Origin of the sequence: Agrobacterium sp. RC10-4-1, assembly GCF_014138475.1 — a bacterium.
GTDB lineage: Bacteria > Pseudomonadota > Alphaproteobacteria > Rhizobiales > Rhizobiaceae > Agrobacterium > Agrobacterium pusense.
The window spans coordinates 568,699-625,816 of sequence record NZ_JACJIT010000003.1; the positions used below are offsets into that span (position 1 = coordinate 568,699).

At 59.1% G+C, this 57,118-nt stretch carries 49 protein-coding genes, 1 other RNA gene and 1 riboswitch; of the genes, 25 read left to right on the forward strand and 25 right to left on the reverse strand.

Annotated features, from left to right (window positions below):
• Positions 1 to 107: 107 nt before the first annotated feature.
• The 5 genes from FHW77_RS11365 to polA all read right to left on the reverse strand — a co-directional run bounded on the left by FHW77_RS11365 (position 108) and on the right by polA (position 7,607).
• Entirely contained in the window at positions 108 to 1,454 is a 1,347-nt protein-coding gene (locus FHW77_RS11365; protein ID WP_004439142.1) for a sigma-54-dependent transcriptional regulator, read from the reverse strand.
• The gene (locus FHW77_RS11370) at positions 1,451 to 3,253 is read right to left on the reverse strand and encodes a sensor histidine kinase (RefSeq protein WP_004439140.1); all 1,803 of its coding nucleotides are present in this window, start codon (positions 3,251 to 3,253) and stop codon (positions 1,451 to 1,453) included. The genes FHW77_RS11365 and FHW77_RS11370 overlap by 4 nt, the downstream gene beginning before the upstream one ends.
• A 184-nt stretch (positions 3,254 to 3,437) precedes the next feature.
• Entirely contained in the window at positions 3,438 to 3,623 is a 186-nt protein-coding gene (gene rpmF, locus FHW77_RS11375; protein ID WP_003507205.1) for a 50S ribosomal protein L32, read from the reverse strand.
• 192 nt (positions 3,624 to 3,815) lie between these two features.
• Positions 3,816 to 4,535, reverse strand: a complete 720-nt coding sequence (locus tag FHW77_RS11380; protein ID WP_004439129.1) for a DUF1868 domain-containing protein — start codon at positions 4,533 to 4,535, stop codon at positions 3,816 to 3,818.
• A gap of 75 nt (positions 4,536 to 4,610) precedes the next feature.
• A complete protein-coding gene (polA, locus tag FHW77_RS11385) occupies positions 4,611 to 7,607 on the reverse strand; it encodes a DNA polymerase I (RefSeq protein WP_034496177.1) in 2,997 nt (998 codons plus the stop codon).
• Between the two features lie 415 nt (positions 7,608 to 8,022).
• On the opposite strand from polA, the gene FHW77_RS11390 reads away from it, so the two are divergent.
• Positions 8,023 to 8,457 (forward strand): MarR family winged helix-turn-helix transcriptional regulator, encoded by a 435-nt coding sequence (locus tag FHW77_RS11390; RefSeq protein ID WP_004439123.1) that lies wholly within the window; start codon positions 8,023 to 8,025, stop codon positions 8,455 to 8,457.
• A 164-nt stretch (positions 8,458 to 8,621) separates the two neighbouring features.
• Entirely contained in the window at positions 8,622 to 10,013 is a 1,392-nt protein-coding gene (locus tag FHW77_RS11395) for a dipeptidase (protein ID WP_004439120.1), read from the forward strand.
• A gap of 386 nt (positions 10,014 to 10,399) precedes the next feature.
• Here the strand turns inward: FHW77_RS11395 and FHW77_RS11400 are convergent, their stop codons facing one another.
• The gene (locus FHW77_RS11400; RefSeq protein WP_003492998.1) at positions 10,400 to 10,609 is read right to left on the reverse strand and encodes a cold-shock protein; all 210 of its coding nucleotides are present in this window, start codon (positions 10,607 to 10,609) and stop codon (positions 10,400 to 10,402) included.
• A gap of 470 nt (positions 10,610 to 11,079) precedes the next feature.
• Between FHW77_RS11400 and FHW77_RS11405 the strand changes: the two genes are divergently transcribed.
• From FHW77_RS11405 to FHW77_RS11415, 3 genes are all read left to right on the forward strand, one after another.
• Entirely contained in the window at positions 11,080 to 11,538 is a 459-nt protein-coding gene (locus FHW77_RS11405; protein ID WP_004439110.1) for a YbaK/EbsC family protein, read from the forward strand.
• Positions 11,539 to 11,681: 143 nt separating this feature from the next.
• Complete coding sequence (locus FHW77_RS11410) at positions 11,682 to 13,991, forward strand: transglycosylase domain-containing protein (RefSeq protein WP_004439108.1); 2,310 nt, start codon at positions 11,682 to 11,684, stop codon at positions 13,989 to 13,991.
• 288 nt (positions 13,992 to 14,279) lie between these two features.
• On the forward strand, positions 14,280 to 15,008 hold the full coding sequence (locus FHW77_RS11415; RefSeq protein ID WP_004439104.1) for a sugar transferase: 729 nt from the start codon (positions 14,280 to 14,282) through the stop codon (positions 15,006 to 15,008).
• A 79-nt stretch (positions 15,009 to 15,087) separates the two neighbouring features.
• Here the strand turns inward: FHW77_RS11415 and FHW77_RS11420 are convergent, their stop codons facing one another.
• A complete protein-coding gene (locus FHW77_RS11420; protein ID WP_004439101.1) occupies positions 15,088 to 15,663 on the reverse strand; it encodes a c-type cytochrome in 576 nt (191 codons plus the stop codon).
• 149 nt (positions 15,664 to 15,812) lie between these two features.
• On the opposite strand from FHW77_RS11420, the gene FHW77_RS11425 reads away from it, so the two are divergent.
• Both FHW77_RS11425 and FHW77_RS11430 read left to right on the forward strand, forming a co-directional pair.
• Positions 15,813 to 16,568: a 3-deoxy-manno-octulosonate cytidylyltransferase gene (locus tag FHW77_RS11425; RefSeq protein ID WP_004439098.1), complete on the forward strand. Its 756-nt coding sequence runs from the start codon at positions 15,813 to 15,815 to the stop codon at positions 16,566 to 16,568.
• An 11-nt stretch (positions 16,569 to 16,579) separates the two neighbouring features.
• Positions 16,580 to 17,443 (forward strand): prephenate dehydratase, encoded by an 864-nt coding sequence (locus FHW77_RS11430; RefSeq protein WP_004439096.1) that lies wholly within the window; start codon positions 16,580 to 16,582, stop codon positions 17,441 to 17,443.
• 15 nt (positions 17,444 to 17,458) lie between these two features.
• Here FHW77_RS11430 and nudC read toward each other — a convergent pair whose 3' ends face one another.
• A complete protein-coding gene (gene nudC / locus FHW77_RS11435) occupies positions 17,459 to 18,421 on the reverse strand; it encodes an NAD(+) diphosphatase (RefSeq protein ID WP_081859372.1) in 963 nt (320 codons plus the stop codon).
• Entirely contained in the window at positions 18,421 to 18,849 is a 429-nt protein-coding gene (locus tag FHW77_RS11440; RefSeq protein WP_006699828.1) for an HIT domain-containing protein, read from the reverse strand. Before FHW77_RS11440 ends, nudC begins: the two co-directional genes overlap by 1 nt.
• 65 nt (positions 18,850 to 18,914) lie before the next feature.
• On the opposite strand from FHW77_RS11440, the gene ffs reads away from it, so the two are divergent.
• From ffs to FHW77_RS11455, 3 genes are all read left to right on the forward strand, one after another.
• An RNA gene (gene ffs / locus FHW77_RS11445) (signal recognition particle sRNA small type) lies at positions 18,915 to 19,011 on the forward strand.
• A gap of 78 nt (positions 19,012 to 19,089) precedes the next feature.
• Entirely contained in the window at positions 19,090 to 20,964 is a 1,875-nt protein-coding gene (locus tag FHW77_RS11450; protein WP_004439086.1) for a DNA polymerase III subunit gamma/tau, read from the forward strand.
• A 24-nt stretch (positions 20,965 to 20,988) separates the two neighbouring features.
• On the forward strand, positions 20,989 to 21,312 hold the full coding sequence (locus FHW77_RS11455) for a YbaB/EbfC family nucleoid-associated protein (protein WP_004439084.1): 324 nt from the start codon (positions 20,989 to 20,991) through the stop codon (positions 21,310 to 21,312).
• 65 nt (positions 21,313 to 21,377) lie between these two features.
• On the opposite strand, the gene FHW77_RS11460 is transcribed toward FHW77_RS11455, so the two are convergent.
• Positions 21,378 to 22,013: an MOSC domain-containing protein gene (locus FHW77_RS11460; protein ID WP_004439081.1), complete on the reverse strand. Its 636-nt coding sequence runs from the start codon at positions 22,011 to 22,013 to the stop codon at positions 21,378 to 21,380.
• Between the two features lie 37 nt (positions 22,014 to 22,050).
• On the opposite strand from FHW77_RS11460, the gene recR reads away from it, so the two are divergent.
• Positions 22,051 to 22,656, forward strand: coding sequence for a recombination mediator RecR (recR, locus tag FHW77_RS11465; protein ID WP_003507177.1), 606 nt, complete (start codon positions 22,051 to 22,053; stop codon positions 22,654 to 22,656).
• A gap of 39 nt (positions 22,657 to 22,695) precedes the next feature.
• Positions 22,696 to 23,961 (forward strand): lytic murein transglycosylase, encoded by a 1,266-nt coding sequence (locus FHW77_RS11470; RefSeq protein ID WP_004439074.1) that lies wholly within the window; start codon positions 22,696 to 22,698, stop codon positions 23,959 to 23,961.
• A 163-nt stretch (positions 23,962 to 24,124) separates the two neighbouring features.
• Here FHW77_RS11470 and FHW77_RS11475 read toward each other — a convergent pair whose 3' ends face one another.
• Positions 24,125 to 25,753: an MFS transporter gene (locus FHW77_RS11475; RefSeq protein ID WP_004439071.1), complete on the reverse strand. Its 1,629-nt coding sequence runs from the start codon at positions 25,751 to 25,753 to the stop codon at positions 24,125 to 24,127.
• 287 nt (positions 25,754 to 26,040) lie between these two features.
• Between FHW77_RS11475 and rimP the strand changes: the two genes are divergently transcribed.
• From rimP to FHW77_RS11520, 9 genes are all read left to right on the forward strand, one after another.
• The gene (gene rimP / locus FHW77_RS11480; RefSeq protein ID WP_004439068.1) at positions 26,041 to 26,637 is read left to right on the forward strand and encodes a ribosome maturation factor RimP; all 597 of its coding nucleotides are present in this window, start codon (positions 26,041 to 26,043) and stop codon (positions 26,635 to 26,637) included.
• A 63-nt stretch (positions 26,638 to 26,700) separates the two neighbouring features.
• Positions 26,701 to 28,317 carry a transcription termination factor NusA gene (gene nusA / locus FHW77_RS11485; protein WP_003524306.1) on the forward strand — a complete coding sequence of 539 codons (1,617 nt, stop codon included), beginning with the start codon at positions 26,701 to 26,703 and terminating at the stop codon, positions 28,315 to 28,317.
• Positions 28,314 to 29,015 carry an RNA-binding protein gene (locus FHW77_RS11490; RefSeq protein WP_004439062.1) on the forward strand — a complete coding sequence of 234 codons (702 nt, stop codon included), beginning with the start codon at positions 28,314 to 28,316 and terminating at the stop codon, positions 29,013 to 29,015. The genes nusA and FHW77_RS11490 overlap by 4 nt, the downstream gene beginning before the upstream one ends.
• Before the next feature lie 102 nt (positions 29,016 to 29,117).
• Positions 29,118 to 31,853 carry a translation initiation factor IF-2 gene (gene infB / locus FHW77_RS11495; RefSeq protein ID WP_004439058.1) on the forward strand — a complete coding sequence of 912 codons (2,736 nt, stop codon included), beginning with the start codon at positions 29,118 to 29,120 and terminating at the stop codon, positions 31,851 to 31,853.
• Between the two features lie 134 nt (positions 31,854 to 31,987).
• Positions 31,988 to 32,404, forward strand: a complete 417-nt coding sequence (gene rbfA, locus FHW77_RS11500; protein WP_004439055.1) for a 30S ribosome-binding factor RbfA — start codon at positions 31,988 to 31,990, stop codon at positions 32,402 to 32,404.
• Between the two features lie 3 nt (positions 32,405 to 32,407).
• On the forward strand, positions 32,408 to 33,355 hold the full coding sequence (gene truB, locus FHW77_RS11505; protein WP_004439053.1) for a tRNA pseudouridine(55) synthase TruB: 948 nt from the start codon (positions 32,408 to 32,410) through the stop codon (positions 33,353 to 33,355).
• Positions 33,356 to 33,536: 181 nt separating this feature from the next.
• Positions 33,537 to 33,806 (forward strand): 30S ribosomal protein S15, encoded by a 270-nt coding sequence (gene rpsO, locus FHW77_RS11510; RefSeq protein WP_004439050.1) that lies wholly within the window; start codon positions 33,537 to 33,539, stop codon positions 33,804 to 33,806.
• A 280-nt stretch (positions 33,807 to 34,086) separates the two neighbouring features.
• Positions 34,087 to 36,234, forward strand: coding sequence for a polyribonucleotide nucleotidyltransferase (gene pnp / locus FHW77_RS11515; protein WP_004439047.1), 2,148 nt, complete (start codon positions 34,087 to 34,089; stop codon positions 36,232 to 36,234).
• 75 nt (positions 36,235 to 36,309) lie between these two features.
• The gene (locus FHW77_RS11520; RefSeq protein ID WP_004439044.1) at positions 36,310 to 37,326 is read left to right on the forward strand and encodes a class I SAM-dependent methyltransferase; all 1,017 of its coding nucleotides are present in this window, start codon (positions 36,310 to 36,312) and stop codon (positions 37,324 to 37,326) included.
• 5 nt (positions 37,327 to 37,331) lie between these two features.
• Here FHW77_RS11520 and FHW77_RS11525 read toward each other — a convergent pair whose 3' ends face one another.
• A complete protein-coding gene (locus FHW77_RS11525) occupies positions 37,332 to 38,276 on the reverse strand; it encodes an AEC family transporter (RefSeq protein WP_004439041.1) in 945 nt (314 codons plus the stop codon).
• 464 nt (positions 38,277 to 38,740) lie between these two features.
• Here FHW77_RS11525 and FHW77_RS11530 point away from each other — a divergent pair, with 464 nt between their 5' ends.
• Positions 38,741 to 39,733: an adenosine kinase gene (locus tag FHW77_RS11530; protein ID WP_004439040.1), complete on the forward strand. Its 993-nt coding sequence runs from the start codon at positions 38,741 to 38,743 to the stop codon at positions 39,731 to 39,733.
• Here the strand turns inward: FHW77_RS11530 and FHW77_RS11535 are convergent.
• Positions 39,726 to 40,259 (reverse strand): SH3 domain-containing protein, encoded by a 534-nt coding sequence (locus FHW77_RS11535; protein ID WP_034496360.1) that lies wholly within the window; start codon positions 40,257 to 40,259, stop codon positions 39,726 to 39,728. The two genes, FHW77_RS11530 and FHW77_RS11535, sit on opposite strands and share 8 nt — an antisense overlap.
• A gap of 180 nt (positions 40,260 to 40,439) precedes the next feature.
• On the opposite strand from FHW77_RS11535, the gene FHW77_RS11540 reads away from it, so the two are divergent.
• Entirely contained in the window at positions 40,440 to 41,444 is a 1,005-nt protein-coding gene (locus FHW77_RS11540) for a 2-hydroxyacid dehydrogenase (RefSeq protein ID WP_004439034.1), read from the forward strand.
• Positions 41,445 to 41,504: 60 nt separating this feature from the next.
• Here the strand turns inward: FHW77_RS11540 and FHW77_RS11545 are convergent, their stop codons facing one another.
• Genes FHW77_RS11545 through recF form a run of 3 tightly spaced genes read right to left on the reverse strand, consistent with a single transcriptional unit; the run spans position 41,505 to position 43,895 of the window.
• The gene (locus FHW77_RS11545; RefSeq protein ID WP_004439033.1) at positions 41,505 to 41,981 is read right to left on the reverse strand and encodes a GNAT family N-acetyltransferase; all 477 of its coding nucleotides are present in this window, start codon (positions 41,979 to 41,981) and stop codon (positions 41,505 to 41,507) included.
• The gene (locus FHW77_RS11550; protein WP_004439030.1) at positions 41,978 to 42,745 is read right to left on the reverse strand and encodes a molybdopterin-synthase adenylyltransferase MoeB; all 768 of its coding nucleotides are present in this window, start codon (positions 42,743 to 42,745) and stop codon (positions 41,978 to 41,980) included. The genes FHW77_RS11545 and FHW77_RS11550 overlap by 4 nt, the downstream gene beginning before the upstream one ends.
• A gap of 22 nt (positions 42,746 to 42,767) precedes the next feature.
• A complete protein-coding gene (recF, locus tag FHW77_RS11555; protein ID WP_004439028.1) occupies positions 42,768 to 43,895 on the reverse strand; it encodes a DNA replication/repair protein RecF in 1,128 nt (375 codons plus the stop codon).
• Between the two features lie 152 nt (positions 43,896 to 44,047).
• Here recF and FHW77_RS11560 point away from each other — a divergent pair, with 152 nt between their 5' ends.
• Positions 44,048 to 45,160 carry an alpha/beta hydrolase gene (locus FHW77_RS11560; RefSeq protein WP_004439025.1) on the forward strand — a complete coding sequence of 371 codons (1,113 nt, stop codon included), beginning with the start codon at positions 44,048 to 44,050 and terminating at the stop codon, positions 45,158 to 45,160.
• 25 nt (positions 45,161 to 45,185) lie between these two features.
• Here FHW77_RS11560 and nrdF read toward each other — a convergent pair whose 3' ends face one another.
• The 8 genes from nrdF to FHW77_RS11600 form a co-directional block, all read right to left on the reverse strand.
• Positions 45,186 to 46,160, reverse strand: coding sequence for a class 1b ribonucleoside-diphosphate reductase subunit beta (nrdF, locus tag FHW77_RS11565; protein ID WP_004439022.1), 975 nt, complete (start codon positions 46,158 to 46,160; stop codon positions 45,186 to 45,188).
• 16 nt (positions 46,161 to 46,176) lie between these two features.
• Complete coding sequence (gene nrdE, locus FHW77_RS11570) at positions 46,177 to 48,363, reverse strand: class 1b ribonucleoside-diphosphate reductase subunit alpha (protein WP_004439020.1); 2,187 nt, start codon at positions 48,361 to 48,363, stop codon at positions 46,177 to 46,179.
• On the reverse strand, positions 48,351 to 48,749 hold the full coding sequence (gene nrdI / locus FHW77_RS11575; protein WP_004439016.1) for a class Ib ribonucleoside-diphosphate reductase assembly flavoprotein NrdI: 399 nt from the start codon (positions 48,747 to 48,749) through the stop codon (positions 48,351 to 48,353). Before nrdI ends, nrdE begins: the two co-directional genes overlap by 13 nt.
• An 11-nt stretch (positions 48,750 to 48,760) precedes the next feature.
• Positions 48,761 to 48,982 (reverse strand): glutaredoxin-like protein NrdH, encoded by a 222-nt coding sequence (gene nrdH / locus FHW77_RS11580; protein ID WP_004439013.1) that lies wholly within the window; start codon positions 48,980 to 48,982, stop codon positions 48,761 to 48,763.
• Between the two features lie 296 nt (positions 48,983 to 49,278).
• Positions 49,279 to 49,502: riboswitch (cobalamin riboswitch) on the reverse strand.
• Between the two features lie 132 nt (positions 49,503 to 49,634).
• Positions 49,635 to 50,264, reverse strand: coding sequence for a nucleoside triphosphate hydrolase (locus tag FHW77_RS11585; RefSeq protein ID WP_004439011.1), 630 nt, complete (start codon positions 50,262 to 50,264; stop codon positions 49,635 to 49,637).
• Positions 50,261 to 51,043, reverse strand: a complete 783-nt coding sequence (locus FHW77_RS11590; protein ID WP_004439010.1) for an ATP-binding cassette domain-containing protein — start codon at positions 51,041 to 51,043, stop codon at positions 50,261 to 50,263. The genes FHW77_RS11585 and FHW77_RS11590 overlap by 4 nt, the downstream gene beginning before the upstream one ends.
• Entirely contained in the window at positions 51,043 to 52,125 is a 1,083-nt protein-coding gene (locus FHW77_RS11595) for an ABC transporter permease (RefSeq protein WP_004439008.1), read from the reverse strand. Before FHW77_RS11595 ends, FHW77_RS11590 begins: the two co-directional genes overlap by 1 nt.
• A 224-nt stretch (positions 52,126 to 52,349) precedes the next feature.
• On the reverse strand, positions 52,350 to 53,372 hold the full coding sequence (locus FHW77_RS11600) for a sugar ABC transporter substrate-binding protein (protein ID WP_004439006.1): 1,023 nt from the start codon (positions 53,370 to 53,372) through the stop codon (positions 52,350 to 52,352).
• 264 nt (positions 53,373 to 53,636) lie between these two features.
• Between FHW77_RS11600 and FHW77_RS11605 the strand changes: the two genes are divergently transcribed.
• Positions 53,637 to 54,869, forward strand: coding sequence for an ROK family transcriptional regulator (locus FHW77_RS11605; RefSeq protein ID WP_004439004.1), 1,233 nt, complete (start codon positions 53,637 to 53,639; stop codon positions 54,867 to 54,869).
• Positions 54,870 to 54,920: 51 nt separating this feature from the next.
• Here the strand turns inward: FHW77_RS11605 and recQ are convergent, their stop codons facing one another.
• On the reverse strand, positions 54,921 to 56,720 hold the full coding sequence (gene recQ, locus FHW77_RS11610; protein WP_034496364.1) for a DNA helicase RecQ: 1,800 nt from the start codon (positions 56,718 to 56,720) through the stop codon (positions 54,921 to 54,923).
• Between the last annotated feature and the right edge of the window lie 398 nt (positions 56,721 to 57,118).

Genomic DNA, 57,118 nt, shown 5'->3' on the forward strand with positions numbered 1-57,118 from the left:
ATTCAGCAACGGCACTGTTGCGATGAAACGCAGTTTTATCCGTGTAACCAAAGATAATGGGTGGATTTCAACCCATGACGGCCTAAAGATGGGTGGAAATCCACCCATCAGATCTCGGTCATATGCCGGTGAAGCTCGTATTTCTGCATCTTCTCGTAAAGCGTTTTGCGGGAGATGCCGAGGTTCTCATAAACGGATTTCAGATTTCCCCCATGGGCTGCGATGGCCTGCGCAATCAGGCTTTTTTCATATGCCGCGACCCTCGGGGCGAGAGCCGACCTGCCATCATCCTGAAACGCCGGCGACGCATCGGACACGTCGGTTTCCAGGCCCAGCGCGAAGCGGTCCGCAGCGTTGCGCAATTCCCGGACGTTGCCCGGCCATTCCCTGAGCGAAACAGCGGAGAGCAGGTGCTGCGGCACCTCCATATCCTCCCGCCCGTAGCGGGCGGCAGCTTCTCGTACCAGATGGAGGAAGAGCAGCGGAATATCCGCGCTGCGCTGCGAGAGCGATGGCACGAGAATTGTTGCGACGTTAAGGCGGTAAAGAAGGTCGGCGCGAAAACGGCCAGCCGCAACTTCCTGTTCCAGATCTACCTTGCTGGTGGCGATGAAGCGCACGTCGAGTTCGACCGTTTCATTCGAGCCGAGACGGGTAATCACTCTTTCCTGCAGCACGCGAAGCAATCGGCCCTGCAGTTCGAAAGGCATAGAGCCGATTTCATCCAGCAGGATGGTGCCGCCGCGCGCGTGTTCGAACTTGCCATAACGCGGGCGCAGCGCGCCCGGAAAGGCGCCGGCCTCGTGACCAAACAACTCGCTCTCAATCAATGTCTGCGGAAGCGCCGCACAGTTGATCGCGACAAAGGGCCGGTTGGCTCTGCTGCTGATATCGTGCAATGCCCGCGCAACCACCTCCTTGCCTGCGCCTGTATCGCCGACGATCAGTGTATCGGCATCCGTCGCACCGATGGCGCGAATGCGGTACCGCAGATCGACCATCACCTGGGTTCTGCCCGGCAGGCGCGTTTCGAGATCGTCATGCTTGCCCGCCACCGCCTTGAGACGGCGATTTTCCAGCACCAGCGCCCGCCGGTCATTGGCCCGCTTGATGATGCCCGCGAGATATTGCGGTGTGAACGGCTTCTCGATGAAATCATAGGCGCCATTGCGCATGGCGTTGACCGCCAGCTGAACATCCCCGTGACCCGTCATCAGAATCACAGGTATTTCCGCATCGAGCTCCCTCACCTTCTGCAGCAGTGTCATGCCGTCCATGCCGGGCATGCGGATGTCGCTGACCACGACACCATCAAAACTGTAGCCGATGAGTTCGAGCGCGTGTTCGGCGCTCGCCAGCATGGTGACGGCAAAACCGGAAAGCTCCAGCGCCTGGGCAGTGGAGAAGCGCAGTTCCTCTTCGTCATCGATCAGCAAAACCCGCGACATGGTCATTCCGCAGCCGCCTCCATGCGCCAGGCGGCGGCGGGCAATTCGATCTCGAATTCCGCGCCCCCTTCCTCATGATTTCTCACCCGCAACTGGCCGCCAAAATCCTTGATGATGTTATAGGAGATGGAAAGCCCGAGGCCGAGGCCACGCCCCACACCCTTGGTGGTGAAAAACGGATCGAAGATGCGATCCGAAATTGCCGGCGGAACGCCTGGTCCCCGGTCGCGGATGAAGACGGAAACCGTCTGGCCGTGCTGTACGGCCTCGAGCGCGATGCGCCGATCCTCGCGCCCCTCCACGGCGTCCGCCGCGTTGGAAATGATGTTGACGAGCACCTGCTGCAGCCGCACCGGACCAGCTTTCACCGCAAGTGGCACCGGGCCGAGATTGACATCCAGCACCGCATTGGCGGCCTTCAACCGGGCACCGACGATTTCAAGCGTGTCGCGAAGCACGGTTTCCAGGCTGACCGCAGTCATTTTTTCGTTCGGCTTTCGGGCGAAATTCCTGAGGTGCCTGCTGATCGAGGCCATGCGATCGATCAGCCCCGATATGCGCCTGAGGTTTTCCCTGACCTCGTCCAGCCGCCCGCGCTCTACAAGAAGCGACGCGTTTTCGGCATAATTCTTGGCTGCGGCAAGCGGCTGGTTGATTTCATGCGACAAGGCAGCCGACATCTGTCCGAGCGCCGCAAGCTTGCCTGCCTGCACCAGATCATTCTGCATCTTGCGTAATTGTTTTTCCGTCTGGCGACGTTCGGCGATTTCGTGTTCGATCTCCTGGTTCACACGCGCCAGATCAGCAGTGCGTTCCTCGACCCGCCGTTCCAGCTCCGCCTGGGCTTCTGCCTGATGGGTCAGCCGTTCACGCAGCCGTCGCCGTCTCTGCAGCATCGCCGCAATCAGCGCGGCTGCCAGACACAGGCACAGGATGATCGCGATCATTGCCGTCTTCACCTGTGTCCGCAATGAACCGGTATCCATCAGCACGCTGACGGTCCATCCTGCATCCGCCATCGGCTGAGACAGGACCATATATTCCCTGTCCCCCTCATTCTGGGTAATCGTCATCAGCTGATGCGAGCCGAAACTGCCGTGTTTCAGCGGCAGTTCCTTCAGTGTGGCATTGGCGTAACGGCGTGAGGCCTCGGTACGCGCCAGTCTCTCGGGCGTCAGCGGCATCAGGCCGGAGTAAAGCCATTGCGGCGTGCCGGTCATGAAAATGATGCCTTCGGGATCCGACACAAGAATACGGTTTTCGCCATCGCCGAACGAGGCCTCTATGCCTTCGATGTCGACCTTGAAGACGATGACGCCCTTTATTTCCGCATTGAAGAGAATAGGCGCGGAGAAATAATATCCGCGCTTGTGCGAGGTCGTGCCGAGCGCGAAGAACCGCGACTGCAGGCCCTTCGCCGCATCCTGAAAATAGGGACGGTAGCTGAAATTCTCACCGACGAAGCTTGTCGGACCATCATAGTTGCTGGCCGCGATTGTCTCGCCATCCAGCGTAATGATGTAGATATCGGAGGATTCCAGCAGGGTGTTGATGGATTTGAGGTAGACATTGGCGCGCTGTCGCAGGGCTTCATCCTTGGGATGTGCGACCAGCTCCTCAATGTCATCATGATCTGCAATCAAGGCAGGCAGCGGCTCGTAACGGTTCAACAGCCCGCCAAGGGCGGAGACGGCAAGCCGGAGCGTCGTGCGCCCCTGCTCGGACATTTCACCGAAATAGCTTTCTGCAATGACGCCGCTTCCTTTTGTCACGGCGCCGTAACCGAGGCCAAGACCGAGCATCATCAACAAAATCCAGCGATATTTCACCGAAACTCCCCTCACGCGGCAGGCATCTAACCCGCTCTCCCGAAGCGAGTGTAGGAGGAGTGACGAGATTTTCCAAGTGAGCGCTGGACACCGTGAGAGATCGCTAAAAACAAAAAACCGGCCACGAGGGCCGGTTTTTGCAAAGTCACGTCGGAAAATCTTATGCGCTTTCCTTCGGCGTCAGAACCTGACGGCCGCGATACATACCGGTCTTCAGATCGATATGGTGCGGACGGCGCAGTTCGCCGGAGTTCTTGTCTTCAACATAGGTCGCAGACTTGAGACCGTCAGCCGAGCGGCGCATGCCACGCTTGGACGGGCTTGTTTTTCTTTTTGGTACAGCCATTTTTGTTACTCCACTTAAGCGGCGAAACAACGGAACCGGCCAGAACCAAAGGCCGAATGTCGGATGTCTCGATATCGGAAATTTGGCGCGCTTATACATGCCCAAACGGGCTTTGACCAGCCCTGACGCGCATTTTTTCCGATTCGGCAAAAACCATGCGGCAAACTGCCCTTAGGCAATGCCAATCATGCTTCACCTTCTATCGAAAACAACCAGCTCCTTGAAGTGGTTCATATCCCTGAATTCACAGAAAGCCGGCGGACGCATCTCCATAACTGGCGCCGCGGCACGCAGCTTTTCCAGTTCCTCGTCAAGCATCGCCTGCCAGCGCGGCAGGCACTCAGGCTTGAACCAGCTGATGATGTAGGACAGGGTGATGTGAAACTCGTAGCTGTCATGGTCAGGACGGCGATATCCGAAGAAATCGGCGAATGCATCCCGCCACAGGGCCACAATGCGATCATCCTCGGGCGTGGCTCCCGTCAGGACCAGACCTACCGGCCGCAAACCGGTGACTTGCATGTTGAATCCCGGCAGCGCCGGAAAAGCAGAAAGGCGGTCGCGATAATAGTCCGTCATCGTGTCGATCGGTGTATCAAGCGGCATTGTCTGCGGCCAATAGGGCAGAGCACGCCGAAACTCGATGATGCCCTGAAACACCGTCATGTGCAGGCTGGAAGCCGGTGTGAAAGCAAGCTGGGATGCCTCCGGCATATCCAGGAAGCGCTGACGCGTCGCAATGATCGCGTTTTCGGTCTGCGAGCCCCCAACAAGATGGCAGACGACCGTATTGCCCGGCTCAGGCAGAAACTCACCATTCTCATTAAAGCGGCTGCCGAGATGGCGCGGCGGCTGATCATGACAGGCAGCAGAAATATAGCCGAGATCTTTCGAGACGAGCGGGGCGTGCATGGGAAACTCCTCGTGAAGCGTTTCCTCTAATCCGTGCACGCGACACAGCAATGACATGGACCGGCCAAAAGCCGGTCAATGCGCCTCGTCCCAGTTGTCAGCCGCGCGGGCATCCACCTGCAATGGCACCTTCATGGAGATTGCCGGCATGGCCGCATTTTCCATGACAGAGACGACGACGGGCAGAGTTTTCTCGATTTCCGCTTCATCGACCTCGAAGATGAGTTCGTCATGCACCTGCAACAGCATGCGGGCGGACAGGTTTTCAGCCTCCAGCGCCGGTTCGATACGGACCATGGCGCGCCGTATGATATCCGCCGCGGAGCCCTGGATCGGCGCGTTAATGGCGGCGCGCTCGTTGAAGGCTTTCACGGAAGGGTTGGACGAGCGGATTTCCGGATAATGGGCGCGGCGGCCGAAAATCGTCTCGACATAACCGTTCTCACGGGCGAAAGCCTTTGTCGCCTCCATGTAGTCGCGGATGCCGGGAAAACGCTCGAAATATTTCTTGATATATTCGCCGGCTTCAGACCGGGCGATACCGAGCTGGTTGGCGAGACCGAAAGCCGAAATACCGTAGATAATGCCGAAATTGATGGCCTTGGCGCGGCGGCGCACTTCCGAGGGCATGCCTTCGACAGGCACACCAAACATTTCCGAAGCCGTCATGGCATGAATGTCGATGCCGTTTTCGAAGGCGTTGCGAAGCTGCGGAATATCGGCGACATGGGCCAGCACGCGCAGTTCGATCTGGCTGTAGTCGGCGGAAAGAAGCTTGTGGCCGGGCGTCGAGATGAAAGCCGTGCGGATTTTTCGCCCTTCCGCCGTGCGGACGGGGATGTTCTGAAGGTTCGGTTCCGAGGACGACAGACGGCCTGTTGTGGTGGAGGCCAGCGCATAGGATGTATGCACACGTTTCGTCTCCGGGTGGATATATCCCGGCAGTGCATCCGTATAGGTGGATTTCAGCTTCGTCAGCTGCCGCCAGTCGACGATCTTGCGGGGCAGTTCAATACCTTCAGCCGCCAAATCCTCCAGCACCTGTGCCGAAGTCGACCATTGGCCGGTCTTGGTCTTGGAGCCGCCCGGCAGGCCCATCTTGCCGAACAGGATGTCGCCGAGCTGCTTTGGCGAGCCGATGTTGAAACGCTCGCCGGCCAGCTCGTAGATTTCCTCTTCAAACGCTGCCGCCTTCTGGGCGAGTTCGCCGGAAAGACGTGAGAGGATTTGCCGGTCGACGGTGATGCCACGCTCCTCCATATGCGCCAGAACAGGCACAAGCGGACGTTCCAGCCGCTCGTAAACCTTGGTCAGCCGTTCTGAAACAAGCCGCGGCTTCAGCGCCATCCACAGCCGCAAGGTGACGTCAGCGTCCTCCGCTGCATATGCCGTCGCCTTGTCGATGTCGACAAAATCGAAGGTAACGCTCGACTTGCCCGATCCCGCCACGTCCTTATAGGGGATCGGCGTATGGCCGAGCCAACGTTCGGACAGCGAATCCATGCCGTGCGTCGCTTTGCCAGCCTCAAGCACATAGGAGATCAGCATCGTATCGTCGAAACTCTGCATGACGACGCCATGGCGTTTCATGAGCAGATAGTCATATTTGAGATTTTGCGCGACCTTCAGCACGGCCTCGTCTTCAAGCAAGTCCTTGAGACGGACCAGTGCTTCGTCAAAGGGCACCTGGCCTTCGGCGAGCCTGATACCATCGCTGAATAGATCGCCGCCGGAGCCAGTCTTGTGCGTCAAGGGAATGTAGGCGGCGCGTATATCGCTGCCCGAGGCATCCTTGCCATTATCGGCGATTGCCAGCGAAAACCCGACGAGTTCCGCCTGCATCGGATCAAGCGATGTCGTTTCCGTATCGAAGGCGACGACCCCCGTTTCCCGCGCCGCCGCAACCCAGAGGTCCAGCGTCGCAAGATCCCTGATCGTCGTGTAGGCGCTCGTGTCGATCTTGGCGGCGGCAAAAAGCGTCTGGCGGGCGGTGGCAAGATCAGCCGGCGCGCTGCCCTCCCCGGCACCTTTCCGCGCCGGAATAGCGGGCGAAACCGCAGTGCCCGTTACGCCAGCAGCCGCTTCGCCCACAGCCGGAGCGGCCGTCGCATCGAGATCGGGACCATGGGCGTCAGCGCCCCACTGAACCGGCACATTGGCGGACTCAATGGCGGAAGCATCGGTCTCTGTCGCTTCGGCAACCCGCCGCGTCAGCGTGGTGAATTCCATCGCCTTCAGGAAGGCAATGAGTTTCGGGCCGTTCTGAGGTTCCAGCACCAGTGCTTCAAGCGGCTGATCCAGCGGCACGTCGGTCCTCAGTGCCACGAGCTGTCTGGAAATACGAGCAAGTTCCGCATTGGCGATGATATTTTCCCGACGCTTCTGCTGCTTGATCTCACCTGCACGGGCGAGCAGCGTATCGAGATCGCCGTATTCTTCCAGCAATTGCGCGGCCGTCTTTGGACCGATGCCGGGGATGCCCGGAACATTGTCGGTCGAATCGCCGGTCATCGCCTGCAGGTCGATCATCTTTTCGGGACCCACGCCCCATTTCTCTATGACATCAGGGATGCCGATCTGCTTGTCCTTCATCGCATCGTACATGTGGACATTGGCAGTGACGAGCTGCATCAGATCCTTGTCGGAGGAGATGATGGTGACATCGGCCCCAATGGCCTCCGCCTGCCGGGCATAGGTGGCGATGATATCGTCCGCCTCGAAGCCTTCCGTCTCGATGCAGGGAAGGTTGAAGGCGCGCGTCGCCTCCCGTATCAGCCCGAATTGCGGCACCAGATCTTCCGGCGGCGCCGTGCGATTGGCTTTATAGAGATCATAAAGCTCATTGCGGAATGTCTTTGATGAATAATCGAAAATTACCGCAAAATGCGTGGGCGTCACGCCGACATCGGTGTTGCGCGCATCCTTCAGGAGCTTCCACAACATGTTGCAGAAGCCGGAAACGGCGTTGACCGGCAGCCCGTCCGACTTGCGGTTCAGCGGCGGGATGGCATGGAAGGCCCGGAAAATGAAACCGGACCCGTCAACGAGGAAGAGATGATCGCCTTTTTTCATGGGTAGCATGGATAGCGCGGGGGCGTTTTAACGTCTACCGAAACTTCGCAGAACACACGGTAAAGAGCCGGAACCGAGGTGGTGAAAAAAGCGCGTCGCATTTCACCCGAACGTTACCGATTTGTAATCCATCTTTCCCTTGAAAAGCCGCATTTGCAGACACATTTCTTAGAGGACGGCGCCTGATCACGCCGTAGTCTGATAGCTGGCTCGTCCCCCGCCGCGTCAGACCGGACAAAGGCCTTTCCCCCTCTCCGGGCCTTTGTCCTCCAATATGACCGCCATGGCCGTCCCCTCCAGGCCATGGCGGTTTTATTTTGCGCCTGTTACCGGCTGGCAAAAACATATCGTGCGATATATATCGCACTATTGAATTGCCGGCGCCGTCTGGCCAAACTGTCTGAGGGACGGAGGAATGGGATTTTCCCGGGATGAATCGGCCATCTATCTCGCCGCCAAAATGGCGCGGGAGTTCACTATGGCGCTGCAGAAAAGAGCCGCCGCATTGGGCTTCTCTCCCGGCCAATTCCCCATTCTCATCGAGCTCTGGCATGAAGAAGGGCTGACGCAAAGGCAGTTGCTCGACAGAATCGATGTCGAACAGGCAACGCTTGCTAACACGCTCTCACGCATGGAGCGCGACGGGCTGATCGTGCGAAAGACGCATCCCGGTGACCGCCGCGCTCAGATCATCAAATTGACGCAGCGCGGCAGGGACCTGGAAGCGAATGCCATTGCCGCTTCTGAGGCCACCGAAGACATGTTGCTTGCGGATTTCCGGCGTTTTGAACGCCAGCTTCTGCTGGAATATATGCGTCGCGCCATCGAGAGCGCAAAAAAAGCAAAATAGCGCTTCCAACTCGAAACCGCTTCGCAGTTTTCCTGAACTGCTCTATCGTTCCCACGGCCGCGCGTTTGCCGATTCACGACACGCCGGCCCTTGTTTCCCGCGATGCGCGATGCCCGGATGTTTCGTCTTATCGCCGGGTCACGACAGACATGACAGGATCAGCGATGACAGACGTTTCCCCCATTCTTTCCACTGCCGATGACAATCTCACCTCCAGCCTCGAGCGACTGTTCGAACTCGTTCGCATTCCGTCGATTTCCACGGACCCCGCTTACAAGGCCGAGTGCCGCAAGGCGGCGGAATGGCTCGTGAGAACGCTTTCAGCGCTCGGCTTTACCGCCTCCGTTCGCGATACAGCCGGTCACCCCATGGTGGTGGCGCATCACGATGCGGCCAATGAAGACGCCCCACATGTGCTTTTCTACGGCCATTATGATGTACAGCCGGTCGATCCGCTCGATCTCTGGGAAAACGATCCTTTCGAACCCGCCGTCAAGGATATCGGCGCAGGCCGTCAGGTGATTACAGGACGCGGTACGGCGGATGACAAGGGCCAGCTGATGACCTTCGTGGAGGCCTGCCGCGCCTACAAGGCCGTGAATGGCGGCCTGCCGGTGCGCGTCACCATTCTTTTTGAAGGTGAAGAAGAATCCGGTTCGCCCTCGCTGAAGCCGTTCCTCGAAGCGAATGCGGAAGAGCTGAAGGCGGATTATGCGCTGGTCTGCGATACCGGCATGTGGGACCGGGATACGCCCGCCATTGCCGCGGCGCTGCGTGGTCTGGTCGGCGAAGAAATCGTCATCACCGCCGCCGATCGCGATCTGCATTCGGGTCTTTTCGGTGGCGCCGCCGCAAATCCCATCCACATCCTGACCGACATTCTCTCTGGCCTGCATGACGAGACCGGCCGCGTGACGCTCGACGGCTTCTATGACGGCGTGGAAGAAACGCCCGCCAATATCAAGGCTGCCTGGGAAACGCTGGGCCGCACCGCAGAAACCTTCCTCGGTGAAGTGGGCCTTTCGGTTCCCTCGGGTGAAAAGGGCCGCTCCGTGCTGGAACAGACCTGGGCGCGGCCGACAGCGGAGGTCAACGGCATCATAGGCGGGTACACCGGTGATGGCTTCAAGACCGTTATTGCAGCAAAAGCTTCCGCCAAGGTGTCGTTCCGCCTTGTCGGCGAACAGAACCCCGCCGCCATTCGCGAAAACTTCCGGGCCTATGTACGCTCGAAAATTCCGGCTGATTGCTCCGTGGAATTCCACGAGCATGGCGCATCGCCGGCGATCCAGCTTTCATACGATTCACCCGTCCTGACCAAGGCGAAGAACGCCCTTTCGGAAGAGTGGCCCAAACCGGCCGTCGTGATCGGCATGGGCGGCTCTATCCCGATCGTGGGCGATTTCCAGAAGATGCTCGGCATGGATTCGCTGCTCGTCGGTTTCGGCTTGACGGACGATCGCATTCATTCGCCGAATGAAAAATACGACCTGCAGTCCTTCCACAAGGGCATTCGCTCCTGGATCCGCATTCTCGACGCACTGGCCGCGAAATAAAAAAGAGGAGGCGCCACTGGTCGGGCGCCTCCGCTCACTCCAAAAACAAAAAGGCCGGGCAAGCCCGACCTTTCCATCCGTTTTCCGTCAATGCCAGTACATCCGTGGTCAAAGCGGTTCAACGGTCTGATGTTTCAGAGCGCGTCGATTTCCGACGCTGCTTTCACAATCAGGATCATCTGTTTTGGTTAATCTTTGGTTAACGCAACAACAGCGGCATCTTAAGACGCCCCTGACAGTTTTCATCTGAAACACTGTTGAACCCTATATCGGTATACGTACCGCCGTTTTCAAGACCCCGCCCGCCGGACTTCCTTCCAAAGAAAAAGGCCGGAAAAATCCGGCCTTTCAGTTCATGCAAGAAACCCTTTCGGGCCTGTTGCGTATCAGGCAGCGACGAGGTTGCCTGCGGACATCTTGCCAGAGCGGCGGTCCTGCATCAGCTCGTAAGAAAGCTTCTGGCCGTCGTTGAGGGCGGTCAGACCTGCGCGCTCAACAGCCGAGATGTGAACGAAAACGTCCTGCGAACCGTCGTCCGGCTGAATGAAGCCGTAGCCCTTGGTTGCGTTGAACCACTTTACTGTACCAGTCGCCATAACGATTTCCTTCCGTTGGCAATTGTATTTGCGCTGCGAGCAGCGCGGTCTTGGGGTCGAATTTGAAGGAAAAGATCGTCGTGAGCGTCTGGAAAGACGCCGAAGCTCTGGTCGTCAAACAAATATCGATGGCGAAGTACCTAGGTTGGAAGGGGCTGAAAGTCAAGTTTCTTTGAACGAAACTATCGCATCAGGGGTCCGCCAGGGCTCGAAAAAGGAAGCGCCAAATAGCAAAAACCCGGCGCGGGAGGAGGTGCGCCGGGTTCTTGAAACTGACTGACAATTGGGAGGAGGAGTATTGCCAGTCCAATCGGGCGACGCTGGGAGGAGGAGTGCGTCGCTTCGATGTTTTGAACATACAACATCGCCGCTCAAAAAACAGACATTCTATCGCAGCGCAGCATTGCGATTATTGCATAGCTTAAGCGTGACATCTTGAACAACCATTTCTAACCGCCTAACAAATACGCATGTCTATTCAATCCGTCAGAGCATTTTTTGCCGAAAAATCACCCGAGGTGACGATCATTGAAACGGAAGCCAGTTCGGCAACCGTTGCGCTCGCCGCTGAAGCACATGGCGTCGAGCCAGACCAGATCGCCAAAACGATCTGCCTCAAGGCGGGCGATGCCATTCTGCTCGTTGTCACCGCGGGTACGAAACGCCTCGACAACAGGAAATTCCGTGATCATTTCGGAACGAAACCGCGCATGCTGGGGGCGGACGAGGTGGTTGCGGTGACCAGCCATCCTGTCGGCGGCGTATGCCCCTTCGGCTTGCCGTCGCCTTTGCCGGTGTTTTGCGACATATCGCTGAGAGATTATCTTGAAGTGGTTCCGGCAGCCGGCGCTACCAATGCAGCGGTGCGGATTTCTCCCCATGTGATGGCCGAACTGACTAAAGCTGAATGGGTCGACGTCTGCCAATGACGCCGATTTGATCCGGCCTGGGCTTAACCCCGCCTTAAATTGCCGCATTTAAACTCTTCATCCTGGATTAAGGATCGCGCAGGCATAGACGCCTGAGGCCGACAAGGCACAGGCGGTCCCGCAAAAGGAGCGATTTCGGCTGGATGGCAGGCAAGGGTAAATCACGCGAACGGGTAGAACCCTCCTTCGGGGATTTCCACGAGTCCGGTGACGATCTGCGTCTTGACGCCAGCGAGCGCATCAGCGGCACTGCAAAACAGTCGCCGAAGAAACCGAAACAGGCTTCACGCCGACCCAAGACGAAAAACGAAAAGCGCGCCCGCGGCACAGGTCGGGGGGCGACGGGTTTCATCCGGTCCCTCGTCTATTGGTGCATCGTGCTGGGCATTTGGGGCGGTATCGGGATTGCCGGACTTGTGCTTTATTATGGCGCGCGCATGCCGAGTGCCAGCAGCTGGTCCATTCCAGAACGTCCGCCGAATGTGAAGATCGTTTCCGTGAATGGCAGCGTGCTTGCAAACCGCGGCACGACCGGCGGCGAGGCGCTCGCGCTGGAAGACATGTCGCCCTATATTCCACAGGCTGTGATGGCGATTGAGGACCGGCGGTTTTATTCCCATTTCGGGGTCGATCCGCTTGGTCTCGGACGTGCCATCGTCACGAATGTGCTGACGGGGCGAACCGTGCAGGGCGGCTCGACACTGACGCAACAGCTGGCGAAAAACCTTTTCCTCTCGCCGGACAGGACCCTGGAACGCAAGGTTCAGGAAGTGCTGCTGTCCTTCTGGCTGGAGCACAAGTTCACCAAGGATCAGATCCTGGCGATGTACCTCAATCGCGTCTATTTCGGATCCAACGCCTATGGCGTCGAGGCGGCCTCGCGGCGCTACTTCAACAAATCCGCCCGCGACGTCAATCTGGGCGAAGCGGCAATGCTCGCCGGGCTTCTCAAAGCGCCCTCGCGCCTTTCGCCGGCACGGGACCCACAGGCAGCGGAAGAACGGGCGCAGGTCGTGCTGCAATCCATGCGCGACGTCGGTTTCATTACCGATGATGAGATCAAGACCGCCATGTCGCAGCCGCCGACCAAAGCGAAACGCTTCTGGTCCGGTGCCGAACATTACGCCGCCGACATGGTGCTGGAAGAGGTGCGCGGCCTGGTTGGCGAGGTCAAGCAGGATATCGTCGTCGATACGACAATCGATCCCGATCTCGAGCGCGATGCCGAAAAGGCGCTGACCCACGTGCTGCAGGGCGACGGCAAAAAACAGGGCGCCTCCCAGGCGGCACTGGTTTCCATCGACGGTACGGGGGCGATCAGGGCCGTGGTGGGCGGTGCGGATTATGCCGAAAGCCAGTTTAACCGCGCTGCCAAGGCAAAACGGCAACCCGGCTCGGCATTTAAGCCCTTCGTCTACGTCGCCGCTCTCGAATCCGGGCTTACGCCCTATACCATTCGTAATGATGGGCCTGTTCGTATCGGCAACTGGACTCCGGAAAATTATGAGAAGAAATTTCGCGGCGAAGTGACACTGGCCACGGCGCTGGCCAACTCCCTGAACACCATCGCCGCCCAGCTGGTGATGGAGGTCGGTCCCGAGCGGGTGACACAGGTGGCGCATCGCATGGGCATCGAATCGGAGCTGCAGAATAATGCCTCCATCGCGCTCGGCACTTCGGAAGTGTCGCTGATGGAACTGACAGCTTCTTATGCTCCCTTCATGAATGGCGGCTATAAAGCCACGCCGCACATCGTGAAGCGTATCACCGATGCCGATGGCAAGGTGCTTTATGAAAACAAATATGACAATCCGCCACGGGTGCTGAGCGAAGAAATTGCCGCCACGATGAACGGCATGCTGTCGCGCGTCATCACCGAAGGTACCGGCAAGGCCGCGCGCCTGCAGGGCTGGCAGGCAGCGGGGAAATCCGGCACCACTCAGTCTTTTCGTGATGCGCTCTTTGTTGGCTATACGAGCAATCTGACGACCGGCGTCTGGTTTGGAAACGACGACGGCACCTCCATGAAAAAGGTCACGGGCGGCGGCCTTCCTGCAAGGGCGTGGAAAGAGTTCATGACCGCGGCTCATTCCGGTCTTTCGCCTTCGCCCCTCTTCGGTCTTGGTGCAGGCGGCGTGCCGCCGCTCATGGATATGCAGCAACCGGCGCCGGAAAATGCGCCCTCCTCCATTGGCGACATCATTTCCAACGCGCTGGGCGGCGGAACGACTGATAATCGCGCCTATCCCGCGGCGCCGGCATCACCCACACCGAATCAGCCAGATGGGCAGTCGGGAGGGCTGACGCCGCCGGCTAATATTCCTTCGCGGGATATCGAACCCCGTTATTCCGCCGGCAACGGCCCTGTGCCGCCGGCCGATATTGGCGGTGAAGCGCCTGACGCGTCGGGACCGAAACAAACCACCCTGCTCGACATTCTGATGGGTCGCTGACAGGTTTTTAAATCGTCGCCAAGTCCCGGGAACGAAGGACGAAGCGACCGAGGTCCACGTCCTCACCCCTTTCGTTTCACGCTTTTCGGTGGCCGAACCGGCCGCCGCCCCATCCACGGCGGCGAATCAGCGCCTGAAGCGCAACACCTGCGTGCATACGTTAACTTTAGATTGATATTTGCCCAGACACGGCTACATTTCGGATGACTTTTTAGGGTAAATGAATTATTAATCGTTCATATAAATTAAATTTCTTCTATCAAAATAAGTTTTTCAGGATCCTATATTATGTTGGGTACTAAAGGCTCATCCCATGCCGTTTTTTTCGGCGATCCCTATTCCTCGGCCATCACTTTCGAGACACCGGAAACGCAGCCCTGCATTTTTGAGAAACGGGTATCTCCACTACAACGCGGCCAGTTCGCGCTCAAAAGAACGATGGACATTGCGGGGGCGTCCATCGCCCTCGTCGCACTGGCTCCCGTCCTGCTGGCGGTGGCAGCGCTCGTCAAACTCGACAGCCGCGGGCCGGTCCTGTTCTCGCAGGTCCGCTGGGGCATGAATGGACGGAAGATTCGCGTCTATAAATTTCGCTCAATGAGAACAGACATGTGCGACGCCACCGGCGTGGCGCAAACAGTGAAGAATGACCCGAGAATAACCCGCATCGGCGCCATTCTCCGGCGCACGAATATTGATGAGCTGCCACAGCTCATCAATGTGCTCAAGGGTGACATGTCGCTGGTCGGACCGCGCTGCCATGCCATCGGCATGCTGGCGGCCGGCCGTCTCTACGAGGAGCTGGTTCCGCACTATCACCTGCGGCACCGGATGCGGCCAGGCATCACGGGACTTGCCCAGATGCGGGGCCTGCGCGGGCCGACGGATCGCAGCGACAAGGCAAGGGCACGCATCGTATCCGATCTTTATTATGTCGAAAATTTTTCGGTCTGGCTGGATGTCAGGATCATGGTCGGAACGGTGATTTCCGAGTTGCGGGGCGGCAAGGGCTTCTGATCTTCAAGAGGCAAGGCAAGATTGCGAAAAGAAAAGCCCGGCATCTCTGCCGGGCTTTTCTCATGAACTGTCGTCACCTTTAATTTGTCGGCGCGGGAGCTGCAGCCGGATCCGGCAGCGGCGCCGGGTTCGCAGACAGCGTGCGGAGATAGGCAATAAGATCTGCTCTTTCCGTTTCTTTCTTCACACCCGCAAAGCCCATGGCCGTGCCTGGAACGTGCTTTTTCGGGGCTTCGAGAAAATAGTTGAGATGATCGTAATCCCAGTGCTCGGCTCCACCCTTGGAGAAATCCTTCATCGCTGCGGAGTAGCTGAAACCTTCGTGGCTGGCGATCGGCCGGTTGACGACATCGAAGAGATTGGGGCCGACCTTGTTTGCACCACCACTCTCTCCGGTATGACAGCTCGTACATTTCTTGAAGACCGCTTCGCCCTTGGCGGCGTCCGCGCTGGCGAGCAACTGTGCGATCGGGGTGGCCGCAGCCGCCGCTTCTCCGCCGCCCGTTCCGCCGCTGCTTTCTTCCGCGACGATGGCGTAACCTTCCTTTTCGGGCGCGGGCGCATGGAAAATGCCCTCGGACGCAATCGACACCGACATCAGGACGAATACTGTACCCAGAAACGCCCCAACGCCCATATTAACATAAGAATTCATCTAAACGCGCTCCCTCGCATCCGCTCGATATAACGGGCATCTTGAAATTGCTCGAAAGCTATGGCTTTTGCACAGCCTGCGCAACTTGAATAATGCTCCCCACACCGTGACGTTTTGACACTTTTCGGGCGGGATTTGAAGGGTGTCGGATGAATAATCGGGATTTCGAGAAAGCTGTCGTCCTCATACCGGCGCGAATGGCCTCCACGCGCCTGCCCGGCAAGCCGCTTGCCGACATTGGTGGCAAGCCGATGATCGTGCAGGTTGCGCAGCGGGCACGTGAGGCCGGCGCGGAGCGAATCGTCGTCGCGGTCGATGACGAACAGGTATTTTCGGCGGTTCAAAATGCCGGTTTCGACGTGATGATGACGCGTGACGACCATCAATCCGGTTCGGATCGCATTTTCGAAGCGCTGCAGAAGGCCGACCCCTATGGCAAGGCGGAATATGTCATCAATGTTCAGGGCGACCTTCCAACCATCGAGGCGGAAACTATACGTGCCTCGTTGCGCCCGCTGGAGAACGCCGCCGTCGACATTGCGACACTGACGGTCGAAATCACCGACGAGGAAGAAAAAACCAATCCGAACGTAGTGAAAGTTGTGGGCAGCCCACTTTCCGAAACACGTCTGCGCGCGCTTTATTTCACCCGCACCACCGCGCCTTACGGCGAGGGGCCGCTTTATCATCATATCGGGCTCTACACCTATCGCCGTGCTGCGCTCGAGACATTCGTGAGTCTACCGCCCTCACCGCTGGAAAAGCGCGAGCGGCTGGAGCAGCTGCGTGCTCTCGAAGCGGGCATGCGCATTGATGCCGAGATCGTCCGCTCCGTGCCGCTCGGTGTCGATACGCCGCACGATCTCGAAAAAGCCCGCAAAATTCTTGCAAGCAGAACCCTTTAACGGACAGTCCCATGAGCTTGATCACCAATCGCATTGCCTTTCAGGGCGAATTCGGCGCGAACTCCGACATGGCCTGCCGCGACATGTTTCCGAACATGGAACCATTGCCGTGTCCGACATTCGAGGATGCGTTCAACGCCATTGAAAACGGCGAAGCCGATCTCGGCATGATCCCGATCGAAAACACTCTGGCCGGCCGCGTGGCGGATATTCATCACCTGCTGCCGGAATCGCGCCTGCATATCATCGGCGAATATTTCATGCCGATCCGCTTTCAGCTGATGGTGATGCCGGGCGTGAAAAAGGACGAAATCCGCACCGTCCACAGCCACATCCACGCACTTGGCCAGTGCCGCAAGATCATTCGTTCCAACGGCTGGAAACCCGTCATCGCCGGCGATACGGCAGGATCGGCAAGGCTCGTTTCCGAAACGGGCGACCGCAGCATGGCGGCGCTTGCGCCGCGTCTTGCCGCCAGCCTTTACGGTCTCGATATTCTCGCCGAGAATGTCGAGGATTCGGAAAACAACGTCACGCGCTTCGTAGTGCTTTCCCGCGATGAAAACTGGGCCAAGCGCCAGTCGAGCGAAGAAATCGTCGTCACGACTTTCGTTTTCAACGTCCGCAACATTCCCGCGGCACTCTACAAGGCCATGGGTGGCTTTGCGACGAACGGCATCAATATGACGAAGCTCGAAAGCTACCAGCTCGGCGGCAAATTCGTGGCGACGCAATTTTATGCCGACATTGAAGGCCATCCCGATGACGAACCCGTGCGGCATGCTCTGGACGAGCTGCGCTTCTTCTCTGAAAAAGTCCGCATTCTCGGCGTCTACAAGGGCCATGCGATGCGCGGCAAGCTCAACCAGAGCTGAGCCTGCCGCAATCTCCTACCTTGGCCATTCCACCCAGTCGCGCATCAGGCGATGCGCGATGGCTCCCATGGGCGGCGCAGAAAGACCTTCGCCCGCCGGGGCCTCCAGCATCTTTGCCACCTCTTCCCGCGTGAACCAGCGGCAATCCTCAAGCTCGACCTCATCGCGTGCGATCTCAAAAGACAACGCCTCGGCATAACAGCCGATCATCAGCGTATGCGGCATCGGCCAAGGCTGGGAGGCGTGATAACGGACGCGGCCGATTTCGACGCCGGATTCCTCGTGCGTTTCACGGCGAACAGCCTGTTCGATGGTCTCACCCGGTTCCACAAAACCGGCGAGGCACGAATACATGCCCGGCGCAAAATGCGCTCCGCGGCCAAGCAGGCACAGATCGCGCTCGATATCGATCGTCATCATGATGACGACGGGATCAGTGCGTGGAAAAATAGTGTGGCTGCAGGCGGCGCAGATGCGCTTGTAGCCGCCGATTCGCAGCTCCATGGCCCCACCGCATTTCCCGCAAAAGCGGTTGTCGGCGTTCCAATGTGTGAGGCTGACGGCCTGGGCGACCTCACTCAGCAATTCCTCTTCCAGCAGGTGATCGCGATACAGCGTGCGGGCATCGGCAAGCTTGTAGTGGCTCGCCAGCTGGTCTTCGGCCACGGCAACCGGAACGGCGATTCGCGGTTCGCCGGTCTCCCGATATCCAAGCAGGACGGCATTGTCGAAATCCGGCTGCAACTCGGCCAGCTCATAGGCGGAAAACAGGGGGTCGATGACCTGTTCGTCATGCTTCAGGACAAGCCGGCTGCCCGAAAAGGCAAAAATATGGGTGCCGTCGACTTTCAGGGCATCGGCAACGCATTCCTCCGTCCGCTTTTCCGCGAAACGGTCGAGGGCATTTTTGGAAAAAGCCGTCAGCAGACTTGCTTCGGGATGGGGGGCAGTGGTTTCAAAAATTTTCATGGAAATCATCAGAGTGCGCCGGAGATTTTTTTCATCAAAGTTTCCTTTTCGCCCGCGGCATAAGGCACGGGCGTCCCGTGACCCCAGATGGGGCCGGGCCAGCAGGTGTCGCCTTCATTGCGGGCGATAATATGGACATGCAGTTGCCGGACGATGTTGCCCAGAGCGCCCACATTGATCTTGGTGGCCGCGGTAATTTCTTTCAAGGCGGACGCGACAAGATTGGTCTCGAATGTCAGCACGGCCTGATCAAGCGGAGTAAGATCGAACAGCTCGCTGACGCCCTCTCGCTGCGGCACCAGCACCAGCCATGGCCAGCGGCTGTCATTTTGCAAACGCAGTTCACATAGCCCCAAACGCGTCACGAGCACGCTATCGCGCGCCAGTCTTTCGTCCAGCTGGAATGTCTCCAAGGTGTCCTCCATGTTTGTTTTCATTGTGATAGCAGTTTTTTGAATGCTTGGCTTGCATTTGCTGTCGATATTGCCGATATGTGGCCCCGGGAGGTTGGTGGTGGACGAGCCACTCGCCAACCGGGTCAGGTCCGGAAGGAAGCAGCCCTAACGAGCCCGGCACGGGTCGCCGTGCCAGCCTCCCACCTTTTAAAAGACGTGCTCAGCTTTCGCCGGGCCAGTTCAGCGCCCCAAGACAAACTGGCAAAACAAACTGGCGAGGCGATGAACGACAGCGTACCCACCACATCAAGCGAATCCCAGGTCGGGACCGGCTATCGGGTACTGGCGCGCAAATATCGCCCGAAGGATTTTTCCGATCTGATGGTCGGACAGGAGCCGATGGTCCGCACGCTGACAAACGCGTTCGAGACCGGACGTATTGCGCAGGCCTATATGCTGACCGGCGTCCGCGGCGTGGGCAAAACGACCACGGCCCGCATTCTCGCCCGAGCGCTGAATTACAAAACCGACACCATCGACAAGCCGACCATCGATCTGCGCATTCCCGGTGAACATTGTCAGGCGATCATGGAAGGTCGCCATGTCGACGTGATCGAGATGGATGCCGCCTCCCATACCGGCATCGACGATATTCGCGAAATCATCGAACAGGTGCGTTATCGCCCTGTCTCGGCGCGTTATAAGGTCTATATCATCGACGAAGTGCACATGCTGTCGACGCAGGCTTTCAACGGCCTGCTCAAGACGCTGGAAGAGCCGCCGGAGCATGTGAAGTTCATCTTCGCCACAACGGAAATCCGCAAGGTTCCCATCACGGTTCTGTCACGATGCCAGCGTTTCGACCTGCGCCGCATCAGCGCCGCCGATCTCGTCGGCCTTTTTACCGCCATCGCCGGCAAGGAAGGTTTCGAAGCCGAACCGCAGGCGCTTTCGATGATCGCCCGCGCGGCGGAAGGGTCTGCCCGTGACGGCCTGTCGCTGCTCGATCAGGCAATCGCCCATGGTGGTGGCCGGGTGGAAGCTGAAGCGGTACGCGGCATGCTCGGTCTTGCCGACCGGGCCCGCATCGTCGATCTCTTCCAGCATGTCGTCAAAGGCGATGTCGCGGCCGCTCTGTCGGAATTCAACGGTCAATATGAGGCGGGCGCGAACCCGGTTGTGGTCCTTAACGATCTCGCCGATTTCACCCATCTCGTGACCCGCATGAAATATGTGCCGGATGCAGCGGAAGATCCCTCGCTTTCTGAAATAGAACGCGTGCGCGGTGCGGAATTTGCCGACACGATTGCGGTCACCGCGCTTTCGCGCATCTGGCAGATGTTGCTGAAGGGCATACCGGAAACGGAAAACGCCTCGCGCCCGGCCGGTGCTGCCGAAATGGTTCTCATCCGGCTGGCGCACGCTGCCAATCTTCCCGCACCCGAAGATGCTGCCCGGCGCTTGCTGGAGCTTTCGAACGGTGACGGGGGTTACGCCAATGGCGGACCTTCCGGCGGCGGCAATGGCGGCGGTGCGCGCGCCTATTCGTCAGCACAGACCGTGGCCGCGGGACGACCTGTCGATCTTCCCACCCAGCGCCAGGCAACACCACAGACCTCCGCCATACTGCGCGCCATTCCAGATAGCCGCCCGCAGGAGATGCAGGTCGCAGCACCGAAAACGGAGGAGCGGCCGGAGCCGAAAGTTCCCGTCAATTCCGTGCAGGATATTGCCGATCTGTGTCAGAAGAACCGCGATCCCGTCATGCGGGCGAAAGTGCGCAACTTCGTACGGCTCGTACGGCTGGAGCCCGGCCGGCTCGATATGCGCCTCGGGGAAGGTGCCCCCGGCTCCCTGCCCGGCGAACTTGGCGTCAAGCTCAAGGAATGGACTGGCATCCACTGGATCATCAGCCTCAGCAAGGAGCAGGGGGAACCGACCCTTGTCGAGGCTGAGGGCAACGCACGGGACGCGCGTCTTGTCGATGCACGCCAGGACCCTGATGTGGCTGCCATCCTGGCGCAGTTTCCCGGCGCAAAAATTACCGACGTGCGCATCCGCGCCGCCGTACAGGATGAGGCTGAAGACATCGCGTCGCCATCGGTTGCCGAATCGAGTGAAGGCGACATCCTTCCCGGCGACGACATCGAGTTTTAAACAAAAAGAACAGGAGATTGGCACATGCGTGACATCATGGGCATGATGGGCAAGGTCAAGGAAATGCAGGCCAAGATGGAGAAGGTGCAGGAAGAAATCGCTGCGCTCGAAATCGAGGGGCGTGCTGGCGGCGGTCTGGTAACCGTCATTCTGAACGGCAAGGGCGAAATGCGCGGCCTGAAAATCGATCCCTCGCTGTTGAAGGAAGACGAGGTGGAAATCCTTGAGGACCTGATCGTCGCAGCGCATAAGGACGCCAAGCAGAAAGGCGAAGCGCAGGCGCAGGAAAAGATGGCTGGGCTGACCGCCGGCCTGCCGCTGCCGCCCGGCATGAAGCTGCCGTTCTGATATAACCGATCTAAAGAGAGGGCGAAGCGCATGGAGCGGGCGCCCTCCTTGTCCCATGGCCGGCTTCAAGCTTCCAGCATCGCGCGAAACCGGCTCGCCAGCGGCGTTTCCAGAAAGGCCCGGCGTTCGGCTGCGTTGAGCTGCATGGGGCGAAAGCGCTGCAGAATGGTCGGTATTGGCAGCTTCAATCCTCGATAGGGTTTGAACACGATATCCTCCCCGGCAGCCAACATGCCGCCTTTCAGCACCCGGCAGTAGAACCCCGGTTGGCCCGCCCGACGGAAACGCAGTGCGAAATCGGGATCGCCGATGCGAACCGACAGTGTGGCGCAGGGAATGCGGGCGGCGGTCACTTCCAGCTCAACGTCATTTGCCGAGAACCTGTCGCCAACGTGGAGTTTTGCGCTGTCGACACCATCAAGAACGAGGTTCTCACCAAAAAACCCGGGTTCGACCGCAAAGCCCAGAGAGCGGGACCAGAAGTCGAGATCGGCGGAGCCCATGACGTAAATCGCCTGATCCGGCCCGCCGTGATGTTTGCGATTGCAGACGGCGTCACTGACGATGCCTTCCGCATCGACCATGACGGGACCCTGCACGGCGTGTTTGAAGATGCCCGTCTTCGAGGTCTTTCCCGGCAGCCTTTTCGCCTCGCCCCGGCACACCGCCCTGATTTTCATGGACAACCCTTTGCGCTTCATGATTCCCGTTTCCCGATTTATGCAGTAGAAAGCGCTCATGGCAAAACGAGTCACCGGCCCCGAAATCGAAAAACTGATCCAGCTCCTGGCAAAAGTGCCGGGGCTTGGGCCCCGCTCGGCGCGGCGGGCAGCACTGCATCTCATCAAGAAGAAGGAACAGCTTCTCGGGCCGCTGGGCCATGCCATGGGCGAGGCCTATGACAAGGTGAAGATCTGCTCCTGCTGCGGCAACGTCGATACGATAGACCCCTGCACCGTCTGCGCCGACGACCGGCGCGACCAGTCGGTCATCATCGTGGTGGAAGATGTGTCTGATCTCTGGGCGCTGGAGCGGACGGGTGCGATGAACACCGCCTATCACGTGCTGGGGGGCACGCTGTCGCCGCTCGACGGGGTCGGGCCCGAGGACCTGAACATCAAGGGCCTGATCGACCGTGTGAGCGCCGGCGGCATTCGCGAGCTCATCATCGCCGTCAATGCGACGGTGGAAGGGCAGGCAACCGCCCATTACATCACCGACCGCCTCTCCGGTCTCGACATCAAGATCACCCGGCTTGCGCATGGCGTGCCGGTGGGCGGTGAACTCGATTATCTCGACGAGGGCACTTTGACGGCCGCGCTTCGGGCGCGAACGACAATCTGAAGTCCCCCCTCCCTCCCCGTCATTCAAAGAGGAGACCGAATGCGAAACCGTTTTGCCCCGAAGGCACTGGCTGCCCTTCTTTCCTTTTTTTCAGCAACGACGGCGTTGGCGCAATCGGCACCGACAGGAGCAGCGGCAGCCCGATATGATGCCGAATTTAATGCCTGGCTGAAAAAGGAAATCTGGCCGGAAGCCCGCAAGGCCGGCATTTCACAAAGGACGCTTGAGGCCACGCTCAGCGGTCTCTCCATCAGCTGGAACCTGCCCGATCTCGTCATTCCCGGCCAGAAGCCGCCAAAGGAGCAGAGCCAGAGCCAGGCGGAATTTTCCTCGCCCGGCGCCTATTTCTCGGAAAAGCGGCTGCAGGGTCTTGCCGCCACCGGGCGTTCGCTTGCTTCCACCCACGCGGCGACGCTGCGCCGGATAGAGGCGAAATACGGTGTGCCGGGTGATATCGTCGTTGCGATCTGGGGCCGCGAATCCGGTTTCGGCCGAGCCAAGCTGCCGCATTCCGTCGTCGATGTGCTGGCCACAAAAGCCTATATGTCTACCCGCAAGGAGATGTTTCGCGCCGAGTTGATCGATGCGCTGAAGATCGTCGAGAGTGGCGATATCGCGGCCTCTCGCATGATGGGCTCCTGGGCCGGTGCGCTCGGCCAGCCGCAATTCATGCCGTCGAGCTATCTGAAATATGCCGTGGACTTTGATGGCGACGGCCACCGTGACATCTGGAACTCCGTGCCGGACGCGTTGGCATCCATAGCTAACTATCTTTCTCAGCGCGGCTGGCAACGTAATCGCGACTGGGGTTTCGAAGTCTCGATCCCCGCCAATGTTTCCTGCGCGCAGGAAGGGCCTGATCTCGCACGACCTGTGGCGGACTGGGCGAAAATGGGCATCACACGTATTTCCGGAAAAGCCTTCCCGGCCAATGACCTCTCTGCCGATGGCATGATGCTGGTCCCGGCTGGGCGACACGGGCCGGAATTTGTGGTGACGCCGAATTTCTACGTCATCAAGGAATATAATAATTCCGATCTCTATGCGCTTTTCATCGGCAATCTCGCTGACCGCATCGCCCACGGGGCGGGGCCGTTCAAGGGGGAATGGGGCAATGTCGGATCGATGCTGCGCTCGGATGTTTTAGCGATGCAGAAGGCGTTGGTCGCCAAGGGCTACGATGTCGGCAAGGCAGATGGCCTCGCCGGTTTCAAGACGCGCCGCTCGCTTGGGGACTGGCAGTCGAAAAACGGGCTCGCTCCAACCTGCTTTCCCGATGCGACGTTGAAGGCGAAGCTGAAGTAGCGTTGCTGGCAACGTGTGAAAACCTCTCCTCCGTCATGCTCGGGCCTGTCCCGAGCATCTGCAACCGATTGATTTAATGATAGGTGTTTGGATCCTCGGGACAGGCCCGAGGATGACGGGGAGAGTGTGGGAAGGGCATCGCCACTCACTTACCCATCGTCTCTCAATGCTGATCGGTATGAGGCTTGTGAAAGATATCGTCGGTTGGCGGGATGGTCTGACGTTCGATCATCCGGTGCACCCGTGGCCGCGTCTTGCCGCGGTGAAGCTCCAGCAGCCGGTCCCAGGCCTCTGCATCTGCCTGGGTGCGGCGGTGATTATGGCGGACATATTCCACCCAGGTCGGCACGTGGTAGCTTTCCGTCCAGATGTCGGGGTTTTCGAGATCCCGCATCAGGTTCCAGTTGCGCGCGCCGTCACGAATGCGAATGCGGCGGCGCTCGGCCATCAGCGGCAGGAATTCGCCGAGATCCTCGTCATGGATTTCATAATCGATGAGGATGGCGATGGGGCCGCTGCGCGGCTTGATGTCCAGTCTCAGCGGCGGCTCCACGAAACGGTTGAGCGGATCGAGATTGAGCGAGGCGAAGGCTGGCATGGCGAGTTTGAGGCCGACGACGACACCGAGCAGCATCAGTGCGCAGGAACAGAGCAGCGAATAGGAAATGCCGTAATCTTCCGCCAGCTCACCCCACAGCCAGCTGCCGACCGCAATGCCGCCGAAGGTGAGCGTCTGGTAAAGCGAGAGCGCCCTGCCAACCACCCATCGCGGGGTGGAGAGCTGGACAATGGTATTGAAGAGCGACAGTGCCAGCACCCAGCAGGCGCCGGCAACGGTCAGCACCAGTGACGTGATGATCGCGCTCGTGCTCACCGCCGTTACGCCGGCGCTGAAGGCGAAGCCTAGAAATGCGACGCGCACGATCCATTCGCTGGACAGCACCTCGCGCAATCTCGCGCTGATCAGCGCGCCGCCGATGGCGCCGACGCCGAAGGCACCCAGCATGACGCCATAGGTCAGCGGGCCGCCCTCCACCAGGTCGCGGGCGACGATGGGCATCAAGGCGAGGATGGCGCTGGCGGAAAGGCCGAAAAGGAAGCCGCGCACCAGCACCTTGCCGATATTGGGCGACATCGCCACATAACGCATGCCGGCCGAAATGGCGGCCAGAAGCTGCTCCCGCGGCAGGGTCGAGGCATATTTGGGCGGCTGCCAGCGAAACAGGGCGTAGATCAGCGTGAAATAGCTCAGCGCATTCACGAAAAATGCGGCGGCCGCACCGGCGGCGGCGACGATGATACCGCCGATGGCCGGGCCGACACTGCGGGTAATATTGAAGCCGACACTGTTCAGCGTGACGGCGGCAGGCAAATCCTCGCGCGGCACCATTTCACCGACGGAGGCCTGCCAGGACGGATTGTTGAGGGCCGTGCCACAGCCGATCATAAAGGTAAAGAAAAGCAGCAGCCAGGGCGTGAGCCAGCCGGACCAGGCAAAAACGGTAAGCAGCACGGACGCCGTCAGCATCAGCAGCTGCGCCGAAATCATGATGCGGCGGCGGTCGAAACTATCGGCCAGCGCGCCTGAAATCAGCGAGAACAGCATGATAGGCAAAGAGGTGGAGGCCTGCACCAGCGCGATCATGTTTTCCGAACTGGAGAGCGACGTCATCATCCATGCGGCGCCCACCGCCTGGATCAGTCCGCCGAAATTTGAGGCAAGGCTCGCGATCCAGATTCGTCTGTAAGTCAAATGCCTTAAAGGCGCGAGTGGCGATTTACGGTCAGGCACGCTCTGTCCACTTGATGCAACTGCGATTTATCAAACGGCAACTATAGACAGTGCCGAAAATCATGCCAGCCTTTCCCGCACGGGAAGGGTGAAAATATGGCCGAGGGCGCAGCGGAAGCGAGTCTCCCCGCGAAAACCTTGCAATCCTGCACCGATGGGTCTATATGACCACTGAAATTCTTGATCGCTTGATGAAGAGTGGGGCCGCAAGGCTCCGCTCTTTTTCGTTAGGCGAACCGGAAACAGAGGGCTGAAAGCCCGGCGACAATCCAAAACCGGAAGGCCAGATGGCAGACACCGCACACGAACCGCGACTTATAACCGAAACCGGCATCGACCAGCGTATTGCCGAGATCATCGAACCCGTTCTGACGGGTATGGGCTATGTTCTGGTGCGCGTGCGGCTTTCCAATCAGAACGGCATGACGCTGCAGGTGATGGCGGAACGGGAAGACGGCACGATGACCGTTGAGGACTGTGAAGCCATTTCCATGGCCATTTCACCGGTTCTTGATGTGGAAGATCCGGTCGATAAAGCGTATCATCTTGAAGTTTCCTCGCCCGGCATCGACCGGCCGATGGTTCGCAAATCGGATTTCACCCGTTGGCAGGGCCATCTGGTGAAGGTCGAAACCTCCATTCTGGTCGAGAACCGCAAGCGGTTTCGCGGCAAGATCGTTGAGGTTGATGCTGACGGTTTCAAGCTGGAACGCGACCAGATCGCTTATGGCGAAGAGCCGACAGTCGTTATTCCGTTCACTGCGCTTTCCGATGCGAAGCTCATTCTGACGGACGACCTTATTCGTGATGCGCTGCGGGCAGACAAGGCGGCCAAGGCCGCTGCCGCAAACCAGAACGACGAAAACGAAGCAGACGAAGACTAATTCCAACGTAAAGCCCGGAAAACGGGCGATCCCCGCAATTATGCGACTTACGGAGATAAAAAAATGGCAGTGAGTGCTAACCGGCTTGAGCTTCTGCAGATCGCCGATGCTGTGGCGCGCGAAAAGGTCATCGACCGCGAAATCGTGCTTGCCGCAATGGCCGACGCTATCCAGAAAGCCGCCCGCTCGCGCTATGGTTCGGAAACCAATATCCGCGCCGACATCAACTCCAAGACCGGCGAAATCCGCCTGCAGCGTCTTCTGGAAGTTGTCGAAGCGGCTGAGGACTATTCGACCCAGATCCCGCTGGAGCTTGCCCGCGACCGCAACCCGGACGCCAAGCTCGGCGACTTCATTGCCGATCCGCTGCCACCGATGGATTTCGGCCGTATCGCTGCCCAGTCCGCCAAGCAGGTCATCGTGCAGAAGGTGCGCGAGGCCGAGCGTGACCGCCAGTATGACGAGTTCAAGGACCGTATCGGCGAAATCGTCAACGGCACCGTCAAGCGCGTCGAATACGGCAACGTCATCGTCGATCTCGGCCGTGGCGAAGGCATTATCCGTCGTGACGAGATGATCCCGCGCGAAAACATGCGCTACGGCGATCGCGTACGCGCCTACGTCTACGACGTTCGCCGCGAACAGCGTGGCCCGCAGATTTTCCTGTCGCGTACCCATCCGCAGTTCATGGTGAAGCTCTTCACCATGGAAGTGCCTGAGATCTACGACGGCATCATCCAGATCAAGTCGGTTGCCCGTGATCCTGGCTCACGCGCCAAGATTGCCGTCATCTCGAACGATAGCTCGATCGACCCGGTCGGCGCCTGCGTCGGTATGCGCGGTTCGCGCGTTCAGGCCGTCGTCGGCGAACTCCAGGGTGAAAAGATCGACATCATTCCGTGGAGCCAGGAGCCGGCGTCGTTCATCGTCAACGCCCTGCAGCCGGCGGAAGTCGCCAAGGTCGTTCTGGATGAAGAGTCCGAGCGTATCGAAGTGGTCGTTCCCGACGAGCAGCTGTCGCTCGCCATCGGCCGCCGCGGTCAGAACGTGCGTCTGGCATCGCAGCTGACCGGCTGGGACATCGACATCATGACCGAGCAGGAAGAATCCGAGCGCCGTCAGAAGGAATTCAACGAGCGTACGGCCCTGTTCATGGAAGCGCTCGACGTCGACGAAATGGTCGGCCAGGTTCTGGCTTCGGAAGGCTTCGCGCAGGTTGAAGAACTGGCTTATGTGGATCTCGACGAAATCTCCTCGATCGATGGCTTCGACGAAGACACCGCCGATGAAATCCAGACCCGCGCCCGCGAATATCTGGAACGCCTGGAAGCCGAAATGGACGCCAAGCGCAAGGAACTCGGCGTTTCCGACGAATTGCGCCAGATCGACGGCCTGACCTCGCAGATGATGGTTGCGCTCGGCGAAGACGGCATCAAGACCATCGAAGACTTTGCCGGCTGCGCAGCGGACGATCTCGTTGGCTGGAGCGAGCGCAAGGACGGCGAGACGAAGAAGTTCGAAGGCATCTTCTCCAAGCTCGATGTTTCGCGCGTCGAGGCCGAGAACATGGTGGTGCAGGCTCGCCTTCTGGCAGGCTGGATCACCGCCGAAGAGCTCGCTTCCGAACAGGAAGCCGATGCGGAAGCTGCCGAGGAGGCGGATACCGCCGAGCAGGAATGACATCGCAGGCGCATGAGCCGGACGAGCTGCCCGAGACTGACGATGACGGGCGGATCAAAGGCGACGTCAATGGACGTATGTGCATTGTGACACGGCAGAGCGGATCGCCAGATGAGCTGATCCGCTTCGTCGCAGGCCCGGACGGCGACGTCGTTCCGGACCTGAAACGCCAATTGCCGGGACGCGGCTGCTGGGTGACACCCGAGCGCGCCCTGATCGAGAAAGCCATCGCGAAGAAGCTCTTCGCGCGGGCTCTGAAACGTGACGTCAAGGCCGGGCCTGAGCTTCTCGCTCTTCTCGACCGTCTGATGGCGCAGCATGTGGCTGGCATGATGAACATGGCGCGCAAGGCGGGCCAGTTCATCAGCGGCGCGACGAAGGTCGATGCTGCCGTCCGGTCCGGGAACGCGATCGCCGTGTTTCACGCGACCGACGCTGCGGCCGATGGCGTCAGAAAACTGGACCAGGCCCGCAAGGCCTGGGCACTCGGCAGCGATGCCGGCAATGAAATTCCGTCCTTCCGGCTCTTTAGCGAAGCCGAAATGGACGAGTTGATGGGCCAGAATGCTTTTATCCATGCCTGCGCGCTTGCAGGGCAGGCGGGTGAGGGTGTAGTGAAGCGCGCAACGATGCTTGAGCAGTACCGCAATGGCGGTCGGGCTCATGCGGAACGCGACGCTGCCCGGACAGAACAATGACGCGGTTGCCCGATATGAACGGTCGCCGCGTTCCGATGCAGCAATTGAACGACGAGACCTGATGAACGTCATCCGGTTCTCGTCCGAAGGAACGGGAACGGAATGACCGACAACAACGACGACAAGACACTCAACGCGCCTGCCAAGAAGACTCTTACCCTGAAGCCGGGCGGGATGAATCAGGGCACCGTGCGGCAGGATATGGGTCGAGGTCGCACCAACGCGGTTGTCGTGGAAACACGCAAGCGCCGCCCCATGCGTCCCGAAGACGAGAAGCAGGTACATTCGGCTGCGGCCCCCGCTCCGAAGCCGGCGGCTCCCGCCGCAGCAGCGCCGCGTCCACAGGCTCCGCAGCCACGCATCCACCAGCCCAGCAACCAGCAGCAGCGTCCGGGTTCTTCCCCTTCGCAGCAGCAGCGTCCCGGCTCGTCTGCGCCCCAGCAGCGCCAGCCGGAGCGTCCGCGCGGCAATGTTCTGCATGACCTTTCCGCCGGTGAAATGGAAGCCCGTCGCCGCGCACTGATGGAAGCGCAGGCCCGTGACGTCATTGAAGCCAAGCAGCGCGCCGAAGAAGAGGCTCGCCGCAAGGTGGAAGAAGAACGCCGCATTGCCGCGGAAAAGGAAGAGGCCGCCCGCCGCGCCGCCGAGGAGGCTGAAGCAGCAAAGCTCGCGGCAAGCCAGCCGGCCGCGGAAGCGAAATCCGAACCGGCCGCTGAGAAGCCGGTTTCTGCCGCTCAGCCGGCGCCCCGCGCCGAGGCTCGTCCTCAGCCCGCCGCTGCCCCTGCCCGCCCGGCCACCGAAACCGCCGCTCCGCGCGGTCGCCGCACTGACGGCGACGAGGAGGACGATCGCGGTGCACGCCGTGGTAACCTGCCAGTCCGTGGCAAGGTTGCAGCGCCGGCGCCGGCCAAGCCGGCTGCACGCCTGAAGACAGAAGAAGAACGCCGCCGTGGCAAGCTGACCGTTACCTCGTCCAACCTGGATGAAGACGGTACGCCGCGTGGCCGCTCCATGGCATCCATGCGCCGCCGGCAGGAAAAGTTCCGCCGCAGCCAGATGCAGGAGACCCGTGAAAAGGTAATGCGCGAAGTGATCCTGCCGGAAACCATCACCATTCAGGAACTGTCGCAGCGCATGTCGGAACGTGCCGTCGACGTCATCAAGTTCCTGATGAAGGAAGGCCAGATGATGAAGCCGGGCGACGTGATCGACGCCGATCTGGCGGAACTGATTGCGGTCGAATTCGGCCACACCGTCAAGCGCGTTTCCGAATCCGACGTGGAAGAAGGCATCTTCAACCAGGCGGACGACGAAGGCGAAATGCTGCCGCGTCCGCCCGTCGTGACGATCATGGGTCACGTCGACCACGGCAAGACCTCGCTTCTCGACGCCATCCGTCAGGCGAACGTTGTTGCCGGCGAAGCCGGTGGCATCACCCAGCATATCGGCGCCTATCAGGTCGAGAAGAACGGTCAGAAGATCACCTTCATCGACACCCCCGGCCACGCCGCCTTCACCGCCATGCGTGCCCGTGGTGCGCAGGCGACGGATATCGCCGTTCTGGTGGTTGCCGCAGACGACAGCGTGATGCCGCAGACGATCGAGTCCATCAACCACGCCAAGGCGGCGGGTGTTCCGATCGTCGTTGCGATCAACAAGATCGACAAGCACGAGGCCAACCCTGAAAAGGTTCGCCAGCAGCTTTTGCAGCACGAAGTCTTCGTGGAATCGATGGGCGGTGAAGTTCTTGACGTCGAAGTTTCGGCCAAGAACAAGCTCAACCTCGACAAGCTGCTTGAAGCGATCCTGCTGCAGGCCGAAATCCTTGACCTCAAGGCGGACCCGAACCGCACGGCGGAAGGTACGGTCATCGAAGCCGAGCTCGACCGCGGCCGCGGCGCCGTTGCCACGGTTCTGGTTCAGAAGGGCACGCTGAAGCCCGGCCAGATCATCGTTGCCGGTGATCAGTGGGGCCGTGTGCGCGCGCTCGTCAACGACAAGGGCGAACATGTCAAGGAAGCCGGTCCGGCCATGCCGGTCGAGATTCTCGGTCTTTCCGGGACGCCGTCGGCCGGTGACCGTTTCGCGGTTGTCGAAAATGAAAGCCGTGCTCGCGAGATTTCCGAGTACCGCCAGCGTCTGGCACGCGACAAGGCTGTCGCACGTCAGACCGGCCAGCGCGGTTCGCTGGAACAGATGATGAGCCAGTTGCAGACGTCGGGAATGAAGGAATTCCCGCTGGTCATCAAGGCAGACGTGCAGGGTTCGGTCGAAGCCATTATCGCTTCGCTCGACAAGCTCGGCACCGACGAAGTCCGCGCTCGTATCGTTCATTCGGGTGCTGGTGCCATCACGGAATCGGATATCTCGCTTGCCGAGGCCTCCAACGCCGCAATCATCGGCTTCAACGTTCGCGCCAATGCACAGGCACGTACGGCTTCCGAACGCGCCGGTATCGAGATCCGCTACTACAACATCATCTACGATCTGGTGGATGACGTGAAGGCGGCGATGTCGGGTCTGCTTTCGCCGGAACGTCGCGAGACCTTCCTCGGCAATGCCGAAATCCTCGAGGTGTTCAACATCACCAAGGTCGGCAAGGTCGCGGGTTGCCGTGTCGTCGAAGGCAAGGTGGAACGTGGCGCGGGTGTTCGTCTGGTTCGCGACAACGTCGTCATCCACGAAGGCAAGCTCAAGACTCTCAAGCGCTTCAAGGACGAAGTCAACGAAGTGCCTGTTGGTCAGGAATGCGGTATGGCCTTCGAAAACTACGAAGACATCCGCGCCGGCGACACCATCGAGTGCTTCCGCGTCGAACACATCACGAGAACGCTCTAAAGCATTTCCAGGAAAAGTGGACCCCCGGTTTTCCGTCCGGAAATGCGATAGAACAAAGAGCGTTCTCGCCGCAAAACAGGACTTTACTGTCGGGCGCCGGCTTACCGGCGCTCGCTCCGTTTGAGGCATAACCCATGGCAAAAGCTACATCATCGGCCCCTTCCCAACGCATGCTGCGCGTCGGCGAACAGGTGCGCGCCGCCCTGACCCAGATTCTCCAGCGCGGTGAAGTCCGCGACGATCTGATCGAAAGCACCGTCATTTCCATTTCGGAAGTGCGCATGTCTCCCGATCTCAAGATCGCGACAGCTTACGTGACGCCGCTCGGCGTTGCCGACCACACCGATATCATCACGGCACTCAACCGCCATGCCAAGTTCATGCGCGGCCGCCTCGGCCCGCAGCTCCGGCAGATGAAATACATGCCGGAACTGCGTTTCCGCGACGATACGAGTTTCGACAATTATCAGAAGATCGACGCGCTTCTACGCTCGCCCGAAGTGCAGCGCGATCTTGGACCTTCAAACGAAAAAGACGACGAACAGAACTGAAGCATGTCCAAACCACGCAAACAGCAGAACCGCAAACCCAAGGGCCGTCCGATTTCCGGTTGGCTGATCCTCGACAAGCCGCTCGATTTCGGCTCTACCGAGGCCGTCTCCAAGATCAAGTGGCTGTTCAATGCCCAGAAGGCAGGCCATGCCGGCACGCTTGATCCGCTGGCCTCCGGCATGTTGCCGATCGCGCTTGGTGACGCCACCAAGACCGTGCCTTACGTCATGGACGGCCGGAAAATCTACGAATTCACAGTGACCTGGGGCGAGCAGCGCACGACCGACGATCTGGAAGGCGAAGTGGTCGAATCTTCCGATCAGCGCCCGGACGAGCAGGCGATCCGCGATCTTCTGCCCAATTATACCGGCGTGATCATGCAGACCCCGCCGCAATTCTCCGCTATCAAGATCGCCGGTGAACGCGCTTATGATCTGGCACGTGACGGCGAGACCGTGGAAATTCCCGCACGCGAGGTGGAAATCCATCGCTTGACGTTGCTGGCCTGCCCGGATGCCGATACGGCCCATTTCGAAGTGGAATGTGGCAAAGGCACTTATGTGCGGGCGCTTGCGCGTGACATGGGCCGCGATCTCGGCTGTTTCGGCCATATCTCGGAACTGCGCCGCACCATGGTCGCTCCATTCGGTGAAGACATGATGGTGCCGCTCGAAACGCTCACCGCGCTGGAAGCCGTTGAAGACCGCGACGAGCGGCTGGAAGCGCTGGACGCCTATCTGATCGACACGGCCGAAGCGCTTTCCGCCCTTCCCCGCCTTATTATCAACGACGACCAGGCGCACCGGCTGAAGATGGGCAACCCTATCCTGCTGCGCGGGCGCGATGCGCCGGCCAGCCATCCGGAAGCCTACGCTACGGCGCATGGCAAGCTGGTCGCCATTGGCGAAATCGGCGAAGGCGAGTTTCGCCCGAAGAGGGTTTTCGGCTGAGTCGGACCGTCCCGCGTTTGCTGACGCGTGGCGGAGCGCTGTCAATCGCCTCTTTCCATTGCACCCGGAATAGTTTATAGGCAGCGCCAGCTTGGGCTTTGCCTTCGCTTTTCATGGCCAGAGCTGGACGACATCCCGGCTCTAGGCGTCCCGTTTTCCTTAAAACTGAAAGGATCGTCCGATGTCGATTACTGCAGAGCGTAAAGCCGCCCTCATCAAGGAATATGCAACGAAGGAAGGCGACACCGGTTCGCCGGAAGTTCAGGTCGCAATCCTTACCGAGCGGATCAACAACCTGACCGGTCACTTCAAGGATCACAAGAAGGACAACCACTCGCGTCGTGGCCTTCTGACCCTGGTTTCGAGCCGTCGTTCGCTTCTCGACTATCTGAAGAAGAAGGACGAAGCCCGTTACACCAAGCTGATCGGTGCTCTCGGCATTCGCCGCTAATAAGGTTTCCGGCGGGCTTCTCAACGATGCCCGCCGGTTTTTAATTCCGGCCCTACAGGCCGCATGATTTTCCGGGCGTTTGCCGCAGATGTGGCCCCCGGGGCGATAAGGGTGAACCGGATGGGCCGGTGCCGCCTTTTTCAACCGCAGACCTGTCATGGGGCAGGATTGCCGGATGCTTGCCTGCCCAAGCCTCCCGCTGTCTTGCCCGTGATTGAGTCACAGCGCTGCCACGGCCGGTCACGATGACCGAGCGGGCAGCCACAACCAAGGACAAGATATGTTCAATCAACACTCCGTGGAAATCGAATGGGCAGGCCGCCCGCTGAAGCTCGAGACCGGCAAGGTTGCCCGTCAGGCTGATGGCGCCGTCATCGCAACCTACGGCGAGACCATGGTTCTCGCGACTGTGGTTTCCGCTAAGTCTCCGAAGCCGGGTCAGGATTTCTTCCCGCTCACCGTCAACTATCAGGAAAAGACCTACGCAGCCGGCAAGATCCCCGGTGGTTACTTCAAGCGTGAAGGCCGTCCGAGCGAAAACGAAACGCTGGTCTCGCGCCTGATCGACCGCCCGATCCGTCCGCTCTTCCCTGAAGGTTACAAGAACGACACCCAGGTTGTCGTCACCGTTATCCAGCACGACCTGGAAAACAATCCTGACATCCTCTCCATGATCGCCACATCCGCGGCGCTCACGCTTTCCGGTGTTCCCTTCATGGGCCCGGTTGGCGGCGCGCGCGTTGGCTACATCAACGGCGAATATGTTCTGAACCCGCATCTCGACGAGATGGATGAGTCGGTTCTGGACCTGGTTGTTGCCGGCACGCAGGACGCCGTCCTGATGGTGGAATCGGAAGCCAAGGAACTCAACGAAGACGTCATGCTCGGCGCGGTCATGTTCGGTCACCGCGGTTTCCAGCCCGTTATCGATGCGATCATCAAGCTCGCCGAAGTTGCCGCCAAGGAACCGCGCGAATTCGAACCGGAAGATTTTTCCGCTCTCGAAAACGAGATGCTGGCACTCGCCGAAGCTGAACTGCGCGACGCTTACAAGATTACCGAAAAGGCCGCCCGTTACGCCGCCGTCGACGCCGTCAAGGCTAAGGTGAAGGCGCACTTCCTGCCGGAAGAAGGCGAAGCCAAGTACACGCCGGAAGAAATCGGCGCTGTCTTCAAGCACCTTCAGGCCAAGATTGTTCGCTGGAACGTTCTCGACACCAAGAGCCGCATCGACGGCCGCGACCTGTCGACCGTTCGCCCGATCGTTTCCGAAGTCGGCATTCTGCCGCGCACGCACGGTTCGGCGCTCTTCACCCGCGGTGAAACCCAGGCGATCGTTGTTGCGACCCTCGGCACCGGCGAAGACGAGCAGTATGTCGACAGCCTCACCGGCATGTACAAGGAACGCTTCCTGCTGCATTACAACTTCCCGCCCTACTCGGTCGGTGAAACAGGCCGCATGGGCTCTCCGGGCCGTCGTGAAATCGGCCACGGCAAGCTCGCATGGCGCGCTATCCGTCCGATGCTGCCGACTGCCGAACAGTTCCCCTACACGCTGCGCGTCGTTTCCGAAATCACCGAATCCAACGGCTCCTCGTCGATGGCAACGGTCTGCGGCACCTCGCTTGCACTGATGGACGCAGGCGTTCCGCTTGCCAAGCCGGTTGCCGGTATCGCCATGGGCCTCATCCTCGAAGGCGACCGTTTCGCGGTTCTGTCCGACATCCTCGGTGACGAAGACCACCTCGGCGACATGGACTTCAAGGTCGCAGGTACGGCTGACGGCATCACCTCGCTGCAGATGGACATCAAGATCGCCGGTATCACCGAAGAGATCATGAAGATCGCTCTGGAGCAGGCACAGGGTGGCCGCAAACACATTCTCGGCGAAATGGCCAACGCCATCACCGAGAGCCGCGGTCAGCTCGGCGAATTTGCGCCGCGCATCGAAGTGATGAACATCCCGGTCGACAAGATCCGTGAAGTCATCGGCTCCGGCGGCAAGGTCATTCGCGAAATCGTCGAAAAGACCGGCGCGAAGATCAACATCGAAGACGACGGCACCGTCAAGATCGCTTCTTCTTCCGGCAAGGAAATCGAAGCGGCCCGCAAGTGGATCCACTCCATCGTTGCGGAACCGGAAGTCGGCGCCATCTATGAAGGCACGGTTGTCAAGACCGCCGACTTCGGCGCTTTCGTCAACTTCTTCGGCGCCCGTGACGGCCTCGTCCACATCTCGCAGCTCGCTTCCGAGCGTGTTGCCAAGACCTCGGACGTCGTCAAGGAAGGCGACAAGGTCTGGGTCAAGCTGATGGGCTTTGACGAGCGTGGCAAGGTTCGCCTGTCCATGAAGGTTGTCGACCAGGAGACCGGCAAGGAAATCGTTGCCGACAAGAAGAAGGAAGACGGTGAAGCCGCTGCCGAATAAGGCCGCGCCACCAGATCCTGTCGAGGCGCGGGTTTTGCCCGCGCCTTTTTTCTATTCTACCGTGAGGATGCTCCCATGAGCCGTGACGCCGTAAAAACCCTTTTCCATCCCTTTGCCTCTGACATGCTTGCCATGCCGAAAGACGGCGAACGCGTTCTTTTTCTGGGAGCAGAGGCGGGTCCGCGGCTCGACGGTTTCGACGCGGAGATCGCCGCGGTTCAGCATCTTCGGCCGCTCTATCGCGCTCTTGAAGCTCAGGGTGCAAAGGTCACTCCGGATATTTCGGGCGAAGATTACGATGCGGCGCTGCTGCTTTGCGGCAAACACCGCGGCGAAAATGAAAACCGTGTCGCTGAAGCGCTTTCCCGGGTGAAGGCCGGCGGCCTGATCGTCGCAGCCGGATCGAAGGAGGACGGTATTCTGACGCTGCGTAAGACGCTGACAAAGCTCGGTATCGAGGCGGACTCGACGCCGAAATATCACGGCGTTGCCCTGTGGTTCAAACGGCCGGACGATATCTCTGCCGTCGTGTCGAAACTTGCTCAGAAGCCCGTGACGGTGGAAGGCCGCTTCACCGCCCTGCCCGGCATGTTCTCACATGACCGCGTGGACGATGGTTCGGAACTGCTCGCATCGCGCCTGCCGACCGATTTCGACGGCAATGCTGCCGATTTCGGCGCCGGCTGGGGTTACCTCTCCATCATGCTGGCGGAAAAATCGCCGCGCACGGCCCGTATCGATCTGTTCGAAGCGGATTGGAATGCGCTCGAATTCGCCAAGACCAATCTTCTCGAAAACAACCCTCGCCTGACGGCGCGTTTCTTCTGGCAGGATCTGGCAAACGAGCCGCCGAAGGAGAAATACGACCTCATCATCATGAACCCGCCTTTCCATTCAAGTGGACAGGCGGCGGAGCCGGCGCTGGGTCAGGCCTTCATCAAGGCCGCGGCCGGGGCGCTGCGCAGCGGTGGCAAGTTGCTGATGGTCGCCAATCGCGGCCTGCCCTATGAGCCGGTGTTGGCAGCAGAATTCCGCACCAGCACGGAAGTATGCCGAAATGCCCGCTTCAAGATTCTGAGCGCTCAGAAGTAAGAAAATCAGCTCAATAGCCAGGCCCATAGCGACACGGAAAGGACACCGGTCGCCGTGGATATGCTGATGGTTGAGGCCGCAACGCTGTGGCCGATGCCGAAACGGTTGGCGATGAGCCAGGCATTCACGCCCGTTGGCACCGACGAGGTGAGGACAAGCGCCGCCGTCCATTCACGGCTTAGCCCGAGTACGTGGCCCATGGCCCAGACACAGGCTGGCAGGAGCAGCAGTTTAAAAAAAGTCATGGTGACGGCAATGCCCATATTGCCGCGGATGGTGTATTTCGTCAGGGCCATGCCCAGCGAGATCAGGGCTGCGGGTCCTGCCATGGAGGCGATCTGATCCACCACTGTTTTCAGGACTGGCGTCAGCGCCAGACCGGAAACATTGGTCGAAAGCCCTATGACGAGGCCAATCACAAGAGGATTGGTGACGAGATTTCTGCCGACCTGCTTGAAGACCGCGGCCGTGCTGCGCTTTTCTCCACCGATTGCCTTGTGCGTTGCATTTTCCATCAGGATCGTGCCGGCGATCATCATGACCGGCAGGTGGATGGCGAGCAGGATGGAAAGGGCAACCAGCCCTTCGTCGCCCACGGAGCGACCGACAAGAGGCAGGCCAATGAAGATATTATTCGCAAAGGCCGAGGAGATGCCGGCAATGACGGCGATGCGGACATCCTGCTTGAACACATGGCGGGTGACGATATGCCCGACTGTCCAGGTGACGGCCACGCCAGCAAAATAAGTGAGCCAGAGCCGGAACGGCGAGGCACCGTGGAAATTCGCTTCCGCAAGGGTGCGGAAAATCAAGGTCGGCACGGCGATCTTGAAGACGAAGTCGCTCAAGATCTCTCCTGCGTCTGCCCGGAAGAGGCCAGCTCTCACGGTCAGCCAGCCGATCAGGATGAGAATGAAAATCGGGGCGACATTCGCGGCAACGGCAGACATGGAGGGAAAGCTTTCGCGGCTTTTGCGGGAGGATACTCCGCTTTAGAGCCTTTTCGGCCGGAATGGAATCCGAAAACGCTTCATGTTCCGGTTTTAATCGCGGCATGGAAGGCTGGGCAGCCTTCGCACCACATCTACCGGGCGGGCGTGCGGCCCATGCGATGGTGACGTCTGCCTAAAAGAAAAAGCGGGGTCTCCCCCGCCTTTTATGTCCGTTATATGCCGCCAGTACATCCGTGGCGGAGATAACGGTTGAGCCAGAAGACCTCATGTCTTCCACTTCGGTACGCATTCACACACCTCTGCTCTGGTCGCAGAGATAGCTTAACCATATTACAGGCAAATGACGCGTTTTCTTCTTTCGCGCAGAACCGCATATTTCCGCTTTAGGCTTTTCTTGCCGCCAGAAATGTTTAAGACCTTTGAAAAAAAGACGCACACCCCGTGCGAACCGGATAGGGCCAATGACGAAATTTGACGTACTGACTGTCGGCAATGCCATCGTCGACATCATTTCCCGCTGCGATGACCGCTTTCTCAACGACAATGCCATTACCAAAGGGGCGATGAACCTCATAGACGCAGAACGGGCAGAGCTGCTTTATTCGCTGATGGGGCCGGCTCTCGAAGCCTCCGGCGGCAGCGCTGGCAATACGGCGGCGGGTGTGGCGAATTTCGGCGGCAAGGCTGCCTATTTCGGCAAGGTGGCGGAAGACCAGCTCGGCGAAATCTTCCAGCACGACATCCGCGCTCAGGGCGTTTATTTCGAAACCAAGCCGCAAGGCACCTTTCCGCCAACGGCCCGTTCGATGATCTTCGTGACCGAAGATGGCGAGCGTTCGATGAACACCTATCTCGGCGCCTGCGTCGATCTGGGCCCTGAGGATGTGGAAGATGACGTGGTGGCGCAGACCAAGGTCACCTATTTCGAGGGTTATCTGTGGGATCCGCCGCGCGCCAAGGATGCGATCCGCGAATGCGCCCGCATTGCTCACGAAAACGGCCGCGAAGTTTCCATGACGCTTTCCGACAGTTTCTGCGTCGGCCGTTACCGTGAGGAGTTTCTCGATCTGATGCGCTCCGGCACAGTGGATATCGTTTTCGCCAACAAGCAGGAAGCGCTTTCCCTTTATGAAACCGACGACTTCGAGCTTGCGCTGACCAGGATCGCCGCCGACTGCAAGATCGCGGCGGTGACGATGAGCGAAGAAGGCGCGGTTATCCTGCGCGGCACGGAACGCGTGAAGGTGGATGCCTATCCGGTGCATGACGTGGTCGACACGACGGGTGCGGGCGATCTTTTCGCCGCCGGCTTCCTGTTCGGTTATACGCAGGACCGGTCGCTCGAAGATTGCGGCAAGCTTGGCTGCCTTGCGGCTGCCGCTGTCATTCAGCAGGTCGGGCCTCGTCCCATGTCATCGCTGAAGGCGCTTGGCGAGAAGCACGGCCTTATTTAAAGGCTTCACCCGGGTAAGCACCCCAGATTTCGCCCTGCGAAACCCAGCCCGAGGCCTGACCGGCCTCGGCGCGACACCAGTCCCCATTGCATTCGCCGATCCTGAAGACCACGCCCGGCTCAAGTCGTGCCACAACGGCAGCGCCCGACTGCGCTTCACGGCGCATGTTCACATAAACTTCCTTGCCCTTGCCCCGCATCCAGGGGGCTGCTACGGCCGTGCGCTCACCGGAGAGAAGGGCCTGGTTGACCCAGCCTTCCGTCCCATCGGCATCACGGATGCGCCGCCAGTTTTCATATTCCTGGATGATCTCCACCGGCATCCCCGATTTCAGATACATCCATGACACGGCGTAATCCGTGCTCGGACCGATGCGCATGTTCACGCGTTTGGATTTCAGGCTGACGAAACGCGGCAGCGGCAGGCCGCTGGCGCCTTTCGCGGCGCCCTGCGCCATGGCGTCGGTTGCCGCACCGAGGAGGCCCAAAGACAATGCAATGCAAACAATAGAAACCACACTGCGCATGCCCATTTCCGTTTCCCGCCTTCTGCAAACCGGATGATATTTAAGGAGGCTCGTTTCCACATGCCTCAAGCTTCAGCGAGTTTTGTTTGTCTTCGCCGGTGGGTCTGGTAGAAACGCCCTAATTGAAAGAAATTATCGCTCTTTCTGGTTAATGACTTCTGAACAAGGCAGCGGCAAACGATGACCCCCAAGAAGAGACCGACAGTCTATATCACCCGCAAATTGCCTGATGTCGTCGAAACCCGAATGCGCGAACTTTTCGACGCAGAACTCAATATCGATGACACCCCGCGCAGCGAGGAAGAACTGGTCGCCGCCATGCAGCGGGTGGACGTGCTGGTGCCAACGGTCACCGATCGCATTACCGCCCCGATGATCGAGCAGGCTGGACCGCAGCTGAAGCTGATCGCGAGTTTCTCCAACGGCATCGACCATGTGGATGTGGACGCCGCGGCCCGCAAGGGCATCACCGTGACGAACACGCCCAACGTACTGACCGAGGACAGCGCCGATATCACCATGGCGCTGGTGCTGGCCGTACCGCGCCGCATGATCGAGGGCACACGCGTCCTTGCCAATGGCGCGGATGAGTGGCTCGGCTGGTCACCAACCTGGATGCTGGGACGGCGCATTTCCGGCAAGCGTATCGGTATTGTCGGGATGGGCCGCATCGGCACCGCGGTGGCACGGCGCGCCAAGGCTTTCGGGCTTTCCATTCACTATCACAACCGCAAACGCGTCAATCCGGCGACGGAGGCGGAGCTCGAAGCGACCTATTGGGACAGTCTCGACCAGATGCTCGCGCGGGTGGACATCGTTTCGGTCAACTGCCCCTCGACGCCCGCGACCTATCACCTTATTTCCGCCCGGCGGCTCGCGCTGATGCAGCCGACGAGCTACATCGTCAATACCGCGCGGGGCGACATCATCGATGAGGCAGCGATGATCCAGTGCCTGCGCGAGGGCAAGATCGCCGGCGCTGGACTGGATGTCTACGAGAACGAGCCTGCGGTGAACCCCAAGCTCATCAAGCTTGCCAAGGAAGGCAAGGTGGTGCTGCTTCCACATATGGGTTCAGCGACAATCGAAGGCCGCATCGAGATGGGTGACAAGGTCATCATCAATATACGCACGCTGTTCGATGGTCACCGCCCGCCGAACCGGGTGTTGCCCGGGCGAAACTGAAACAGAGGCCCGAAGATCGGACCTCCCGGTTCTTGTCAATCGCGCCGGAGGGGAGTCGCTTCAGCCGAGGATCTTGGTCATCTCGATCGAGGTCGTGCGATCATATCCCGCATGGGCATTTTCTGCCGTCTTGACGAAACCCCAAGCCCCGAACTTTGCATGATTGGCGACAAGCTCAATCCGGGTTTCCAGCCGTAGCGCCGGCAGCGCCAGTTCACGGGCCAAGGCCTCGGCTTGCGCCAGTAACATTTTACCGATGCCCTTTCCCTGCGCTTTCGGGGAAACGCACAATTTGCCGACGTAAAGACAGGATGGCGGCTCCGGCCTGCAGAAAAGGCAGCCCAGCAGGTCATTCCCGTCCAAAACCACGAAAGCAATCTCCGCCCTTGCCTTTTCGGCGAGATTTTCAGGCGTCAGGCGATGGGCTGAAGATGGTGGGTCGATGACGCCATCCATGTAAGCGAAGGACGTCATGATAAGCGCCAGCAATTCATGCCAGCGGTCGAAGTCGTCGCCAATTCTTTTGATTTCCATCATGTTTTCTTTGTCCCTTGACGCCGCTTGTATCGCACCGTTTCGAAACGCGCCGACAGGGCGTCATAGAGGAGCAGACGGCCAATCAGCGGTTCGCCGGCACCGGTGATCAGCTTGATCGCCTCCATGGCCATCAGCGTGCCGATAACGCCGGTCAGCGCGCCGACAATCCCTGTTTCCGCACAATTCGGGATGAGCCCCTGCGGCGGCGGCTCGGGAAACAGGTCACGATAGCCGGGCAGCAACGTGCCGTCGGCATTTGTTTCATAGGGCTTCAGCACCGTCACAGAACCATCAAAACGGCCAACGGCGCCCGTCACCAGCGGCCTTTTTGCCGTTTCCGCCGCGTCCGCTGCGGAATATCGAGTGTCGAAATTGTCCGATCCGTCAATCAGGAGATCGAAAGATTGCAAATGATCATGCGCCCAGACCTGCGAAAAGCGGTCTTCGTACACGATTGTACGCACATGAGGGTTAAGGCGAACGATGGCCTTTCGGGCACTTTCCGTCTTCTGCTCGCCAATCGTCCCGCTATCGTGGATCACCTGGCGCTGAAGGTTGGAGAGAGACACGACGTCATCGTCGATCATGCCGAGTGTGCCGACGCCGGCGGCGGCTAGATAATGAAGCACCGGCGCACCGAGACCACCCGCCCCGATGACCAGCACGCGCGCGGCCTTCAGCCGTTGCTGGCCTGCACCGCCGATTTCCGGCAGCAGGATATGGCGTTTGTAGCGTTCTATTTCTTCCGGGCTCAGCGGGTCCATGTCGCACTCCCTCTCTTTGCCTTCATACGGTGATGCTCCCGTGGGATACATTGAAGAATTGTGCCCGCTCCCCAAGGGCGGAGAACATGGCCGCATCCGTTCCAGTCATGAAACTCTGTCCCCCCAGCGCGTGGATGAGATCGAACAATGCCGCCCGCCTGCCCTCGTCCAGATGAGCGGCAATCTCGTCCAGCAGCAGAACCGGTGCGTAACCCGTCATGTTGGCGGTCAGCTGCGCATGCGCGAGCACCAGCCCCACCAGCAGCGCCTTCTGCTCCCCCGTCGAACAGCGTTCGGCTTCCATGTCCTTTTCCGCATGCCGCACGAAGAGATCGACACGGTGCGGCCCATCAAGCGTGCGCCCGGCGGCGGCGTCCCGGTAGCGACCTTCACGCAGCATCAAGCCATATTCGTCTTCCAGATCGACGGCGGGACGGTTCAGGCCATCATCCATAAAGCCGGAAAGCGACAGCGTCGCAGAGGGGAAGGCCGCATCGCCCGTCCGCCCTTCGATCAAACTCCGGAGCAGGCCGAGCATCTCATAACGGGCAACCGCCATGGAGATGCCGAGTTCAGCCATCTGCTTTTCGATACCATCCAGCCAGACCGGATCAAAACGGCCCTCGGAAAGCAGTCTGTTACGCCCACGCATAGCTTTGTCAAAATCGCTGGCGCGTCGACCATGGGCGGGATCAAGCGATAGCACAAGTCGGTCAAGGAAACGCCGGCGGTCAGACGATGAGCCTGTAAAAAGGCCGTCCATGGCGGGGGTGAGCCACAGGACGCGCAGATGGTCGGTCAATTCATCGACGGATTTGACTGCCGTGCCGTTCAGCCGCAGCCGGCGCGACACCACCTCGCCATCGCCTTCAATCCCCGTGCCGATCGCGACCTCGCCATCCATGCCATCGACATCTGCGAAAATCGAAAAGCCGGTAGCTTGCGCACCCACGCGCGTGACGTCGGACAGAACCGCGCGGCGAAGTCCGCGTCCGGGCGACAGAAACGACACCGCCTCCAGAAGGTTGGTCTTGCCGGACCCATTGTCGCCGGTCAGCACCACATGGCGGTCATCCAGGGAAAGCGATGCCGCCGCGTAGTTGCGGAAGTCCGTGAGTTTCAGTCGGGAAAGCGAGACCTTGTTCGTCATGGTTACGGCCTAAAACGAAGCTGCCCCAATGGCAAGGCGGCTCTTGTCCATGTTTATTGCCTAGCGCCGAAACCATGCGAATTATTCAGTAGTGGCAACTTTTTTAGCGGGCGGCTATTTATAGCCGGTTCGTTATCACCGGTAACTCTTCCATGCGTCTCCTCCTGCCTCTTTTTATCATGCTCGGTCTTCTTTCCTCCTGCGCCGGACGGCCGGGAGCGGACGTGCTGCAAGCGGTCGACACCAGGGCGAAGGATGCCAAAATCGTGACCGCCTATGTGGCAAGCACGCGCGAAAAAAGCGAGGAGGCCAAAAAGGGCTTCAGTGCGCTCAGAGCGGCCGAACCGAATTATGCCCGCTTCGACATTTCGATACCGCCCACCCACAAGAGTGGAAACATTGAGTGGTCGACCGGCAAACCCGACGCGAAGAAGGATTTTGTCGTCACACAGGCGCAGATGTTGAGCAAGGCTCGTTTCAACGATGACCTCGGAGATATCACCCGCTCCGGCAAGCAGATCGCGCTTTTCGTGCATGGCTATAATTACAGCTATCAGGAAGCGCTTTTCCGGGCAGCGCAGATGGCAGCCGATGCCAATCTGGATGGTGTGCCGCTGGTATTTGCCTGGCCCTCGCAGGCGAATGTCGCCGGCTACGTTGCCGACAAGGAATCGGCGACCTACTCCCGTGACGCACTCGCCAATCTGCTGACAGACCTCACACGCCGTTCTCCACGCAAGAACATTGTCGTTTTCGGCCATAGCATGGGCGGCTGGCTGGTCATGGAAGCGCTACGCCAATTGCGTTTCGAGGGGCGAAGCGACGTTATTGCCAAGCTGCAGGTGGTTCTTGCCGCGCCCGACATCGATGCCGATGTCTTCCGCAAACAGATCGAGGTGGTTGGCCGGCTCAACCCGCCGCTCACCGTTCTGGTTTCCAAGGACGACCGCGCCCTGAAAGCCTCCTCCATACTGGGCGCAGACGTCACGCGGATCGGCGCACTTGACGTCACGGATTCGAAGGTGCAGGACGCCGCCCTCAAGGAGGGCGTTCAGTTCGTGGATATTTCCAAGCTGAAGGCGTCGGACCCGCTCAACCACGACCGCTATGCTGCTTTGGCGTCACTCGTGCCGCAGCTGGAGGCAAGCCGCAACGGCAATGGACAAAACGGCATCGGCCGTGCGGGCGCTTTCGTGTTCGATGCTATCGGCGCGACCGTATCGAGCCCCTTCCGGCTTGCCAGCCAGGTGGTGAACCCGCAGTAAAAATACTGCGGGTTACCCGAAGGTTTCAGAAGTCCCAGTCTTCGTCCTCGGTCGCGACCGCCTTGCCGATGACGTAGGACGAGCCGGAGCCGGAGAAGAAGTCGTGGTTCTCATCTGCATTGGGCGAGAGCGCTGAAAGGATCGCCGGATTGACCCGGCAAGCCTCGGCGGGAAACAGTGCCTCGTAACCCAGGTTCATCAGAGCCTTGTTTGCATTGTAATGCAGGAACTGCTTGACGTCCTCGGTCAGGCCGACTCCGTCATAGAGGTCCTCGGTATATTTCGCCTCGTTGTCGTAAAGCTCAAGAAGCAGGTCGAAGGCGAAATCCTTGATCTCCTGCCTTTCGTTTTCATTAAGGCGGTCTACCGCCCTTTGGAACTTGTAGCCGATATAATAGCCGTGCACGGCCTCGTCGCGGATGATCAGGCGGATCAGGTCCGCCGTGTTGGTAAGCTTGGCGCGGCTTGACCAGAACATCGGCAGATAGAAGCCGGAATAGAACAGGAAGCTCTCCAGAAACACGCTGGCGATCTTTTTCTTCAGCGGATCGCCGCTGTCATATTCCCGCATGATCAGCGCGGATTTGCGCTGCAGGAACTCGTTTTCCTCCGACCAGCGATAGGCATCATCGACGTCAGGCGTGAGGCACAGCGTCGAGAAGATCGATGAATAGGAACGGGCGTGCACCGCCTCCATGAATGAGATATTCGAGAGTACCGCCTCCTCATGCGGTGTTGCCGAATCCGCCATCAGGCGCACCGCGCCGACGCCGTTCTGGATTGTGTCCAGCAATGTCAGGCCGGTGAAGACACGGATCGTCAGTTTCTGCTCCTCGGGCCTCAGTGTTCCCCAGGAGGGGATGTCGTTGGAAAGCGGCACCTTTTCCGGCAGCCAGAAATTCGAGGTCAGGCGGTTCCAGACTTCCAGGTCCTTGTCGTCCTCGATGCGGTTCCAGTTGACCGCGCGGATGCGGGACACAGGTTTTACGGCGATGTTCATTGTCTTGTCCCTCAAATCAGAGCGTGCAGGAAACGCAGCCCTGAACCTGCGTGCCTTCCAGCGCCATCTGGCGCAAACGGATGTAGTAGATGGTCTTGATGCCCTTCTTCCAGGCATAAATCTGTGCCCGGTTGATGTCGCGGGTCGTGGCCGTATCACGGAAGAACAGCGTCAGAGACAGGCCCTGATCGACATGCTGGGTAGCCGCCGCATAGGTGTCGATGATCTTTTCAGGGCCAATCTCATAGGCATCCTGGTAATACTCGAGATTGTCGTTCGAGAGATAAGAAGCCGGGTAATAAACTCGGCCGATCTTGCCCTCTTTACGGATTTCAATCTTCGAAACGATCGGATGAATGGAGGATGTGGAGTGGTTGATATAGGAGATCGAGCCTGTCGGCGGCACGGCCTGAAGGTTCTGGTTATAGAGGCCTGATGCCATGACCTCCTGCTTCAAGACCTTCCAGTCTTCCTGGGTCGGAATGGCGATACCGGCCTTTTCGAACAAGTCGCGGACCTTCTCCGTCGCGGGCAACCATTCCCGGTCGGTATATTTGTCGAAATATTCGCCCGAGGCATATTTGGAGTTTTCAAAGCCCTTGAAGCTCTGGCCTCTTTCCACCGCCAGCCGGTTGCTGGCGCGGATAGCGTGATACGTCACGGTGTAGAAATAGATATTGGTGAAATCTATGCCTTCCTCCGAGCCATAAAAGATGCGCTCGCGCGCCAGATAACCGTGCAGGTTCATCTGACCGAGCCCGATGGCATGGCTTTCGTCATTTCCCTTTTCAACAGACGGAACGGAGGAGATGTGGCTCATGTCCGCCACCGCCGTCAGTGCCCTGATGGAGGTTTCAATGGTCTTGCCGAAATCGGCCGAATCCATTGCCGCGGCGATATTCAATGAACCGAGATTGCAGGAAATATCCTTGCCCATGTGACTATAGGAGAGATCGGCGTTGAACGCGCTCGCTTCGCTGACCTGCAGGATTTCCGAGCAGAGATTGCTCATGCTGATGCGACCGGCAATCGGATTGGCGCGGTTCACCGTATCCTCAAACATGATGTAGGGATAACCGCTCTCGAACTGGATTTCGGCGATCACCTGGAAGAATTCGCGCGCCTTGATCTTCTTCTTGCGGATGCGGCTGTCGGCGACCATCTCGTGGTATTTTTCCGTCACCGAGATTTCGGTGAAGGGCACGCCGTAGACCCGCTCCACATCATAGGGAGAGAACAGATACATATCCTCGTTGTTGCGGGCGAGCTCGAAGGTGATGTCGGGGATGACGACGCCGAGCGACAGGGTCTTGATGCGGATTTTTTCGTCGGCGTTTTCACGCTTGGTATCGAGGAAACGCATGATGTCGGGGTGGTGGGCATGCAGATAGACAGCACCCGCACCCTGGCGGGCGCCGAGCTGGTTGGCATAGGAAAACGAATCTTCCAGCAGCTTCATCACGGGTATGACACCGGAGGACTGGTTTTCGATCTGTTTGATCGGCGCGCCAGCCTCGCGAATATTGGTCAGTGAAAGGGCAACGCCGCCACCGCGCTTGGAGAGCTGCAGCGCCGAATTGATGGAGCGGCCGATGCTTTCCATATTGTCTTCCACGCGCAGCAGGAAACAGGAGACCAGCTCGCCGCGGCTCTTCTTGCCCGCGTTCAGGAACGTCGGGGTCGCCGGCTGGAAGCGGCCGGAAATGATCTCGTCGACCAGATTGCGTGCCAGCTGCTCATCACCGCGCGCAAGGGAAAGCGCCACCATGCAGACGCGATCCTCGTAACGCTCCAGATAACGTTTTCCGTCGAAGGTCTTCAGCGTGTAGGAGGTGTAATATTTGAACGCACCGAGGAAGGTCGGAAAGCGAAACTTCCGGGCATAGGCCTCGTCATAGAGGTCACGAACGAAATTGAAGGAATACTGGTCCAGCACCTCCTGTTCGTAGTAACCCTCCGCTACCAGATAATCGAGCTTTTCCCTGAGGTTATGGAAAAACACCGTGTTCTGGTTGACGTGCTGGAGGAAATATTGACGGGCAGCAAGACGATCCTTGTCGAGCTGGATTTTTCCGTTCTCGTCATAAAGGTTCAACATCGCGTTCAGCGCGTGGTAGTCCAGGCCTGCATCGAGCGGCGTCTGGCTTGCGGCTGTTGGCTGTTTGGTGTCCTTGCGCAGCGTGCTAGCGGTCAGCGTGTCCAAAATCGTTCCAATCCATGTTTGACGTTGGCGACATCCTCCTCAGTGCCGAGAAGCTCGAAGCGATAGAGAAACGGCACTGCGCATTTGCGCGAGACGATGTCTCCGGCGGATGCGAAAGCTGCGCCAAAATTGGTGTTTCCCGCCGCGATGACGCCGCGAATGAGATTGCGGTTGGAGGGTTCGTTTAAAAACCGGATGACCGGCTTCGGCACGGCACCCTTGGTGCCGCCGCCGCCATAGGTGGGTGTGACGAGCACATAGGGTTCCGACACCTGAGGCACGTCATCCTCAGCGCCGAGCGGCAGGCGAAGCAACCGCCGCCCCAGTTTCAGAAGGAAACGATGGGTGTTTTCGGAACGACTGGAATAATAGACGATCAGACCCATCGCCTGCCGCCTCAGCCGATCGAGCCGATCATGTCCGGCCGGAACCCCGCCCAATGGCGTTCACCGGCAACCACCACCGGAACCTGCATGTAACCGAGACCACGGACATGATCGAGAGCGTCAGCATCTTCGGAAATATCGACGATCTCATAGGGAACGCCTATGCGGTCGAGTGCGCGATAGGTGGCGGTGCACTGGACGCAGGCGGGTTTGCTGTAAACGGTGATGGTCATAATTTCCCTTTCGAAGCTATTTTGGACGCGGCAAAGCGTTGCCGATTGCAATCGCAATCGGGCGGCGGTGGTTTTGTCATTCAGGTAGGGCGTGCTCTCTCGGAGTTTTCTCGGAAACTCCGACTGGTTCTCCTGGAACTGCTGAAAGCCGCAGAAAATCACTCCCTACGCAGATGAGCGTAGCAACTCAAAAATATGCACTGGCATGACTTCACCCCGAAGCTTGTTCTGGAGGGGGCAGAAAAGGGCGCACGCAAATCATCTGCGTCTACACCTTCCTCCGGACACCCCGCCCGTGGACGTTTGCGCTCAAGGCAGGTCTCCTGACTTGCGGGTCACAACATCTATTCCGGCCTTCCCGGAGCGCTCAGCTCCAGTGACTCAAATCGGAACGATGCTCGCCGCTTACAGTTGCGGGGGCAGTTTCGGCCTTGCTTCACCACGATGGCGTCACGCACCGAATTCCCGTCTTAGCTCCCAATCCTTGCGAATCGGAAGAACCTCGAACACCACATATAGTATATGAGGAAATTTTCTCGTCAATAAATAGACACACAAAAGCCCCGCCCTGTGGATCAAAAAGATTCAACACATGGTCAACAATGACTTAACGGCGGGCCGGACACACCGCGCGGGAGATGAAGATCTTAATCTATTCCCAGATATCGATGTGGATATCGGCGGGACGGGCGTTTTCGATCACCCTTTTCCCGTTGGGAAGATCGTTTGCGAAAAGCTTGGCGTGGATCTGAGCTGCATCGAGACCATAACCCAGCCATCTGTTTCGCAGCCTCTCTTCCAGCACCGCGACGGACGGACCCACGAAGATAGTGAGATCAAAGCTTCCGGAAAGGTTTGTCCAGGGCGCTTCGTTCAGCAGCAGATAATTGCCCTCGGCGAGGATGAAGCGTGTTTCCGGAGCAATCGCACGGGCAGACGCAATGGCGATTTCACGGGAGCGATCAAACACCGGGACAAGCACCTCCTGCCCGCCCTTGCGAACGGCGGAGACGATATCGAGGAAGCCACGCACATCGAATGTTTCCGGCGCACCCTTCCTTGGCAGCAGTCCTCGCTCTTCGAGGATGCCATTGTCCATATGGAAGCCGTCCATGGGCAGAATGGCGGCCGTTTCGCCCCGTGCGCGCAAGGCGTCGCAAAGAGCATCCGCCAACGTGGATTTGCCGGCCCCAGGGGGACCGGCAATCGCGACGATGAAACGGGAGTGGCCTTCTGCCCGCTGAAAAACCTCTTCGACGATCGTCTCAAGCTTCAGCGTCATGCGGCGAGCGTTTCCTTCGGTGCTTCCTTGGCACCGGTCATGAAGGCGACGGCATCCGACATGGAATAGTCCTTCGGATTGATGACGCACAGGCGCTTGCCAAGCCGATGGATATGGATGCGGTCGGCAACCTCGAAAACATGCGGCATGTTATGCGAAATCAGAACGATCGGCAGGCCGCGGGAACGCACGTCGAGAATAAGTTCCAGGACACGGCGGCTTTCCTTTACCCCAAGCGCGGCAGTCGGTTCGTCAAGGATCACGACCTTGGAACCGAAGGCGGCTGCACGTGCCACCGCGACGCCCTGGCGCTGACCGCCAGAGAGGGTTTCCACCGCCTGATTGATGTTCTGGATCGTCATCAGGCCGAGTTCCGACAGTTTTTCGCGGGCGAATTTTTCCATGGCCGGACGATCCAGCGCGCGGAAGAGGCTGCCCTGTATGCCAGGCTTACGGATTTCCCGGCCAAGAAACATATTGTCGGCTATGGAAAGTGCTGGAGACAAGGCCAGGTTTTGATAGACGGTCTCAATACCCGCCTTGCGCGCCTCAATCGGCGAACGGAACTGCACAGGCTGGCCCTCCAGCCGGATTTCCCCCTCATCGGGCGTAACCGCGCCGGAAATCGCCTTGATGAGAGAGGATTTTCCCGCGCCGTTGTCGCCGATCACGGCCAGGATTTCGCCCGGGTAGAGATCGAAATCGGCGTGATCGAGGGCCGTCACACGGCCATAGCGCTTGACGAGATTGCGTGCTGTGAGAATGGGTTCTTTTGTCATCAGCCTGCTACCTTTCTGATCCACTGGTCGATTGCGACAGCCAAGATGATGAGGACGCCGATCAACAAATAGGTCCATTGCGGGTCTGTCCCAATAAGCCTGAGGCCGAGCGAAAAGACGCCGACGATCAGGGCGCCGAAGATCATGCCCATGATGGAGCCGCGTCCACCGAACAGTGACAGACCGCCGATAACCACCGCCGTGATGGATTCGATATTGGCGAATTGGCCAGCAGTCGGCGAAACCGACCCGATGCGGCCGATGAGAGCCCAACCGGCAAAGGCGCAGATGAGGCCTGACAGGGTGTAAACAGTGGTCAGCATACGTTTGACGTTGACACCGGCGAGCTCTGCGGCATCCGGATCGTCACCCACGGCATAAAGATGGCGGCCCCAGGCGGTGCGGTTCAGGACATACCAGAGCAGAGCAACAAGCAGAACCATGGCGATGACGCCGTAGGTGAAGACCGCATTGCCTATACGAAGATTGGCGCCGAAAAATTGCAGGATCGGTGCCTGCTGGGCAATGTCCTGAGCCCGGATCGTCTCATTTGCGGAATAGAGGAAGTTGGTCGCGAGCACGATCTGCCACATGCCAAGCGTGACGATAAAAGGCGGCAGGCGCATGCGCGAAACCAGAACGCCGTTTATGAAGCCGCAAAATGCGCCAACGGCGAGACCACAGAGAATGGAGAGCTCCGCTGGCAGACCGTAACGGAAAGTGAACTGCCCCATGACGACCGAGGACAGAACCATGATCGCGCCGACCGAAAGGTCGATGCCCGCCGTCAGGATGACCAGCGACTGTGCCGCGCCGACGATGCCGACGATCGCGACCTGCTGCAGGATGAGGGTCAGCGAAAAGGCCGAGAAAAACTTGCCGCCGAGGAGCAGGCCGAAAATAATCAGCGACAGCACCAGAACGATAAGCGGCACTGCCGCCGGGCTGGAATGGAGAAAGTGCTGGAATTTTTCCAGCGCGCTCTTGTCGTGCGTATCGAAAGCGGCGACCTGCGTCGAACTTCCGGAGAGCACTTTTTCAAATTCATTATGCGGCTGAGCCCGCACCGGCTGATCGCTCATGGATTTTCCTCCCGATCGCTCCATCGCATCCGCCCTGACACCGAGGTCTATCTCCAAAGAGAGTGATGCGTAGATTTCAAAGTGTTGAAGCGGCCTTTGTCATCCCCGAAGGGCGCGCAACGCGCTCGTTTGTTCCTTTGTCCGATCCCCCGGATCGTGCCTGATATTCATTCTGGCCCAAGGGCGGGGGCACGAATGCCCCCGCGGGTTTCAACGGTGAGGCATCAGCCCCAGCATTTGTTGAGACCTTCCTTCGTATCGATCGAGTCGAGGCCCTTGACCGGCTTGTCGGTTACCAGCGTCACGCCGGTGTCGACAAAGTTCTTGCCTGCTGTCGGCTTCGGCTTTTCACCCGTGTCCGCAAACTTCTTGACGGCTTCGACGCCAAGCGCCGCCATCAACAGCGGATATTGCTGCGAGGTCGCGCCGATAACGCCCTCCGCGACGTTCTTGACGCCCGGGCAACCGCCATCGACGGAAACGATCAGCACGTCCTTTTCGCGGCCGACGGCCTTCAGCGCCTCATAAGCGCCGGCAGCCGCAGGTTCGTTGATGGTGTGGACAACATTGATGGTCGGGTCCTTCTGCAGCAGATTCTCCATCGCCGCACGACCGCCTTCCTCGTTACCATTGGTGACATCGTGGCCCACGATACGCGGGTCGTTCTCGTCACCGATCTTGTTGATGTCCTTCACATCAATGCCAAAGCCCTTCATGAAGCCCTGGTTGCGCAGCACATCCACAGTCGGCTGGGAAGGGGTGAGGTTGAGGAAGGCGATTTTTGCGTCCTTGGCCTTGTCGCCCAGCGTGCCGGCGGCCCACTTACCGATCAGTTCGCCAGCCAGAAGATTGTCGGTTGCGAAGGTGGAATCAGCGGCATCGACAGGCTCCAGAGGCGTGTCGAGGGCAATGACCAGAAGCCCCGCATCACGTGCCTTTTGCACGGCCGGAACGATGCCTTTGGTATCCGATGCTGTGATCAGAATACCTTTGGCGCCATCGGCGATGCAGGTCTCGATCGCTGCGACCTGGCTTTCGGAATCGCCGTCGATCTTGCCTGCGTAGGATTTCAGCGTCACACCAAGCTCCTTGGCCTTGGCAGTCGCGCCTTCCTTCATCTTGACGAAGAATGGATTGGTGTCGGTCTTGGTGATGAGGCAAACAGATGTGTCGGCGGCGGAAGCGGCGGAAGCGAAAGAAACGCCAAGCGCAAGCGCGCCCAGAAGAGCGGAAACAGTGGTCTTCATGAGATCCTCCCAATGGATATTTGAGCACCTATTCGGCTACCCGACGATCTCGTCTCCTCCGAGAACAATGATCGTTAGCTCCGATGGAACCACCAAAGGAAACGGCTGTCAATAAATAAATCCGATTGAATTATTAATTCTGTGTGGCATTCTGAGGCCCGGCATGGAGGAATATCGCCAATGACGTTTACGTTGCGATAGCAAGATTGCCATAAAGCCAGCTGTATCGGCCGCGGCAGATATGGAAGGCGGGAGGATGACATTATGAGACAATCTGTCGAGACGGCGCAGCAAGCGCCGCCCACTACCATGGATATGAGCGGTGGCGCCAACCAGATCGGTGTGCGCGCTTATAACGAGCGGCTTGTGCTCTCCCTCGTTCGCCGCCATGGCGGGTTGTCAAAAGCCGAAATTGCCAGACTTTGCGGTCTCTCCGCGCAGACCGTTTCGGTTATCATGCGCTCACTCGAAAAGGACGGACTTCTCATCCGCGGCGAAAGGCTGCGCGGCAGGGTCGGCCAACCATCGACCCCAATGCGCCTCAATCCCGACGCCGTGTTCTCCTTCGGTGTCAAGATCGGCCGGCGCAGCGTCGATCTGGTGTTGATGGATTTTGTCGGCCACATCAGGCTCAAGCTTCGCAGGACCTACCCCTATCCGCTGCCGGAATGGATATTGCCCTTCGTGATCGAGGGTATGGCCGAACTGGAATCGAAGCTTTCCCCCGCAGAACGGCAGAAAATAGCCGGTGTGGGTATCGCCGCCCCGTTCGAACTCTGGAACTGGGCGCAGGAGGTCGGGGCGCCGCAGATTGAGATGGAACGGTGGCGGGATGTCGATATTCGGGCGGGCATCGCCGAAAACGTCAGCTACCCGGTGTTTCTGCAGAATGACGCAACCAGCGCCTGCGGTGCTGAACTGGTATTTGGTGCGGGCCAGAATTATACCGATTTTCTCTACGTCTTTATCGGCTCCTTCATAGGCGGCGGCGTTGTCCTGAATTCAGCGCTATTTTCTGGAAAGACCGGTACCGCAGGCGCAATCGGCCCACTGCCCGTCCAGGGGGAGGATGGTAATACCGTTCAGCTCCTCAAAATCGCATCCATCTTCGTTCTTGAGAACATGCTGCGCGAAAGAGGCATCGATCCGCGCCCCCTCTGGTTCTCGCCCGACGAATGGATCGATTTTGGCGAACCGCTGGAAAGCTGGATCGGAAAAACTGCGGCAGCCCTAGCCCAGGCTGTCATCGCCGCAGCATCCATCATCGATTTTTCCAGCGTCATCATTGATGGTGGCTTTCCGGACTGGGTCAGGACAAGGATCGTTGCCGCCACCCGGGAGGCGCTCAAACGCCACGATCTTCAGGGCGTCACGCTGCCGGAGATCGTCGAAGGCGCCGTCGGCAGCCAGGCGCGTGCAATCGGTGGCGCCAGCCTGCCCTTGTTTTCCCGTTACCTCATCGATCAGAACGTTCTGTTTAAAGACACGACCGGCTGACCCGGCTCATGTGACTTTTTTCTGACGGGATTTCCTCTGGGTGTCGGCCGGTCAGTCGCTGGCGGCATGCTGCATGATCGCCTCAAGAAAGGCCGGACCGTAACGTTCCAGTTTGGTATCCCCCACGCCTGGAATCTGCGCCATCTCCTTCACGGAGACCGGTTTTGCGGCGGCAAGCTCGATGAGCGTCTTATCGTGAAAAATCACATAAGGCGGAACGTTCTGTGCGCGGGCGATTTCCATGCGTTTTGCGCGCAGAACCTCGAAGAGGCCGCGGTCAGCGTCTGGCAGGGCGGCAGATGCGGCGTTTCGCGGCGCCTGCTGCCGGGGCGCAGATGGTATTCTCAGCATCAGCGACGGTTTTTCACGCAGGAACTGCCTCCCGTCGGCGGAAATGGACAATCCGCCGTGTCCGGACAAATCGACATCAATTAGTCGCAACGCGACCAGCTGGCGAAGAATGGCGCGCCAGGTGCGATTGTCGTGCTCCTTACCGATGCCATAAGTGGTTATGCGATCATGCCCGAATCGGGAAATCCTTTCGTCTTCGAGGCCCAGCAGGACGCGGATGACATAGGCTTGTCCGAATCTTTCTCCGGTGCGGTAAATACAGGAAAGCAGTTTTTGGGCGGCTATGGCGCCGTCGAACAGATCCGGCGGCTCCGCGCATGTATCGCAATTGCCGCATGGCTCGCATCTGTCGCCGAAATAGGAAAGCAATATCTGCCTGCGGCAGCTTGCCGTCTCCGCAAGACCGAGCAGCGCGTCGAGCTTCTGCCGCTCCATATGTTTGCGCTGATCCGCGGCGTCCGATTCCTCGATGAAACGATTACGCAACGCAATGTCTTCATAACCGTAGAGCATGAGCACGTCGGACGGGAGACCATCACGGCCTGCGCGGCCGGTCTCCTGATAATAGGCTTCAATGCTGCCGGGCAGATCAATATGGACGACAAAACGTACGTCCGGTTTGTCGATGCCCATGCCGAAGGCAACCGTCGCGACGATGATGACGGCTTCGCCGTGCTGGAAACGGGTCTGGTTCTCCTCCCGCGCGGCTTTGTCCATGCCGGCATGATAAGGCAGTGCGTCACGTCCTTCTTCGCGCAGCCAGGCGGCCGTTTCCTCGACCTTGCGTTTCGACAGGCAGTAAACGATGCCGCTTTGGTCTTCCCGGTCTTTCAGAAAACGTCTGAGCTGAGCGCGGGGATTATCCTTTTCCATGATCGCGTAGCGGATATTGGGACGATCGAAACCCGCGATGAAGGCATCGTCCTCTTTGATATCCAGATGGCCGAGGATTTCGGCGCGGGTAGGTTCGTCGGCTGTTGCCGTCAGCGCCATGCGCGGCGTATTCGGAAAACGCTCGATAAGCAGATCGAGTTGGCGATAGGGCGGACGGAAGTCGTGCCCCCATTGCGAAAGGCAGTGAGCCTCATCGACAGCGATCAGCGACAGATCAATGGATTGAAGTGCCTCGAGAACTTCCGGTTTGAGAAGGGTTTCCGGCGCAGCATAGAGAATATCGACATTTCCGGAGCGCATGGCCTGCCAGAGCGCCCGCCGCTCTTCTGGCGAAAGGTCGGAGTTGAGTGCCTCGGCCCGCACGCCGGCCTGCCGAAGCGCCGCCACCTGATCGACCATCAACGCGATCAGCGGCGAGACGATCAGCCCCATGCCTTTGCGGGCGAGCACCGGAATCTGGTAACACAGTGACTTTCCGCCACCCGTCGGCATCAGCACGAAGGCGTTGTTTCCGGACGTGACATGCCGAATGATTTCCGCCTGTCGCCCACGGAAGCTGTCATAGCCGTAAACGGTCTTGAGGATTTGCAACGGATCGTCGTTCACGGCTTCTTCTTCTGTGTCTCGAGGATGGCGTATCATCGCCAGTTTCGGTTCCATGGCAATCCCGAATGTGGAATTGGCCGCTAAGACAGAAGCTGCGTCAGGCGTTGGCGTACAGAAACCGCTTGAGGCACGCCAACATCACAAGCCATCCGGTCGGGTCCTCCCCGGAGGGACGCCTGGAACGAGCGGCTTCCTGTATGGCTTCAGATTGCACGGCTTCGGGCCAGGGTGCATCCGGGACTTTGTGAAGCCGGGTTGTTTTCGGAGTGTTCGACTGTGTTTGGGTGCACCCACTTGCCCCGGGTGCTCGGGGGCGGATTTGTGCTATCGTAGAGCTATGCCCGAAACGCAAGAAAGCCCTCTTTTGGGAGAGGGCTTTCTTGTTTGCTTTCTTCGTA

Coding starts and splice junctions, on each gene's coding strand:
- FHW77_RS11395 (WP_004439120.1), top strand. CDS start 8,622: ATGACAGACGTTTCCCCCATTCTTTCCACTGCCGATGACAATCTCACC.
- FHW77_RS11455 (WP_004439084.1), top strand. CDS start 20,989: ATGCGTGACATCATGGGCATGATGGGCAAGGTCAAGGAAATGCAGGCC.
- FHW77_RS11595 (WP_004439008.1), bottom strand. CDS start 52,125: ATGAGCGATCAGCCGGTGCGGGCTCAGCCGCATAATGAATTTGAAAAA.
- FHW77_RS11470 (WP_004439074.1), top strand. CDS start 22,696: ATGCGAAACCGTTTTGCCCCGAAGGCACTGGCTGCCCTTCTTTCCTTT.
- FHW77_RS11560 (WP_004439025.1), top strand. CDS start 44,048: ATGCGTCTCCTCCTGCCTCTTTTTATCATGCTCGGTCTTCTTTCCTCC.
- nrdH (WP_004439013.1), bottom strand. CDS start 48,982: ATGACCATCACCGTTTACAGCAAACCCGCCTGCGTCCAGTGCACCGCC.
- FHW77_RS11590 (WP_004439010.1), bottom strand. CDS start 51,043: ATGACAAAAGAACCCATTCTCACAGCACGCAATCTCGTCAAGCGCTAT.
- rpsO (WP_004439050.1), top strand. CDS start 33,537: ATGTCGATTACTGCAGAGCGTAAAGCCGCCCTCATCAAGGAATATGCA.
- infB (WP_004439058.1), top strand. CDS start 29,118: ATGACCGACAACAACGACGACAAGACACTCAACGCGCCTGCCAAGAAG.
- FHW77_RS11400 (WP_003492998.1), bottom strand. CDS start 10,609: ATGGCGACTGGTACAGTAAAGTGGTTCAACGCAACCAAGGGCTACGGC.
- nusA (WP_003524306.1), top strand. CDS start 26,701: ATGGCAGTGAGTGCTAACCGGCTTGAGCTTCTGCAGATCGCCGATGCT.
- FHW77_RS11460 (WP_004439081.1), bottom strand. CDS start 22,013: ATGAAGCGCAAAGGGTTGTCCATGAAAATCAGGGCGGTGTGCCGGGGC.
- recF (WP_004439028.1), bottom strand. CDS start 43,895: ATGACGAACAAGGTCTCGCTTTCCCGACTGAAACTCACGGACTTCCGC.
- FHW77_RS11440 (WP_006699828.1), bottom strand. CDS start 18,849: ATGAAAACAAACATGGAGGACACCTTGGAGACATTCCAGCTGGACGAA.
- FHW77_RS11545 (WP_004439033.1), bottom strand. CDS start 41,981: ATGATGGAAATCAAAAGAATTGGCGACGACTTCGACCGCTGGCATGAA.
- FHW77_RS11540 (WP_004439034.1), top strand. CDS start 40,440: ATGACCCCCAAGAAGAGACCGACAGTCTATATCACCCGCAAATTGCCT.
- FHW77_RS11490 (WP_004439062.1), top strand. CDS start 28,314: ATGACATCGCAGGCGCATGAGCCGGACGAGCTGCCCGAGACTGACGAT.
- FHW77_RS11605 (WP_004439004.1), top strand. CDS start 53,637: ATGAGACAATCTGTCGAGACGGCGCAGCAAGCGCCGCCCACTACCATG.
- FHW77_RS11415 (WP_004439104.1), top strand. CDS start 14,280: ATGTTGGGTACTAAAGGCTCATCCCATGCCGTTTTTTTCGGCGATCCC.
- rpmF (WP_003507205.1), bottom strand. CDS start 3,623: ATGGCTGTACCAAAAAGAAAAACAAGCCCGTCCAAGCGTGGCATGCGC.
- FHW77_RS11365 (WP_004439142.1), bottom strand. CDS start 1,454: ATGACCATGTCGCGGGTTTTGCTGATCGATGACGAAGAGGAACTGCGC.
- FHW77_RS11380 (WP_004439129.1), bottom strand. CDS start 4,535: ATGCACGCCCCGCTCGTCTCGAAAGATCTCGGCTATATTTCTGCTGCC.
- rimP (WP_004439068.1), top strand. CDS start 26,041: ATGGCAGACACCGCACACGAACCGCGACTTATAACCGAAACCGGCATC.
- nrdI (WP_004439016.1), bottom strand. CDS start 48,749: ATGGGTCTGATCGTCTATTATTCCAGTCGTTCCGAAAACACCCATCGT.
- nrdF (WP_004439022.1), bottom strand. CDS start 46,160: ATGAACATCGCCGTAAAACCTGTGTCCCGCATCCGCGCGGTCAACTGG.
- FHW77_RS11390 (WP_004439123.1), top strand. CDS start 8,023: ATGGGATTTTCCCGGGATGAATCGGCCATCTATCTCGCCGCCAAAATG.
- nudC (WP_081859372.1), bottom strand. CDS start 18,421: ATGATTTCCATGAAAATTTTTGAAACCACTGCCCCCCATCCCGAAGCA.
- polA (WP_034496177.1), bottom strand. CDS start 7,607: ATGAAAAAAGGCGATCATCTCTTCCTCGTTGACGGGTCCGGTTTCATT.
- FHW77_RS11420 (WP_004439101.1), bottom strand. CDS start 15,663: ATGAATTCTTATGTTAATATGGGCGTTGGGGCGTTTCTGGGTACAGTA.
- FHW77_RS11530 (WP_004439040.1), top strand. CDS start 38,741: ATGACGAAATTTGACGTACTGACTGTCGGCAATGCCATCGTCGACATC.
- FHW77_RS11600 (WP_004439006.1), bottom strand. CDS start 53,372: ATGAAGACCACTGTTTCCGCTCTTCTGGGCGCGCTTGCGCTTGGCGTT.
- FHW77_RS11430 (WP_004439096.1), top strand. CDS start 16,580: ATGAGCTTGATCACCAATCGCATTGCCTTTCAGGGCGAATTCGGCGCG.
- rbfA (WP_004439055.1), top strand. CDS start 31,988: ATGGCAAAAGCTACATCATCGGCCCCTTCCCAACGCATGCTGCGCGTC.
- FHW77_RS11550 (WP_004439030.1), bottom strand. CDS start 42,745: ATGGACCCGCTGAGCCCGGAAGAAATAGAACGCTACAAACGCCATATC.
- truB (WP_004439053.1), top strand. CDS start 32,408: ATGTCCAAACCACGCAAACAGCAGAACCGCAAACCCAAGGGCCGTCCG.
- FHW77_RS11525 (WP_004439041.1), bottom strand. CDS start 38,276: ATGTCTGCCGTTGCCGCGAATGTCGCCCCGATTTTCATTCTCATCCTG.
- FHW77_RS11410 (WP_004439108.1), top strand. CDS start 11,682: ATGGCAGGCAAGGGTAAATCACGCGAACGGGTAGAACCCTCCTTCGGG.
- FHW77_RS11450 (WP_004439086.1), top strand. CDS start 19,090: ATGAACGACAGCGTACCCACCACATCAAGCGAATCCCAGGTCGGGACC.
- recR (WP_003507177.1), top strand. CDS start 22,051: ATGGCAAAACGAGTCACCGGCCCCGAAATCGAAAAACTGATCCAGCTC.
- FHW77_RS11425 (WP_004439098.1), top strand. CDS start 15,813: ATGAATAATCGGGATTTCGAGAAAGCTGTCGTCCTCATACCGGCGCGA.
- FHW77_RS11535 (WP_034496360.1), bottom strand. CDS start 40,259: ATGCGCAGTGTGGTTTCTATTGTTTGCATTGCATTGTCTTTGGGCCTC.
- pnp (WP_004439047.1), top strand. CDS start 34,087: ATGTTCAATCAACACTCCGTGGAAATCGAATGGGCAGGCCGCCCGCTG.
- FHW77_RS11405 (WP_004439110.1), top strand. CDS start 11,080: ATGTCTATTCAATCCGTCAGAGCATTTTTTGCCGAAAAATCACCCGAG.
- FHW77_RS11370 (WP_004439140.1), bottom strand. CDS start 3,253: ATGATGCTCGGTCTTGGCCTCGGTTACGGCGCCGTGACAAAAGGAAGC.
- FHW77_RS11585 (WP_004439011.1), bottom strand. CDS start 50,264: ATGACGCTGAAGCTTGAGACGATCGTCGAAGAGGTTTTTCAGCGGGCA.
- FHW77_RS11520 (WP_004439044.1), top strand. CDS start 36,310: ATGAGCCGTGACGCCGTAAAAACCCTTTTCCATCCCTTTGCCTCTGAC.